Annotated in this window: 40 protein-coding genes and 1 pseudogene; 13 read left to right on the top strand and 28 right to left on the bottom strand. The window is 70.8% G+C overall.

Annotated elements, in window-relative coordinates; genetic code table 11:
* Nucleotides 1–96 precede the first annotated feature (96 nt).
* Nucleotides 97–972 (top strand): annotated as a pseudogene (locus QH270_RS06665) (NAD-dependent epimerase/dehydratase family protein); the annotation flags it as partial.
* 27 nt (nt 973–999) lie between these two features.
* Entirely contained in the window at nt 1,000–2,223 is a 1,224-nt protein-coding gene (locus tag QH270_RS06660; protein WP_280339549.1) for a peptide synthetase, read from the top strand.
* On the opposite strand, the gene QH270_RS06655 is transcribed toward QH270_RS06660, so the two are convergent.
* The gene (locus QH270_RS06655; RefSeq protein ID WP_280339548.1) at nt 2,170–2,910 is read right to left on the bottom strand and encodes an HAD family hydrolase; all 741 of its coding nucleotides are present in this window, start codon (nt 2,908–2,910) and stop codon (nt 2,170–2,172) included. The two genes, QH270_RS06660 and QH270_RS06655, sit on opposite strands and share 54 nt — an antisense overlap.
* 116 nt (nt 2,911–3,026) lie before the next feature.
* Here QH270_RS06655 and QH270_RS06650 point away from each other — a divergent pair, with 116 nt between their 5' ends.
* Nucleotides 3,027–3,845, top strand: a complete 819-nt coding sequence (locus QH270_RS06650) for a metalloregulator ArsR/SmtB family transcription factor (protein ID WP_280339547.1) — start codon at nt 3,027–3,029, stop codon at nt 3,843–3,845.
* Nucleotides 3,842–4,432: a dihydrofolate reductase family protein gene (locus QH270_RS06645; RefSeq protein WP_280339546.1), complete on the top strand. Its 591-nt coding sequence runs from the start codon at nt 3,842–3,844 to the stop codon at nt 4,430–4,432. The genes QH270_RS06650 and QH270_RS06645 overlap by 4 nt, the downstream gene beginning before the upstream one ends.
* On the opposite strand, the gene QH270_RS06640 is transcribed toward QH270_RS06645, so the two are convergent.
* Complete coding sequence (locus tag QH270_RS06640; protein ID WP_280339545.1) at nt 4,414–5,397, bottom strand: alpha/beta fold hydrolase; 984 nt, start codon at nt 5,395–5,397, stop codon at nt 4,414–4,416. The two genes, QH270_RS06645 and QH270_RS06640, sit on opposite strands and share 19 nt — an antisense overlap.
* Before the next feature lie 55 nt (nt 5,398–5,452).
* Here QH270_RS06640 and QH270_RS06635 point away from each other — a divergent pair, with 55 nt between their 5' ends.
* A complete protein-coding gene (locus tag QH270_RS06635) occupies nt 5,453–6,301 on the top strand; it encodes an SDR family NAD(P)-dependent oxidoreductase (RefSeq protein WP_280339544.1) in 849 nt (282 codons plus the stop codon).
* A 111-nt stretch (nt 6,302–6,412) separates the two neighbouring features.
* Entirely contained in the window at nt 6,413–7,393 is a 981-nt protein-coding gene (locus QH270_RS06630) for an AurF N-oxygenase family protein (protein ID WP_280339543.1), read from the top strand.
* A gap of 6 nt (nt 7,394–7,399) precedes the next feature.
* On the opposite strand, the gene QH270_RS06625 is transcribed toward QH270_RS06630, so the two are convergent.
* Genes QH270_RS06625 through QH270_RS06615 form a run of 3 tightly spaced genes read right to left on the bottom strand, consistent with a single transcriptional unit; the run spans nt 7,400 to nt 10,364 of the window.
* Nucleotides 7,400–8,143 (bottom strand): SDR family NAD(P)-dependent oxidoreductase, encoded by a 744-nt coding sequence (locus QH270_RS06625; protein ID WP_280339542.1) that lies wholly within the window; start codon nt 8,141–8,143, stop codon nt 7,400–7,402.
* Nucleotides 8,140–9,144 (bottom strand): phosphotransferase family protein, encoded by a 1,005-nt coding sequence (locus QH270_RS06620; protein ID WP_280339540.1) that lies wholly within the window; start codon nt 9,142–9,144, stop codon nt 8,140–8,142. Before QH270_RS06620 ends, QH270_RS06625 begins: the two co-directional genes overlap by 4 nt.
* 11 nt (nt 9,145–9,155) lie before the next feature.
* Nucleotides 9,156–10,364: an acyl-CoA dehydrogenase family protein gene (locus QH270_RS06615; RefSeq protein WP_280339539.1), complete on the bottom strand. Its 1,209-nt coding sequence runs from the start codon at nt 10,362–10,364 to the stop codon at nt 9,156–9,158.
* A gap of 123 nt (nt 10,365–10,487) precedes the next feature.
* Here QH270_RS06615 and QH270_RS06610 point away from each other — a divergent pair, with 123 nt between their 5' ends.
* Together QH270_RS06610 and QH270_RS06605 are read left to right on the top strand one after the other, a co-directional pair.
* Nucleotides 10,488–11,339 (top strand): TetR family transcriptional regulator, encoded by an 852-nt coding sequence (locus tag QH270_RS06610; RefSeq protein WP_348537636.1) that lies wholly within the window; start codon nt 10,488–10,490, stop codon nt 11,337–11,339.
* A gap of 102 nt (nt 11,340–11,441) precedes the next feature.
* Nucleotides 11,442–12,707, top strand: coding sequence for an NADH:flavin oxidoreductase/NADH oxidase family protein (locus QH270_RS06605; RefSeq protein ID WP_280339537.1), 1,266 nt, complete (start codon nt 11,442–11,444; stop codon nt 12,705–12,707).
* A 224-nt stretch (nt 12,708–12,931) separates the two neighbouring features.
* On the opposite strand, the gene QH270_RS06600 is transcribed toward QH270_RS06605, so the two are convergent.
* Complete coding sequence (locus QH270_RS06600; RefSeq protein ID WP_280339536.1) at nt 12,932–13,669, bottom strand: PaaX domain-containing protein, C- domain protein; 738 nt, start codon at nt 13,667–13,669, stop codon at nt 12,932–12,934.
* A gap of 104 nt (nt 13,670–13,773) precedes the next feature.
* On the opposite strand from QH270_RS06600, the gene QH270_RS06595 reads away from it, so the two are divergent.
* Nucleotides 13,774–14,613, top strand: coding sequence for an SDR family oxidoreductase (locus tag QH270_RS06595; protein ID WP_280339534.1), 840 nt, complete (start codon nt 13,774–13,776; stop codon nt 14,611–14,613).
* Nucleotides 14,614–14,682: 69 nt separating this feature from the next.
* On the opposite strand, the gene QH270_RS06590 is transcribed toward QH270_RS06595, so the two are convergent.
* Nucleotides 14,683–14,973, bottom strand: coding sequence for a hypothetical protein (locus QH270_RS06590; protein WP_280339533.1), 291 nt, complete (start codon nt 14,971–14,973; stop codon nt 14,683–14,685).
* 776 nt (nt 14,974–15,749) lie between these two features.
* Here QH270_RS06590 and QH270_RS06585 point away from each other — a divergent pair.
* Nucleotides 15,750–16,460, top strand: a complete 711-nt coding sequence (locus tag QH270_RS06585) for a GNAT family N-acetyltransferase (RefSeq protein ID WP_280339531.1) — start codon at nt 15,750–15,752, stop codon at nt 16,458–16,460.
* Here QH270_RS06585 and QH270_RS06580 read toward each other — a convergent pair.
* Together QH270_RS06580 and QH270_RS06575 are read right to left on the bottom strand one after the other, a co-directional pair.
* On the bottom strand, nt 16,453–17,307 hold the full coding sequence (locus QH270_RS06580) for an alpha/beta fold hydrolase (protein WP_280339530.1): 855 nt from the start codon (nt 17,305–17,307) through the stop codon (nt 16,453–16,455). The two genes, QH270_RS06585 and QH270_RS06580, sit on opposite strands and share 8 nt — an antisense overlap.
* 55 nt (nt 17,308–17,362) lie before the next feature.
* Entirely contained in the window at nt 17,363–18,619 is a 1,257-nt protein-coding gene (locus tag QH270_RS06575; protein ID WP_280339529.1) for an aspartate kinase, read from the bottom strand.
* A gap of 202 nt (nt 18,620–18,821) precedes the next feature.
* Between QH270_RS06575 and QH270_RS06570 the strand changes: the two genes are divergently transcribed.
* Together QH270_RS06570 and QH270_RS06565 are read left to right on the top strand one after the other, a co-directional pair.
* Nucleotides 18,822–19,958 (top strand): ACT domain-containing protein, encoded by a 1,137-nt coding sequence (locus QH270_RS06570; protein WP_280339528.1) that lies wholly within the window; start codon nt 18,822–18,824, stop codon nt 19,956–19,958.
* Nucleotides 19,959–20,061: 103 nt separating this feature from the next.
* A complete protein-coding gene (locus QH270_RS06565) occupies nt 20,062–20,553 on the top strand; it encodes a nuclear transport factor 2 family protein (RefSeq protein ID WP_280339527.1) in 492 nt (163 codons plus the stop codon).
* A 96-nt stretch (nt 20,554–20,649) separates the two neighbouring features.
* Here the strand turns inward: QH270_RS06565 and QH270_RS06560 are convergent, their stop codons facing one another.
* The 13 genes from QH270_RS06560 to QH270_RS06500 form a co-directional block, all read right to left on the bottom strand.
* Complete coding sequence (locus QH270_RS06560; RefSeq protein ID WP_280339526.1) at nt 20,650–20,925, bottom strand: YggT family protein; 276 nt, start codon at nt 20,923–20,925, stop codon at nt 20,650–20,652.
* 177 nt (nt 20,926–21,102) lie between these two features.
* Nucleotides 21,103–22,521, bottom strand: coding sequence for a ribosome biogenesis GTPase Der (gene der / locus QH270_RS06555; RefSeq protein WP_280339525.1), 1,419 nt, complete (start codon nt 22,519–22,521; stop codon nt 21,103–21,105).
* Nucleotides 22,518–23,222, bottom strand: a complete 705-nt coding sequence (gene cmk / locus QH270_RS06550) for a (d)CMP kinase (protein WP_280339554.1) — start codon at nt 23,220–23,222, stop codon at nt 22,518–22,520. The genes der and cmk overlap by 4 nt, the downstream gene beginning before the upstream one ends.
* A gap of 38 nt (nt 23,223–23,260) precedes the next feature.
* Nucleotides 23,261–24,577, bottom strand: a complete 1,317-nt coding sequence (locus QH270_RS06545; protein WP_280339523.1) for a pseudouridine synthase — start codon at nt 24,575–24,577, stop codon at nt 23,261–23,263.
* 8 nt (nt 24,578–24,585) lie between these two features.
* A complete protein-coding gene (gene scpB / locus QH270_RS06540; protein WP_280339522.1) occupies nt 24,586–25,242 on the bottom strand; it encodes an SMC-Scp complex subunit ScpB in 657 nt (218 codons plus the stop codon).
* Between the two features lie 70 nt (nt 25,243–25,312).
* Nucleotides 25,313–26,224, bottom strand: coding sequence for a segregation and condensation protein A (locus QH270_RS06535; protein ID WP_432420307.1), 912 nt, complete (start codon nt 26,222–26,224; stop codon nt 25,313–25,315).
* 38 nt (nt 26,225–26,262) lie between these two features.
* Nucleotides 26,263–27,096: a ParA family protein gene (locus QH270_RS06530; protein WP_233001758.1), complete on the bottom strand. Its 834-nt coding sequence runs from the start codon at nt 27,094–27,096 to the stop codon at nt 26,263–26,265.
* Between the two features lie 249 nt (nt 27,097–27,345).
* Nucleotides 27,346–28,278, bottom strand: a complete 933-nt coding sequence (xerD, locus tag QH270_RS06525; RefSeq protein WP_280339521.1) for a site-specific tyrosine recombinase XerD — start codon at nt 28,276–28,278, stop codon at nt 27,346–27,348.
* A 122-nt stretch (nt 28,279–28,400) separates the two neighbouring features.
* Complete coding sequence (locus tag QH270_RS06520; protein ID WP_280339520.1) at nt 28,401–29,057, bottom strand: NUDIX hydrolase; 657 nt, start codon at nt 29,055–29,057, stop codon at nt 28,401–28,403.
* A 17-nt stretch (nt 29,058–29,074) separates the two neighbouring features.
* A complete protein-coding gene (locus tag QH270_RS06515) occupies nt 29,075–30,796 on the bottom strand; it encodes a CTP synthase (RefSeq protein WP_280339519.1) in 1,722 nt (573 codons plus the stop codon).
* A gap of 78 nt (nt 30,797–30,874) precedes the next feature.
* Complete coding sequence (locus QH270_RS06510; RefSeq protein WP_280339517.1) at nt 30,875–31,816, bottom strand: copper transporter; 942 nt, start codon at nt 31,814–31,816, stop codon at nt 30,875–30,877.
* A complete protein-coding gene (gene steA, locus QH270_RS06505; RefSeq protein WP_280339516.1) occupies nt 31,813–33,012 on the bottom strand; it encodes a putative cytokinetic ring protein SteA in 1,200 nt (399 codons plus the stop codon). The genes QH270_RS06510 and steA overlap by 4 nt, the downstream gene beginning before the upstream one ends.
* A gap of 150 nt (nt 33,013–33,162) precedes the next feature.
* A complete protein-coding gene (locus QH270_RS06500) occupies nt 33,163–33,639 on the bottom strand; it encodes a hypothetical protein (protein WP_280339514.1) in 477 nt (158 codons plus the stop codon).
* Between the two features lie 198 nt (nt 33,640–33,837).
* Here QH270_RS06500 and QH270_RS06495 point away from each other — a divergent pair, with 198 nt between their 5' ends.
* Complete coding sequence (locus QH270_RS06495) at nt 33,838–34,257, top strand: SRPBCC family protein (protein ID WP_280339512.1); 420 nt, start codon at nt 33,838–33,840, stop codon at nt 34,255–34,257.
* A 27-nt stretch (nt 34,258–34,284) separates the two neighbouring features.
* Here the strand turns inward: QH270_RS06495 and recN are convergent, their stop codons facing one another.
* From recN to QH270_RS06465, 6 genes are all read right to left on the bottom strand, one after another.
* A complete protein-coding gene (gene recN, locus QH270_RS06490; RefSeq protein ID WP_280339511.1) occupies nt 34,285–36,054 on the bottom strand; it encodes a DNA repair protein RecN in 1,770 nt (589 codons plus the stop codon).
* Entirely contained in the window at nt 36,044–36,988 is a 945-nt protein-coding gene (locus QH270_RS06485) for an NAD kinase (RefSeq protein WP_110040908.1), read from the bottom strand. The genes recN and QH270_RS06485 overlap by 11 nt, the downstream gene beginning before the upstream one ends.
* Complete coding sequence (locus QH270_RS06480; protein WP_280339508.1) at nt 36,985–37,806, bottom strand: TlyA family RNA methyltransferase; 822 nt, start codon at nt 37,804–37,806, stop codon at nt 36,985–36,987. The genes QH270_RS06485 and QH270_RS06480 overlap by 4 nt, the downstream gene beginning before the upstream one ends.
* A 1-nt stretch (nt 37,807) precedes the next feature.
* On the bottom strand, nt 37,808–38,092 hold the full coding sequence (locus QH270_RS06475) for a hypothetical protein (RefSeq protein ID WP_280339506.1): 285 nt from the start codon (nt 38,090–38,092) through the stop codon (nt 37,808–37,810).
* A 13-nt stretch (nt 38,093–38,105) separates the two neighbouring features.
* Entirely contained in the window at nt 38,106–38,999 is an 894-nt protein-coding gene (locus tag QH270_RS06470; RefSeq protein ID WP_280339505.1) for an HAD-IIA family hydrolase, read from the bottom strand.
* Between the two features lie 290 nt (nt 39,000–39,289).
* Nucleotides 39,290–40,303 carry a hypothetical protein gene (locus QH270_RS06465; RefSeq protein ID WP_432420306.1) on the bottom strand — a complete coding sequence of 338 codons (1,014 nt, stop codon included), beginning with the start codon at nt 40,301–40,303 and terminating at the stop codon, nt 39,290–39,292.
* Nucleotides 40,304–40,955: the final 652 nt, after the last annotated feature.

The raw sequence follows: 40,955 nt of genomic DNA, 5'->3' as shown, positions 1-40,955 counted from the left end.
CCAGAGGGGGGGGGGGGGGTGGGGCGCCCCACCTGCGGGCCCCCCGAGCGCGGCGCCGGGGGGTTCCGGGGGGGGCGGGTGTAGGGCGATCTCGCCGCCCGGGCGTCCCGGCGCGCCGCCGCCGACGGTGTCGACGTGGTGATCCACAGCGCGGCACGGGTCGACGAACGGGGCACCCGGGCCCGCTTCTGGCTCGAGAACGTCCGCGCCACCGAGGAACTGGTCGCGGCCGCCCGGCGCGGCGGCGCGCGCCGCTTCGTGTTCATCTCCAGCCCCAGCGCCCTGATGGACCGCGACGGCGGCGACCAGCTCGACGTCGACGAGTCGCTGCCGTATCCGCGCCGGTACCTCAATCACTACTCCGAGACCAAAGCGGCCGCCGAACGCGCGGTCCTCGCGGCGAACACCCCGGAGTTCACCACGCTCGCGTTGCGCCCGCGCGCCATCTGGGGCGCGGGTGACCGGTCGGGCCCCATCGTGCGGCTGCTCGGCCGGACGGCGGCGGGCAGGCTGCCCGACCTGTCCGCCGGGCGGACGGTGCAGGCCTCCCTGTGCCACGTCGACAACATCGTGCGCGCGTGTCAGCTGGCCCTGACCGCGACGGCTGTCGGCGGGAAGCCGTATTTCATCGCCGATGCCGAGAAGACCGACGTCTGGAGATTTCTCGGCGAGGTCGCGACCCGGCTCGGCTACCAGCCGCCCACGCGGCGGCCGAATCCGCGGGTACTCGCCGCGGTGGTCGCCCTGATCGAGGCGGTGTGGCGGATTCCGGCGGTGGCGACGCGGTGGTCTCCGCCGCTGTCGCGCTACGCCGTCGCGCTGATGACCCGCAGCGCCACCTACGACACCGCCGCCGCGCGGCGCGACCTCGGCTACACACCGGTGACCGACCGGGAGACCGGGCTCGCCGAATTCCTGACCTGGCTCGAGGCCCGCGGGGGCGTCGAGACGCTCACCGCGGGCCTGCGGTAGACACCGCCCGACACTCCGGAGGCAATCATGAACGGCGGCAGCGTCTTCCGTCGACCGATCTCGACCACCGAGCGCATGTACTTTCCCATGCGGGAACTCGCGCCGCCGTTTCTCATGCAGCTGGTCATTCCCGGGGACGGCGAGATCGACCCGGAGCGATTGGGCCGAGCGGTGGCCACCGCGGCCGCCGTCACGCCGGGCGCCCGCCTGGTGCGGCGCGGCACCGACTGGGTCGACAGCGGCATCGCGCCCGCGGTGCGGGTGGTGCCGGGACACGTGCTGTGGGCGCCGGAACTCGAGGCAGATCCCGTGCTCACCAGCCCGATCGGCCCCACCCCCGATGCCACCGTGGAGGTGCTGCTGCTCACCGGCGCACCGGTGACCCTGATCTTCCGGGTCTTCCACGGCGTGATGGACGGCATGGGAATGGTGCTGTGGGCGACCAATGTCCTGCGCGCCCTGCGCGGGGAGGAACCGGTCCCGCAGCGGGACCCGATCGCCGACCAGGAACTCGTGGGGCGGCTCGGCGCTCCCGGCAAGCCGACGCCGATGGTGCCCCGGTATCGCAGCGCGGTCGGGGCGGGCAGGCAGCGGCGGGGCGCGCCCCGGCATCTGTTGCGGCACCGGCGGATCGAGGCGGCGGGGCCGGGCGCGCTCGCGCGGGTCTGCGCGCTGCTGGCCGCCGAGACCAGGGGGCCGTCTCGGATCATGATGCCGGTCGACCTGCGCAGGCACGATCCCGCGCTGCGCTCGACCGCCAATCTCGCGCTGCCGCTGTTCCTGGATCTGGCGCCCGGCCAGGACTGGACCGAGGTCAAGGACCGCATCAAGTCCGGCCTCGCGGCCGACCGTGAGCTGAATCAGCTGGCGAACACCCGGATCACACTGGTCCCCGACGCGGTGAACCGGGGCATCCTGCACACCACCAACTGGCTGGGCGCCCGCTTCGGCCGGAACCTGGCCTCGGCCACCGTATCCCACATGGGCCGCAGCGGCGCCGACGAACTCGCGGTACCCGGCTTCCGACCCACCGGGTTGTTCGTGCTGCCGCAGCACAGCGTCGCGATGCCGCTGCTGTTCGGGCTCACCGAATTCGACGGGCACACCGAACTCACGGTCTCGGCCCGCAACGGCGACGGCATCGCGACGCGACTGGAGGCCCTGCTGGACCGGATCACCGCGATGCTGGAATCCGAACTACCCCAGGGGAATTCGGTGGCCGGGGAAGGTAGCGGGCAGCTCGGTCAATGACCCGATGACATGGATGCCGGGCCGGATACCGGTGCGGCCACGGAGATTCGCGCGATCCAGCCAGCACGCGTGCAACCCGGCGTCCTGCGCGCCGATCGCGTCGATGGTGTACCGGTCACCGACGTAGGCGACCTCGCCCGGATCGAGTTCCAGCAGTGCGCATCCGGCGTGGAAGATGCTCGCGTCCGGCTTCCCGGCGCCGTGCTCCTCGCTGCACACCAGCCGGTCACCGAAGTAGGACAGCAGGCCGACGGCCTCGAGTTTGCGGCGCTGCGCCGGCACGGCCGCGTTCGAGACGATGCCGAGCCGGAACGCGGGCGCCAGGGTTTCCAGCAGCGGCGCGGCGTCGGGGAACGCGGCCCAGGCAGCACGGCGGTGCGCGGTGTAGCCCTCGAACCAGGCGATGGCTTCGGCCTCGGGGATGGCGACGGGGTCGGTGCGCCACACGTGGGACAGGAAGGCGCGCGCCCTCGCCAGCCGCTGGCCGGTGAAGCTCAGCTCGCCGCGTACGAACCGGGGGTATTCGGTCTCGGTGATCCCGCACCACAGGTCGACCGCGGCGGCGGGGTCGGGGAACCGATCGAGCATCCCCTCCTGGCGCAACTGCGCGAGCAGGCCCGCCGCGTCGGAGGCGGAGTAGTCGAAGAGCGTGTCGTCGACATCGAACAGCACACCCCGGATCGGCACGGCACCCTCCTTCGCCTCGGCGCGTTCCGAGCATGACACAGGGCAGAAGCCCTGGCCACGGCGATGTCAGAAATATTCCTTGACTGGAATATTCTTTGTCGGGAATACTTTGCTGCGTGGAAGCGACAGCAGCAGCACTCGGAGACGCCGCGCGGTGGCGCATCGTCGAACTCCTCGCCGAGCGACCGCGTTCGGTCGGCGAGCTGGCCGAGCTCACCGGCCTGCGCCAGCCGCAGACCACCAAGCACCTGCAGACCCTCGCCAAGGCAGAGCTGGTCACGGTGTTCCCACTCGGACAGCGCCGCGTCTACGCACTGGAAGCCGCGCCCCTGCGCGCGCTCGAACACCGGCTGCGCGCGCTGCTGGATACCGCCGCCGCGAATGCCGGTGAACGCGACGTGGTGGAGCGCTATCGCGCGGCCATCGAGGCCGAAACCCTCGCCGCCGACCAGGACCGATGGGCCGACGGGCGCACCTTCACCTTCGAGCGCGTGCTTGCCGCGTCGCCCGAGACGGTGTGGCGGTACTGGGTGGACGCCGAGCTGCTCGGTGCGTGGTGGGCCCCGCCGTCGATGACCGTCACCGCCTGCGCCCTCGACCCGGTCCCGGGCGGCCGAGCGGTCCTCGACTACCGCGACGCCGACGGCCACGTCTACGCCTCGGCCGGACGCGTCCGGCGCGCCGACGAGCCAGGGCGCCTGATGTTCGACCTGTCGGTCCTGGACGCAACCGGCGCGGTCTCGTTCACCGGCCGCTACGACCTCACCCTCGACCGGCGCGCGGACGGCACCCACCTGCGCGTCGACCTGACCATCACCGACACCGCCGTCGCCGCGGCCCCCTACGTCGCCGGCATCGCGACCGGCTGGGGGCAGGTGCTCGACAACCTCGCCCACACCATCGACCTCGATCAGCAGAAGGGCCCCACCCCATGACCACCCGCCTCGTCACCGCCAACCTCGCGCTCACCATCGACGGCCGCTACCACGGCCCCGGCGGCCCCACCGACGCCGACGCGATCGTCCGCTATGCCACGACCGAGGTCGCCCGCGACCACCTGACCCGGATCTGGGAGAACGCGACGACCGCCGTTCTCGGCCGCCGCAATGCCGAGGGCTTCCTCGCGTACTGGCCGACGGTCGCCGCCGACGACACCGCCGATCCGCGCGACCGCGCCTACGCGAAGTGGCTGATCGAGACCGAGAAGGTCGTCTTGTCGACCACCCTCGCCGCCGCGCCGTGGGACCGCACCCGCGTGGTGAACACGCCCGCCGCCGAGGTGATCTCCGCGCTCCGGACCGAGGACGGCGGGGAGATCCTCGTCAACAGCAGCCCCACCGTCATCAAGGATCTCCTGGCCGCCGACCTCGTCGACCGGCTGTACCTGCTGGTCACCCCGGAGATCGCCGGTTCCGGTGCGCGACTGTTCGAGGACGGCCTGCCGGGGACGCGGTGGCGCGTCGCCCGCCACGATGTCGGCGAACTCGGCGAGGTCGCCGTGCGTTACGACCGCGTCCGCTGAGGCACCCCGAGATCGCGCAGCGCGTCGAGCAGGAACGCGTCGACCAGGTCGGTCCGCTCGAGCTGCACCAGGTGCCCAGCCTGCGGAACCCGCACCACCGCACGCAGATCCGTGACATTCGCGCGCAGCGTCGCGAGCGGATCACGACCGCTGAAACCCTCCATGTCGGGGTCGTTCTCGCCGTACAGAAAGTAGGTCGGCACGTCGATCTTCGCACCGGCGAACGCCTCGGTGAGCGCCCAGTTGCGGTCCAGATTGCGATACCAGTTCAGCCCACCGGTGAAGCCGGTGCGTTCGAATTCCGTGGCCACGGTGTCGAATTCGGCCTCGCTGAGCCACGGCCACGGCAGATCCGGCGCCTTCGGCAACACGTCCAGATAGCCGAGTCCCGGCGGGTTCTGCCAGGTGTCGAGGTAGTGGTAGTCACCCGAGAGCGAGTAGTAGACGCGGGCGAGGAATTCGCGCGGCCGGGCGGCCAGTTCGGCGTCGGCCACTCCGGGCTCCTGGAAGTAAGCCAGGTGCAGGAAGTGCCGCTGCGCGGCCTTCGTCCAGAACTCCGACGGCGCGCGCGGCGGTCGTGGCGAGAACGGATTGTTCAGCACCGCGGCCGCCGCCACCCGCCCCGGCTCGCGCAGCGCCAGCTCCCACACCAGCTGGGCGCCGAAGTCGAGACCGACGAAGACCGCCCGCTCGGCGCCGAGATCGTCGAGCAGCGCCAGCAGATCACCGATGACCGCCTCGTTGGTATAGGCCGCCACGTCGGTGGGCGCGTCCGTGCGTCCGTAGCCACGCAGATCGGGCGCGACGCCCCGGTATCCCGCGGCGGCGACAGCGGCGAGCTGGCGGTGCCACAGGTACGAGGTGTGCGGGAAGCCGTGGCAGAACACCACCGGATACCCCTGCCCCTGTTCGGTGACGTGCATCCGGACACCGCCGGTGTCCAGGAATCGTCGGGTCAGCTCCACTACCGTCTCCCATTTCTAGAACGTGTTCCTATTTTGACGGTAATGTCTGGAGGCCATGAGCGGAACACCCGAGATTCTCGGCGGCAGAGTCGCCGTCGTCACCGGCGCCAGTCGCGGCATCGGCAAAGGCATCGCGCTGGAACTGGGCGCCGCCGGGGCGACGGTGTACGTGACCGGACGCACGACCGCCACGGGTCGACTGCCCGGCACGGTGCACGACACCGCGGCCGAGGTCACCGCGCTGGGCGGGCGCGGCGTGGCGGTGGTGTGCGATCACACCGACGACGCGGCGGTCGAGCAGCTGTTCGCCCAGGTGCGCGCGGAGCAGGGGCGCCTGGATGTGCTGGTGAACAACGTCTACAACTCCCCCGCCGCCGCGCGCTGGCTCGGCCGCAAGTTCTGGGAGGTGCCGGCGAAGGCCTGGGACGAGACCTTCGACATCGGCGTGCGGTCACACTACGTCGCCAGCGTGCTCGCGGCGCCGCTGCTGATCGAGTCGGCGGGCTTGATCGTCAACGTCTCGTCCCCCGGCGCCGAGCGCTACATGCACAATGCCGTGTACGGCGTCGCCAAGACGGCGCTGGACCGGCTCACCGCCGATCTCGCCCACGATCTGGACGGCACCGGCGCGACGGCGGTCTCGATCTGGCCCGGCATCGTGAACACCGAACTGCTGCAGCTGATCCCGGCCGACGAGCACGGCCGCCGCGAGGTCACCCTGCCCGGCGAAGGCACCTTCGATCTCGATGCCGCCGAGACGCCCCGGTTCGCCGGCCGCGCGGTCGTCGCGCTGGCCGCCGACCCCGGGCGCGGCGCCCGCGCCGGGAAGGCGTGGAAGGTCGCCGACCTCGCCGTGGACTACGGATTCACCGACGTCGACGGACGTGTCCCGCGCGCCGACTGAGCCGGTCGGGACCTGTCGTTTCTCCCCTGGAAATACGTGAGACAGTGCGTTACATTCAGATCAGGGACCTCGCCCACACACCGGCGATCCTTGTGACGATGGAGAGAAACAATGACGTTCTCGAAGACCGCGACCAGCAATCCCGCCTACGCCGACACCCTCGCGACGCTGTCGGAGGGGTCGGTGCACCGCCGATTCGACCCCTACCTCGACATCGACTGGGACTCCCCGGAGTTCGCCGTGGATCGCGACGATCCGCGCTGGGTGCTCTCGCCCGACCTCGACCCGCTCGGTGCCACCCGCTGGTACCAGGAGCTGCCGCTCGAACGGCAGATCGAGATCGGCCGGTGGCGGCAGGCCAACGCGGCCAAGGTCGGGCTGGCCTTCGAGTCCATCCTCATCCGCGGCATGATGCAGTACGCGATGGCGCTGCCCAACGGCTCGCCCGAATTCCGCTACTGCCTCCACGAGATGACCGAGGAGTGCAACCACATCCAGATGTTCCAGGAGCTGGTGAACCGCATCGGTGACGACGTCCCCGGCATGCGGCCGCTGTTCCGGATCGCCTCCCCGTTCATCGGCGTCGCGGGCGGCTACTTCTGGGTGATCCTGTTCATCGGCATCCTCGGTGGCGAGGAGCCGATCGACCACTACCAGAAGGCGCTGATCCGCTCGGGGAGCGCCACCCAGCCCACGCTGCTGCGGATCATGGAGATCCACATCGCCGAGGAGGCGCGCCACATCAGCTTCGCCAACGAGTTCCTGCGCGCCCACCTGGCGCGGATGAACCCGGTGAGCACGGCGGTCTGCGCGGTCGCGTTCCCGATCGCGATGCGCTGGCTCGCCGACGAACTGGTGAAGCCGTCGAAATCCTTCGCGCGCAAGTTCGACATTCCCGACGAGGTGTTCGCCGACGCGTTCTGGCGCAGCCCCACCAGCCGCAAGATCCTCAGCGGATTCTTCGGCGACATGCGCGCGCTCGCCGACGATCTGGGACTGATGAACCCCGTCACCAGGCAGCTGTGGAAGCTGCTGAAGATCGACGGCGGCAACGCCCGCTACCGCAGCGAACCCCTGCGCCGCACGGCCTGAGCCCGCTCAGGCCCGGTAACCGTCGGTGCCCGCGCGCGAGAGCACGATCGAGGGCACCACCGCGCGCGCCGACAGGCGCAGTACGGCGTCGACCATCTCGACCACGTCGTTCACCGCCAGCATCCGCTCCGGCGGAATCCGGTCGTGGATCCACGCGCTCATTTCGGTGTCGACATAGCCGGGCGCGATGGTGGTCGCCGCGATGCCGTTGCCGGACTCCTCGGCGTTCAGGGTGGTGAGCAGCGAGATCAGGGCGGCTTTGGTGGCGCCGTAGACGGCCAGCCCCGACTCGGCGTACACGCCGGTGATCGAGGACAGCGCGACGACCTTCGCGCCGCGCTCCGGGTCGGCGCACGCCGCGACGCGCAGCATCGGCAGCGCGCCCTGGATCAGGTGCAGCGGCGCCCGCAGGTTCACCGTGACGGTCTTGTCGAAGCGTCGCGTCGTGACCTCCTCGATCGGCGACGCCGTGCCGACACCCGCGTTCAGGATCAGCGCCGACATGGCGCCGAACCGGTCGGCGTGGCAAGCCAGGACGCGGTCGAGGGCGTCGTCGTCGGCCATGTCGGCGGCGACGGTGTGGACCTCGGGGGCGCCGCCGGCGCGCAGTTCGGCGGCGACCGCGTCCAGCCGGGCGCCGTCCCGCGCGGTGATGGTGAGTGAACAGCCTTGCCGGGCGAGGCGATGCGCGATGCCGAGGCCGATGCCACGGGACGCTCCGGTGATCAGTGCGGTCTTGGTCGTGGTCATTCTCGTCCCTCCAGTGCGCGCAGTCCCGCCGCCATGAATTCCGGGGTCGCCTCGGCGACGCGTTCGGCGGCCGCGCCCGAGTCCGAGCCCCGCAGTGCCCGATGGGTGATGCCCTCACCGATCACGCCGAGCTTGAAATTCGCCAGCGCCAGGTAGAAGCCCCAGTCGTCGAGGTCACGGCCCGCCGCGCGCGCGTAGGTCTGGGCCAAGGTGTCCGCGGACGGCATCCGGTCGCTGGTCCAGGCGGCCGACGAGCCGAGGACCAGGTCGAACACCGGCGAGCGGTAGACACACATCAGCGCGACATCGGTGAGCGGATCACCGAGGGTCGACATCTCCCAGTCGACGACGGCCAGCACCCGGCGGGGATCGGCCGCGTCGAGGATCGTGTTGTCGATCCGGAAGTCGCCGTGCACGATCGCGGCCGCCGAGCGTCGCGGAATCGCCTCCACCAGCGCGGCGTGCAGGGTCGCGACATCGGCCAGCTCGCGCGTCTTGACCCGATCCCATTGGGACGCCCACAGATTCACCTGGCGTTCGACGAATCCCGTCGGCCTGCCGAACTTCTCGAGGCCGACGGCCGCCGGGTCGATCGCGTGCAGCCGGGCCAGCACGCCCACCAGTTCGGTGGCGCTCGCGGCGACCTCGTCGTCGGTCAGTGCGGCGAGGTCGTCCTGATCGCGGACCACCCGGCCGTCGACGTAGTCCACGACGGTCATCGGCGCGCCGAGCGCCGCGCCGTCCGCGTCGAAGGCGATCGGCCGCGCGACCGGCACCGCCGAATCACGCAGCGCGGTGGTCACGGTGTATTCGCGCGCCATGTCGTGCGCGGACGGGGTCAGACCGGCCACCGGCGGCCTGCGCACGACCCAGCGCGAGGCCCCGTCGGTGGCGACGAAGGTCAGATTCGACCGCCCGCCGCTGATCAGCTCCACCCGCAGCGGGCCGCGCACGTCGACGCCGTGGTCGCGCAGAAAGCGGTCGAGAGCGGGAACATCCATGCCGGGCAACGTCATTCGGCGGCCCTCCGGGCCCGCTTGGCCGCGCTCACCACGCGCTTGGCGATGGCCCAGCGGTGCACCTCGGAGGGGCCGTCGTAGATGCGGAACGGCCGCACCTCGCGGTACAGACGCGCCAGCGGGAGGTCGGCGGCGACGCCGAGGCCGCCGCACATCTGCATGCTGCGGTCCACGATCCGGACGATCGCCTCGGCGGCGAAGGTCTTCGCGATCGAGGTGGCGTTCGCCGCGGTCTCGCCGCGATCGAGCTCCCAGCAGGCGCGGGTCAGCAGCGCCCTGGTGGCGGCGATGTCGATCTCGTTGTCGGCGATCATCTGCTGGATCATGCCGAGATCGCCGAGCCGCGAGCCGAAGCCCTCGCGCTCGACCACCCGCGCCACCGCCATGTCGTGACCGCGGCGCGCGGCGCCGAGCCAGCGCATCACATGGGTCATCCGGGCCGGGCCGAGCCGCACCTGGGCGTAGTCGAAACCGAGGTCGACCTCGCCGAGGACGGCGGAGTCGGGGACGAGCAGATCGTCGAAGAAGACCTCGCAGTGGCCGCCGAGCATCGACTTGTCCATCGTGTCGATGTGCCTGCCCACCCGCAGGCCCGGTGTGTCGGCGGGAGCGAGGAACATCGTGGCGCCGCCACGCTCCCCGGGCTCACCGGAGGTGCGGGCCATGATGATGAAGAACGCGGCACCGTCGGCGCCGGTGATGAACCACTTGTGGCCGTTGATCCGCCAGCCGCCCTCGGCCCGCACCGCACGGGTCCGCAGCGCCGTGGGATCGGACCCGGCGCCAGGGGCGGGCTCGGTCATCGCGAAGGCCGAGCGCACGTCACCGCGTGCCAGCGGCGCCAGGAACTGTTCGCGCTGTGCGGGATCGGCGATGTGGGCGAGCATGTGCACATTGCCCTCGTCGGGCGCCGCGATGTTCAGCGCGGTGGGGCCGAAGAGGGAGTAGCCGGCTTCCTCGAAGACCGGGGCCCGGTCCGACATCCCCAGTCCGAGGCCGCCGAACTCGACCGGCGCGTGCGGGGCGAAGATCCCCGCGGCCTTGGCCTGCTGCTGCAAGTCGCGGCGTAGCGCGTCACCACCGGCCGCGGCGATATCGCCGTCGTTGGCGTCGTCGAGTGGGACCACCACGCCGCGAATGAAGTCCCCCGTGCGCTCGACGAGCTGGCGCACCTCGTCGGAATGGGACAGATCTACCGCCACGGAACCCGCTCCTCACTGCCGAACGTTCGCTCGGTCCTGAACACGGGAACGATCGCACGCAAGCCGATGAGCTGTCAACCACGCTGGTGCGACGTTGGCAAATGTTCAGGTATCCTGAACACCGTGAAGACAGCTGACGGCGCCGAGATCGGCGCGCGGATACGGCGGGCAAGGCTCGCGGCGGGACTGTCGTTGCGGGAGACCGCACGGCGCGTCGAGGTCAGCGCGGCCACGCTCAGCGCGGTCGAGAACGGCAAGACCGGCGTCTCGGTCGCCCGGCTGCGCGACCTGGCCGGCGCGCTCGGCACCACCACGGCCGCGCTGCTGGGTGAACCGACCACCCGGCGCCGGGCCCCGGCACGGCAGGCCGAGGCCGAACCGGAGCGGGCATGGCGCGCCTTCCCGCCGCTCGCGATCGATCCCGTCCTCGCCGCGGCCATCGACTCCTTCGTCGAGACCGGGTATCACGGCGCGACCATGCGCGAGATCGCGCAGCGCGCGGGGATGAGTGTGCCCGGCGTCTACCACCACTACCGCGACAAGCAGGACCTGCTCGTCCGGGCACTCGACCTGACCATGGACGAACTGCACTGGCGCGTCGGCGCGGCCCGCGGCTCGGCGGACAGCGGCCGCGACCGGGTCGTCGCGGTGGTCGAGGCGCTGGCGCTGTTCCACACCCACCGCCGCGAACTGGCCTTCATCGGCGCCAGCGAGATGCGCAGCCTCACCCCCGGCAACCGGCGCCGCATCGCCGCCTCCCGCAACGAACTGCAATACCTGCTCGACGCCGACATCGATGCCGCGCTCACCGAGGCGGGCCTGCCGACCGTGCACGCCAGGGCCGCGGGCCGCGCCATCTCGACCATGTGCACGTCGCTGCCCCAGTGGTTCCGCCTCGACGGTCCGGCCACGCCGGAGCAGATCGCCACCGACTACGCCGGATTCGCGCTCGGACTGCTCGGTATCGGCCGGTGAGGACGGCCGAATCGAGGCTGTCGGGCCACCGATCCGGGCTGCTAGGGTCGCGCTGACAGCGTCCGGTCGCGGCATGGTGACCGGCACAGTGGAGGTGTCGCCGTGACTGCTCGGCTCGACGATCCGTTGACCCTGCCGTGCGGGGTCACCCTGCCCAACCGGCTGATGAAATCGGCGCTGAGCGAAACGCTCGGGCGCCCCGACGGCGCACCGTCCCGGCGGCTGGAGACGCTCTACACCCGCTGGCGCGACGGCGGCTTCGGACTGGTGGTCACCGGCAATGTGACGGTCGACCATCAGCACCTCAGCGAGCCGGGCAATGTCGCGATCGCCGACGACCGGCACCTGCCCGAACTCACCCGCTGGGCCGACACCTTCCGGCCGACCGCGACGCCGCTGTTCATGCAGATCAATCACCCTGGCAGACAGGCACATTCGCTGGCAGGACGGTCCCGTCCGGTCGCCCCGAGCGCGCTCAGGGCCGCGGTGCCCGGCGCGGTGCGGCCGCGCGCGCTCAGCCACGCCGAGATCCTGGCCCTCATCGCGCGGTTCGGCGCGGCGGCGGGTATCGCCGAGGCGGCCGGCTTCGACGGGGTGCAGCTCCACGCGGCGCACGGCTACCTGGTGAGCCAGTTCCTCTCCCCGCTGGCCAACCGACGCGAGGACGAATGGGGCGGCGACGCGGCGCGGCGACGCCGGTTCGTCCTGGCGATCGTGCGGGCGATGCGCGCCGCCGTGCGCCCGGGATTCGCGGTCGCGGTGAAACTGAATTCGGCCGACTTCCAGCGCGGCGGCTTCAGCGAGGACGAGTCGCGCGAGGTGGTGCGGGCACTGGTCGCGGAGGGCGTCGATCTCATCGAGGTCAGCGGCGGTTCCTACGAGTCACCCGCGATGATGGGCACGGTCGCCGCGTCGACCGCGGCGCGCGAGGCCTACTTCCTGGCCTACGCGCGGACCGTGCGCGACGTCGCGGGGACGGTGCCGATCGCGGTCACCGGCGGCTTCCGGACCAGGTCGGCCATGGCGGACGCGGTGTCGACCGGTGATTGCGCGGTGGTCGGATTGGGGCGACCCGCCTGTCTGACGCCCGACGCGGGGACGGCGCTGCTGGAGCGCGGGCTGGAGCGCTTGCCGTCGTCGAGCGTGCGCTGGGGCGGGGCGCGCGGGCTGGTCGGCCGGTTCGGTGACCTACGCAGCCTCGACAGCGTGGTCGATCTGCAGTGGCACACCGATCAGCTGCATCGTCTCGGTGCGGGCAAGGATCCCGATCCGGCGCGGCGCTGGTGGCGGACCGTCGCCTCGGCGACGCTGCGAATGGGACCCGGTGCGCTGCAACCGAAAAGGAGCGCGGGCCGATCCCGCCGATGATGGTGCGACCCGCCCCCACGTTCTCGGGGCGGGTCCTTCCCCATGCACCATGCGGCGCCGCCACGTCGCACGGCAGGGTCCATGCTAGACGCGAGAGGCGCCTTAGTCCGGTAACCACACACCGGACAACGCGCGGCGGACACCGTGTCCTGTCCCCGGGGCACCGGCCCACACGGGATCCGCACCGACTCGAATGTCCTGGCGCACAGCCGAAACCGGAGCGGCTACGGCGCGGCGGATTCCCTGCTCAACGTGGCGAACCAGGCGAGATAGGCGGCGGTCACCGCGCGCAGGTCGGCCGCGGGCCAGTTCGCGGGACGGAGTGCGGCGGGCAGCACGGGATCGGTCGTGAGGTGATCGAGACCGGCGCACACGGCCGCGAATTTGACTGTGGGGTCGGGCGTTTCGATGGCGCCGAGCAGCGCGTGGCCGCGGGCGGACCAGTCGGCCAGCGACCACAGGCGCGCGGCCAGGCGCTCCGGTTCGTCGACGGGGCGGGTGTGCAGCCGGATCGCGACGTCGTCCAGCGCGGCGGGCCATGCCCGCTCGAGGTTGGCAGGCCGCATCCAGACGCCTTCCCTGAGCTCGGCCAGCCGCAGGGCGAGCAGGGTGGCGCGCAGGGTGGCGCGATCGGCGGCGGGGCGGCCACTGGCCGTGACGACGACCTGTTCCCACTCCCCGTCCCACGGCCGTTCCGGCGGCGCGGCGAGTTCCACGCGCCGCGCCCGCAAGCCGGGGGCGAGGGTGTAGGCGCGATTCTCGCGGCGCAGTTCACCGGCGGCGACCATGCGCGAGACCGCTACCCGCACGGTCGACTCCGGGTAGCCGACGGCGGTGGTGGACGCGCAGATCTGCCGGGAGGTCATCGTCGGCGAATCGGCGGCGATGAGTATCCGGACCAGTGCCGAGCGGGCCGAGACCGGACGGATACCGGTATCGGGCCCGGTCACGAGGGGTTGCACGCGGTCGAGTCTACATATTTCACTATTGCCACGGCCGTTTCGAATATGTAACGTTCGGTGGCATCAGCGCCACCCGGCGCGCCGCCGACGACAAGGAGCTCCCCATGACCGCCGCCTTCCCCCTGGCCGGGCGCACGATGATCATGTCCGGCGGCAGCCGCGGCATCGGACTGGCGATCGCGGTCGCCGCGGCCCGCCAGGGCGCCAATATCGCCCTGCTGGCCAAGACCGATGTTCCGGACCCCCGCCTGCCCGGCACCATCCACACCGCGGCCGCGGAGATCGAGGCCGCGGGCGGTCAGGCGCTGGCCGTGGTCGGCGATGTCAGGGACGAGGCGTCGGTGCGCGAGGCCGTCGAGCGCACCGTCGAGCGCTTCGGCGGTATCGACTACTGCGTGAACAACGCCTCGGCGATCGCCCTGGCCCCGACCGAGGAGCTGCCGGTCAAGCGCTTCGATCTGATGCAGCAGATCCAGATCCGCGGCACCTACCTGCTCTCCAGCGCGTGCCTGCCGCATCTGCGGCGCAGCGAGAACGCGCACATCCTGAGCCTGTCCCCGCCGCTGAACCTGGCGCCGCACTGGCTCGGTTCGCACCCCGCCTACATGGTGGCCAAGTACGGGATGTCGCTGCTGACGCTGGGCTGGGCGGCCGAGTACGCCGAGCACGGCGTCGCCGCGAACTGCCTGTGGCCGCAGACGCTCATCGCGACCGCCGCGGTGCAGAATCTGCTCGGCGGTGACGAGGCCGTCGCGAAGGCGCGGACGCCGGAGATCGTGGCGGACGCCGCGGTCGCGATCCTGGGCAGCGACGCGCGCACGACGACCGGCAACACCTTCCTCGATGTCGACGTGCTGCGCGAGCACGGCATCACCGACCTGTCCGGCTACGGCGGCGCCGGCGAACTCGAGTACGACATCTTCGTCGATCCGCCGCAGGCCTGACCCGACCTGACCACGGAGAGGGGCCAGCCGTCGTGCGCGTTCGCACGACGGCTCGGCGGAAACGGATGATCAGTGGCGGTGCAGGGATCGGACGGTGAGCGCACCCCAGCACAGGAGCCAGCCCGCGGCCCCCAGGTAGAGGACGTAGGCCAGACCGACGAGCACGGGGCCGTAGTCGCCGACCCAGTCCCCCAGTCGCACGAGGGCGGCGAGGCCGAGGCCGACCAGGAGCAGGCCGATGATCAGGCCCGGCATGGCCAAGGGCGCGATGGTGGTATCGGCGTCCGCTGTCGCGGCGTCGCGGCGCTCGCGTGCGGTAACTGACAGTTTGCTGTTCGATTCGAAGTAGATGCTGCTCATAACCATGAGGTCCCTTCCGGGCAGCCGTCCCGACGCGGCCGGTAGGTGATCCGCAATGGATCTTTCGTGGCCCTTCACGCCGGAGCGGACGGGCGGGTCGTCCGTGGCAGAGGGTCCGCACCGACCCTGCCGTTTGATCACGAACGGTTAACGTTCAGCAATTACGAGCGTGCCAGCTATCAGTAGCGAATGACAGATGATGTGATCTGCATCACATAGAACACCTGTTCGACACGAAGCGATAACGCGCGTTACATTTCCGGCAAACAGCCCCCGGAACTGGCGAAACACCCCACCAATCGGACGTTTGCCCAGCATGCGCACAGCCGTGTGATTTATACAACCGTTACGGCTCTGACGTGCGGAAACGTGCTCCGAACCACTGCGACACAGCCGCGACCGGCATCGCCCTCCTTCACGGCGCCGTAACCATCCGGCCCCGCCGACCTCGCCCGCGCGATCGGAACCCACGCGCCGGGAACGGTTCTCGAGTGTCACAGAGGGCGAAACCATGCCGAGATCCCGTCGTGTTCCGCGACGACGACTTGCGCGCGGTCGTCGACCACCGCACCTTGCCGACCGCTACGGACAGCGGCGATTTCCGGGCCCGACATTCCGTCGGTTCGCGCTGGTGAACGCGTCACGTCCGCTATCGTCCATCCAGTTATTTTTCGATGCTGCTGGATCGTTCGTGTCGCTTCGCCGCAATCACGTGCCGCGTGAGATCCACGCCTCGTGCTTTCGGCGACCCTCTCAGACGAAGGACGCCGGTCACCATGCCCGCACCCGTTATCCTCCACGGCCGCATCGCACGGCTGGAACCTCTCGCACCCCACCATGTGCCCGGCCTGGCCGCCGCGGCCGCCGCCCTCGGCCCGGCCGGGTTCACCATCGTCCCGCACGGTGAGCAGGAGGCGCGCACCTACGTCTTCCAGGCCGAGGCCGCGCAACTGGCGGGCACCACGCTGGCGTTCGCGATCGTCACCGTCGAGGACGAGTGCGTGGTCGGGGCGACCAGATTCACCCGGCTCGACTACTGGCAGGGCCCGCTGACCTGGCCGTTGTCGGCCGAACCGGTCACCGCGCTGCCCGGCGGGTCGATCCCGGACGCCGTCGAGATCGGCAACACCTGGCTCACGCCCGCGGTGCGCGGCGGCGTGGTCAACCTCGAGGCCAAACTGCTCATGCTCACCCACGCCTTCGACGGGTGGGGTGTACGCCGGGTGACCCTGCGCGCCGACGCCCGCAACCTGCGCTCGCGGGCCGCGATCGAACGCCTCGGCGCGGTGAGCGACGGTGTGCGCCGGGCACATTCGCGCGGACTCGACGGAGCGGTCCGCGACACCGCGTTCTATTCGATCCTGCACGACGAGTGGCCGGGGGTACGGTTGCGCATCACCGAGCAACTCGCCGCGCGGGTGCGGCGCGCGCCGCTGATCCCGGCCACCGCCGAGGCCCTGCGGCCGCTGGCGGCGCCGATCAGCTGACCGGGACCGACTCGATCCGCTGGGTGACCAGCTCGGCGAGCGCGAGCGGGCGCTCGTCGGGCAACCAGTGCGAGGCGTCCTCGACCACCGCCAGGCGGTAGTCACCGATGACATAGCGCTCGGTCAGCTCGGCCCCGCGGCGGGTCAGCGCCGTGTCACCGGTACTCCACACGTGCGTCACCGGCACCCGCGCCGACACCGTCGACAGGGTCCGGTTGCCGGGGACCACCAGCGCGCGGTACCAGTTCAGCGCCGTGGGCAGCGCGCCGGTGTCGACGATCTCGCTGTGCACGCGCGCCAGTACCTCCGGTGACATCCCCGTGGCGGTGAGCGCCCGGTCCAGCACCCCGGGCCGGGCGGTCAGCAGCCGCTCCGGCAGCACCGGGATCTGGAACAGGCCCATATAGAACGAGCGGAACAGCTGATCGCTGCCGACCATCGAGCGCAGGAACGCGCCCGGGTGCGGCACCGACACCGTCACCAGCGTCCGGACCAGGTCGGGCCGGGCCGCCGCGAGCGACCAGGCCACCATCGCGCCCCAGTCGTGGCCGACCAGATGCACCGGTCCCCGGTCGATCTCGCGGATCAGCTCGACCACGTCGGCGACCAGTTCCGGCATCCGGTAGGCGGCCCGGCCACGTGGCCGGGCACCCGGCGAGTAGCCGCGCTGGTTCGGCGCGACGGTGCGGTAGCCGCGGTCCGCGAGCAACGCGCTGAACTCGGTGAACGAGGTCGCCGTCTGCGGAAAACCGTGCAGCGCGACGACGACCGGGCCGTCCACCGGACCGGTATCCACCACGTCGAATCGGAATCCGGCCCGGGTGTACGAGTTCAGCCGTGCGCTCACAGGAACCTCCGTCTCGATTGACTGAACGGTAAATTACCGCTTAGTCAGTCGAGGGTCAACGCCCCGTTCCGCCGTGCACGACCGCGACCTCGGCGCCGCCCAGATCGAAGGCGCGGTGCAGCACGCGCACCGCGTCATCCAGGTCGGTGTCGCGCACCAGCACGGAGATGCGGATCTCGGAGGTGGCGATGAGATCGAGATTGATGTCCGCCGCCGCCAGCGCCTCACAGAACGTCGCGGTGACGCCGGGATGGTTCTTCATGCCCGCGCCGATCAGCGACACCTTGCCGACACGGTCGTCGTAGCGCACATCGGTGAATCCGATGTCGGCCCGACGTTCGCGCAGCAGCGCCAAGGCCCTGTCGCCGTCGGCGGCGGGCAGGGTGAAGGTGATGTCGGTGCGGCCGGTGCCGGTGTTCTGGACGACCATGTCGATACCGATCTCGGCATCGGCGACAGCCCGGAAGACCTGTGCCGCGTAGCCGGGTTCGTCGGGCAGGCCGACCACGGTGATCTTGGCCTCGCTGCGATCGTGCGCCACGCCGGTCAGCACCGCCTGGTCGGCCGGGATGTCGGCCATCGAACCGAAGACCGTGGTGCCGATGGTGTCGGTGTAGGACGAACGCACGTGCACCGGCACGTGATAGCGCCGCGCGTACTCCACGCAGCGCAGCATCAGGACCTTCGATCCGCAGGCCGCCATCTCCAGCATCTCCTCGTAGGAGACCTGGTCGAGTTTCTGCGCGTCGGAGACGATGCGCGGGTCGGCGGTGAACACCCCGTCGACATCGGTGTAGATCTCGCAGACATCGGCGCGCAACGCCGCGGCCAGCGCGACGGCGGTCGTATCGGACCCGCCGCGACCCAGCGTGGTGATGTCGCGACTGTCCTGGCTGACCCCCTGGAACCCCGCGACCAGCACGATCTCCCCGTCGTCCAGGGCACGCCGGACCCGGTCCGGATCCACCTGGATGATCTTGGCGTTGCCGTGCGCGCCGGTGGTGATCACCCCGGCCTGCGAACCGGTCAGCGACCTGGCCTCGGCACCGAGCGAGTGGATCGCCATGGCCACCAGGGCATTCGAGATGCGCTCCCCGGAGGTCAGCAGCATGTCCATCTCCCGCGGCGGCGGCGCCGGCGCCACCTGACCCGCCAGGTCGAGCAGTTCATCGGTGGTGTCGCCCATCGCCGAGCAGACCACCACCACATCGTGACCCTGCTTCTTCGTCTCCACGATCCGCTCGGCCACCCGCCGGATCCGCTCCGCGCTCGCCACCGATGATCCGCCGAATTTCTGCACAACCAGGGCCATACCGTGTCCTCTCCCGTGCTCGTCCACGCGTGATTCCGCGCGTGACCCCTCCGAGTATCCAGGGATTTCTGGCACGGCTGTCCAGATTCGTGGTGAAAACGACTGCCGCCGAATCGTTTCGGCCGCGATACTGGCTGCACGGGGGTGGCGCGAGCGGCGTTCGTTCCCGGCTCGGCACCTCTCGGCGGTTAGGCGAATTCCCATGACCCATCAGCTCTCTCGTTCCCCGCGGCCCGCACTCGGGGTCACCGTCCTCGGCGCGGGCGCGCTCGCCGAAGAGGTCGTGCGCATTCTCCGGGAGTCCGGGGGTGACCTGCGCGAACGCGCCGGAGCGGAGCTCACGGTCGACGGAGAGCCGGAGTTGGTGGTCGACGCGACCTCGGACGCGGGATCGGTGACCGCGGTGCTCGACGCACTCCGGCAGGGCCGGTCGGTGATCACCGCGAACACCGCGCTGATCGCCGAACACGGTCCCCGGCTGGCCGCCGCGGCCGAACAGTACGGCGCCGACCTGTGTTTCGAAGCGGCGGTGGCGGGCGGGGTCCCGGTGGTGCGGCCGCTCACCCAGTCACTCGCGGGCGACCGGGTGCACCAGGTGCTCGGCGTCTTCCCCGGCGAACCCGGGCGCGGCACGGCCGAGCAGGCGGCGATCCTGGCGACCCTGGCCTTCCATACCAGGGTCGAGGTCGGCGACGTGTACGTCGAGGATCCCGGCCCCGCGCCCGGCTACGACCGCGCCGTCGCCGAGGCGCTCGGCCTGCGCCTGCGCACCCTGGTGGTGTGCGCACGCGTGGTGGAGCAGCCCGAAGCGGGTGGCAAGGAACAGATCTCGGTCCGGGTCCATCCGGCGCTGCTGCCCGCCACCGACCCGCTGGCCGGGGTGGCGGCGCCGTACGGTGCGGTGGCCGTCGACGCGGCGGCCGCGGGCAGGCTGATGTTCTACGGCACCGCAACCCCCGCGGCGACCGCCTCGGCACTGCTCGGTGATCTGATCACGGCGGCGCGCAACCGGGTGCACGGCGGCCGCGCCCCGCGCGCCTCCTACTACGCCGAACTCCCCCTCGCCCCGCTCGGCGACACCCCCACCCGCTACTACCTGAACCTCGCGGTGACCGACCACGCGGGCGCCCTGGCCCAGGTCGCCGCGACCTTCGCCGCCCATGCCGTGAGCATCGCCCGGGTGCGCCAGGAGCACCACGGCCCCGACGCCCATCTGATCATCCTCACCCACCGCGCCCCCGACTCCGCCTTCGCCGACACGGTGGACGCGCTCGCCGAAACACCGTGTGTACGCGCCGTTCTCACCCGCTGGCGGGTCGAGGGCACCGACGACGTGTAGCGAGGTCCCCGGCGCCCCTCCTCGCGCGAGGACGCCGGGGGCGTTCCCGATCAGCGGGAGAATACGCGGGCGCGCCGACGGGCGCGGTCGTACGGTGAGTCGCATGACGGCAACCACCACCGACGAATCGGCCCGCCACCTCGCACGGCTGGCGGCGATCGAGTCGATCATCGCGCTCAAGCACCGCTACTTCCGCGCGTGCGACGCCAAGGATCCGGAAGGGTTCCGCGACTGTTTCGTCGCGGTCGGCTCGGCACTGGACTACGGCGAGCTGGGCGCGATGGACGCCGAGGGCATGGCCGCCGTCTTCGCCTCCATCGCCCTGCAGAAGGTCGACGGCAAGCACGCGATCCTCGACATGCACCACGGCGTCCACCCCGACATCACCGTCGGCGAGGACGGCACGGCGACCGGCAGCTGGACCCTGCGCTTCCGCCAGGTCAACCTGATCGAACGCACCGAAACCGTCGCCACCGGCGAATACGCCGACGAATACCGCCTGGAGAACGGTCAGTGGAAGATCGCCACCTGCACGTTCACCCGCCTGTGGGCGATCACCAGGCCACTCGACGACGCCACCCGCATCGCGGAGTAGACCACGGCGCGCACTGGTCACCGCCGGCCGCGGCCGGCCGACGTCGTTCACTCGCCGCGGTGGTGGCCGCCCACGGGTACTGGAAGCCTGAACCGGCTACAGGCTGACCGCGACCGAGCGCAGGATCAGCGCGACGATGAACACCACGGTGAAGGCCAGGTCGAGGGCCGTGCCACCGAGCCGTACCGGAGGCAGGACCCGGCGGACGGGCGCCAGCACCGGCTCCGTCGCGGCGTACACCACCGAGCGTGCCTTGCCCGCCCACGGGGGCAGCTTGCCGAGCAGGTCGGCCCAGTCCAGCACCATCCGGACGAGCAGCAACACGATGAACACCGTCAGCACGTAGCCGACCACGGTTCCGATGAGACTCATGACGCACTCCTTGGCAGGCCGTACAGGACCTCGTGCCTTGTCAACGCGTCGGATCGCGCCGAGGTGTCCGACTCCGCTGGTTCTCAGCCGATTATCAGCCCTGGAGTCTCGCGGTGTCCCCGCGAAACGCGGTGAGCCCCGGGCTGGGTACCCGGGGCTCACTGTCGGATGCTCGATCTACTTCTTGCGGTCCTTCTTCTCGCGGACGCGCACCGAGATGCGCACCGGCGATCCGTCGAAGCCGAACTCCTCACGCAGGCGACGTTCCAGGAAGCGGCGGTAGCCCGCCTCGAGGAAGCCGGTGGTGAACAGCACGAAGGTCGGCGGGCGGGTGCCTGCCTGGGTGGCGAACAGGACGCGGGGCTGGCGGCCGCCGCGCATCGGCGGCGGGGTGGCCGCGATGACTTCCTTGAGCCAGGTGTTCAGCCGGCCGGTGGAGATGCGCTTGTCCCAGGACTCGAGCGCGGTCTCCATCTGCGGCACCAGCTTCTGCACGGCGCGGCCGGTGTGGGCGGAGATGTTGACCCGCTGCGCCCACGGCACCCGCACCAGATCGCGATCGATCTCGCGCTCGAGCATGTACCGGCGGTCCTCGTCGACCAGGTCCCACTTGTTGAACGCCAGCACCAGCGCGCGACCGGAGTCGGCGACCAGGCTGATCACGCGCAGGTCCTGCTCGGTGATCGGCACCGAGGCGTCGATCAGCATGATCGCGACCTCGGAGGCCTCGAGCGCCGACTTGGTGCGCAGCGAGGCGTAGAACTCGGTGCCCGAGGCGTTGGACACCTTGCGGCGCAGCCCGGCGGTGTCGACGAACTTCCACACCTTGCCGCCCAATTCGACCAGCGAGTCGACCGGGTCGACCGTGGTGCCCGCGACATCGTGGACCACCGAACGCTCGTCGCCGGAGAGCTTGTTGAGCAGACTCGACTTGCCGACATTCGGCTTGCCGACCAGCGCGACCCGGCGCGGCCCGGCCACCCCGGTGCCCTCACGCGGGGTTTCCGGCAGCGCGGCGAGCACATCGTCGAGCAGATCGCCGGTCCCGCGGCCGTGCGCGGCCGACACCATCCGCGGCTCACCCAGCCCGAGCGACCACAGACTGGCCGCCTCGAGTTCGGCCTTCTGGTCGTCGACCTTGTTGGCCACCAGGATCACCGGGATCTTGGAGCGGCGCAGCTTGCGCACCGCCGCCTCGTCGGTCGCGGTGGCGCCGACGGTCGCGTCGACGACGAGCAGGATCGCGTCGGCGGTCTCCATCGCCACCTCGGCCTGCCGGGCCACATGCTGCTGCAGGCCCTTGGCGTCGGGCTCCCAGCCGCCGGTGTCCTGCACCAGGAAGCGGCGTCCGGCCCAGCTGGCCTCGTAGGAGATGCGGTCGCGGGTCACGCCGGGGATGTCCTCGACGACGGCCTCGCGGCGCCCGAGGATGCGGTTCACCAGGGTCGACTTGCCCACGTTGGGGCGACCGACGACGGCCACCGTCGGCATCGCGAGATGCTCGTCGCCCTCGTGCTCGCCTTCGAGATCGGCGATCTCCCAGTCGGTTTCGTCGGACCAGGTGCCGTCTCCGACCAGTACCTCTTCGTCGATCATCGCGACCCTCCTGTCGTGGCCGAAAGCTGCTGGGCCACCACGCGGTAGAGCTCGTCGATGGTCTGATCCATCGTCAGGTCGCTGGTGTCGACGAGCACCGCGTCGGCTGCGGGGCGCAGCGGCGACACCGTGCGGGTGGAATCGAGGGTGTCGCGGCGCTGCACGTCGGCCAGTACGGCCGCGTAGTCGTCGCCGCGTCCCTCGCGGATGTTCTGGGCATTGCGCCGCTGGGCGCGCGCCTCCGCGGAGGCGGTCAGGTAGATCTTGGCGTCGGCGCCGGTGAGCACCACGGTGCCGATGTCGCGGCCCTCGACCACGATCCGGCCCGCCATGGCGGCGATCTCGCGCTGCGAGGCGACGAGCTGCTCGCGCACCTCGGCCACCGCCGATACCGCGGACACGGCCTTGGTGACGGCGTCACCGCGGATCTCGGCGGAGACGTCCTCGCCGTCGAGCTCGATCACCTCGTGGCTCGGATCGGTGCCGATCGACAAGGGCAGGGCCGCAACGGTTTCGGCGATCGCCGTCGGATCGGCCAGGTCGACCCCGGCGCGCAGCACGCGCAGCGTGGCGACCCGGTACATGGCGCCGGTGTCGAGGTAGCGGGCGCCAAGACGCGTGGCCAGCCTGCGCGACACACTGGACTTGCCGGTGCCGGAGGGACCGTCCATCGCGACGACCAGGGTGCCGTCGCCGGTCATGCGGTCGCCCATGATCTTCACCGGGGAATCCACTCCGTTCACAACTGCACCGCCTCGTAGAGTTTGCCGATCTCGTCCCGGCCGAGCACGCGCAGCGTGCCCGGACGCTGGTCGCCCAGCGCCACCGGGCCCAGATGGGTACGTACCAGCCGGATCACCGGGTGGCCGACCTCGTCGAGCAGCCTACGCACGATGTGCTTGCGGCCCTCGTGCAACACGAGCTTGACCAGCGAACGACCCTCGTGTGCCTCGAGCAGCGCGAACCGGTCGACCTTGGCCGGCCCGTCCTCGAGCTCGACGCCGTCGCGCAGGCGCTTGCTGATCAGGCGGTAGTTCACCTCGCCCTGCACGGTGGCCAGGTAGGTCTTGGGCACCTCGAAGGAGGGGTGCATCAGCCGATGCGCCATCTCCCCGTCGTTGGTGAGCAGCAGCAGGCCCTCGGTGTCGGCGTCCAGACGGCCGACATGGAACAGGCGCTGACCGGCGGCGATCCGCTCGGCGACGATGTCGCCGACGCAGGGACGGCCCAGATCGTCGGACATGGTCGACTGCCAGCCACGCGGCTTGTTCAGCACCAGGTGCACCAGCTCGTCACGCACGACGACGCGGGTGCCGTCGACACGCACGACCGCGTTCTCCGGGTCCACGCGCAGGCCCTGCTCACGCACGATCTTGCCGTCGACCTCGACGCGACCGGCCGCGATCATGTCCTCGGCGGCGCGACGCGAGGCGACGCCCGCCTTGGCGAGCACCTTCTGCAGGCGTTCCCCCTCGCCCCACGGCAGCTTCTTGGGGCCCTCGGCGGTATCGGCGTGCTGATGCCGCGCGGGCTTGGCGTTGTTCAGGATGGTCGGCGCGACCACCTTGCGCTGCGGCTTGGCCGCCTTCTTGCGCGCGGCCGGGGCCTGCGCGGTGGTGGGCCGGGCATTGCCGCCCGCCCGTGGCGCGGCGCCGCGTTGCTGAGCACCGGGACGTCCACCGCGCTCGGCGTCGTCGCGCTGGTAGCCACCGGTGCCACGGCGACCGCCGTCACGCTGGAAACCGCCGGCGGAGGCGCCGCGGCGCCCCCCGGATTCGGTGTCACGCTGGTAACCACCGGCGGAGCCGCCACGGCGACCGTCGTAGTCACCGTCACGCTGGTAGCCGCCCGCGGAGGTGCCGCGGCGAGCGCCGGTGTCGCGGGAGTAACCACCCGCGCCGGTTCCGCGGCGGCCGGTGGCCTCGCCGCGGGCGCCGCCCTGCCCGGTGCGCGCGGTGCCGCCGCGGGATCCCGCGGTTCGGTTCGCGCCGCTACGGGGCTGGTCGGTGCGTCTTCTTCGATCCGGTGTGCCATCTCGGCGAGCGGAATTATTCATCTGTCCTGTCAATCGTCGGTGCCGAGGTCCATGTCGGACTCGGCGGGTTTCTTCAGCCTGGTGAACCGGGGGTCGGTCTCCAGGCTCTCGCTGATCTCATCGATCAGATCGACGCCGGGAAGCAGCGGCGCCAGCGGTGGCAGGTCGCCGAGTGAGGCGAGCCCGATCCGTTCGAGGAACAACTCGGTGGTGCGGTACAGCGTGCCGTTGGTCTCCGGATCCTGACCCGCTTCCGCGATCAGGCCCCTGGCGAGCAATGTGCGCATCACTCCGTCGACGTTCACCCCGCGAACCGCGCTGACCCTGGTGCGGGTCACCGGCTGGCGGTAGGCGATCACCGCCAAGGTCTCCAAGGCGGCCCGGGTGAGCTTCGTCCGGGCCCCGTCGAGCAGTACCCGCTCGACATAGGGCGCGTACTCCTGTCGAGTATAGAAGCGCCAGCCGTCCCCGACGAAACGCAGGTCGATGCCGCTGCCCCGCGCGGTGAGCTCGGCCGACATCGCCCGCAGCGTGGCCTCGACCCGCTCGGCGGTGTCGTCGACGGCCGCTGCCAGCTGTTCTACCGGCGCGGGAGCGTCGACGACGAGCAGCATGGCCTCGAGCGCCGACCGCAGTTCGCCGTCCTCGAGCGGCTCGGAAGTGAACTCCACCACTGCCTCGGTCATGCTGTTCCCTCCTGGATGATCGGGAGCCCTCCGTGGTTACGCTGCGCTGCCGCCTCCGGGCTCGACTCGATCATCCGTAGTCCTCCTCGAAGGTCAGCGCCGCCGCTTCGGCGTCCGGGTCCAGTTCGCCGAGCCAGCTCACGGCCAGCGGGCCGAGCGGATCGGGCTGGTCGAACGCGATGGTTTTGCCGCGATACAACTCGAGCAACGCCAGGAACCGGGCCACGATTTCCACCGGGACGGTGCAGTCCTCGACAAGTTCGGCGAAGGTGGTCCACCCGCCCGGCCCGCGTTCCTTCAACCGGGCCAGCACCAGCTCGGCCTGCTCGGCGACCGAGATGGTGTGCATGTGCAGATGCCCGAGGCCGACCTGGGCGATCGGGCGCGGCCGGAACGCGGCGGCGGCGATCTCGGCGAAGGCGGCGATGTCGACGCCGAGCGTCACCTCGGGCAGCAGGCCCTCGAACTGTTCCTCGAGCGCCACCGACCTCGGGTACCGGCGCAGCGCGGCCGCTTCCAGTTCACCGAACAGCTCGGCGACCTGTTTGAACGCCCGGTATTGCAGCAGCCGGGCGAACAGCAGGTCGCGCGCGTCGAGCAGTTCCAGGTCGTCGGCGTCGGTCATCTCGCCCGAGGGCAGCAGCCGGGCGGCCTTGAGATCGAGCAGCGTGGCGGCGACGACGAGGAATTCGGTGGTCTGATCGAGGATCTTGTCGGCGCGCAGCTTGGTGTTCTCGACGAGTTCGGCGGTCAGCGCCTTCGTATAGGCGATGAACTCGTCGGTGACCTGATGCAGCGCGACCTCGGTGACATCGAGTTTGCGCGAACTGATCAGCGTCAGCAGCAGATCGAACGGCCCTTCGAAGTTCTTCAGCCGCAGATGGAAAACAGCATCCTTGGCGGCTGGTGCCGCGGATTCTCGGCCCTCAGGCCTCGATTCTTCCCTCCCTCCGGTCAGTCCAGAATCGAGGCGGCCGAGAATCTGTCCGTTGTCTTCGTGCACCGCGGGTCGAGCGTCGATCACCGGCCCGACCGGTGGATGACCTCGCGTGCCATCGCCCGATACGATTCGGCGCCGCCGGATTTCGGTGCCCACGTGGTGATGGGTTCACCGGCCACACTGGCATCGGGGAACCGGACGGTGCGCGAGATGGCGGTGTCGTAGACCAGGTCGCCGAACACCTCGACCACCCGCGACATCACCTGGCGCGAATGCAGCAGGCGCGCGTCGAACATGGTGACCACGATGCCGTACAGGCTCAGTCGCGGGTTGAGGCGGTCGCGCACCTTCTCCACGGTGTCGTTGAGCAGCGCCAGGCCGCGCAGCGAGAAGTACTCGCACTCCATCGGGATGATCACGCCGTCGGAGCAGGCCAGCGCGTTGACGGTGAGCAGGCCGAGCGAGGGCTGGCAATCGATGAGGATGTAGTCGTAGCGGTCACGCACCCCGGCCAGCGCGCGGCCCAGCGACTGTTCCCGGCCCACCTCGTTGACCAGCTGGATCTCGGCCGCGGAGAGGTCGATGTTGCTGGGTAACAGGTCCATCCCGTCGACCTTGGTGGTCTGCAGGACGTCGTCGACGGTGGCCTTCCCGCCGATCAGCAGGTTGTGCACGGTCAGGTCGAGATCGTGGTGGGCCACGCCGAGGCCGGCCGAGAGCGCGCCCTGCGGATCGAGGTCGACGAGCAGTACGCGGCGGCCGTATTCGGCCAGGGCGGCACCGAGATTGATGGTCGAGGTGGTCTTGCCGACCCCGCCCTTCTGGTTGCACATGGCCACCACCAGCGCGTCACCGTGACGCTGCACCTGCGGTGGTTCGGGTACCAGTCGCAGCGGGCGCCCGGTCGGGCCCATCTCGACGGCCTCGGCGACCTGATCCGGTCCACCGTCCCACGGTGTTTCCGCTGTCGTCACGATCCGCTGCTCCTTATACGTTTTCCTGCCGGTATCCCCTGTCGAGGGTAGCGAGCCCGATTCGGCCGGGACTCGCTTTCGTACGGTCCAGCTCTGGGTAGACGCTACCGCTCGGACCGGTGAGGTACAGCATGGCAACGCCGGGCGTGTTCGCACGATACCCGCCGGACATGACTGTCCGGTGGCGGTTCACCTGGCCCTCGGGTGCGCGGTCGCCCAGACTTCGCGCAGTGTGCTCACCGTGACGAGGGTGTAGATCTGGGTGGTCGTCACCGAGGCGTGGCCGAGCAGTTCCTGGACCACGCGCACGTCGGCGCCGCCGTCGAGCAGGTGGGTCGCGAAGGAATGCCGCAGGGTGTGCGGCGAGACGGCGGCCCCTATCCCGGCCCGTTCGGCGGCGGTCTGCAACACCTGCCAGGCGCTCTGCCGCGAGAGCCTGCCGCCGCGCACGTTGAGGAAGAGCGCACCGCCGGACCCCTTCCCGCTCGCCGCGAGACTCGGCCTGCCCCGCACGAGATAGGCGTCGACGGCGGCCAGTGCGGGACGGCCGATGGGAACGAGCCGCTGTTTGCCACCCTTGCCGCGCAGCACGACGCACCGCTGCTCGGCGTCGATGTCGTCGACGTCGAGGCCGACCATCTCGGAGATGCGGGCGCCGGTGGAGTACAGCAGTTCCAGCAGCGCGCGGTCGCGCAGGCCGCGCGGACCGCCGTCGGCCGCGTCGCCCTCGCCACCCGCCGCCTCGAGCAACCGCAGCACCTGGTCGTAGGGCAGCGCCTTGGGCAGGCGGCGGCCCGGCGCGGGCGGTTTCACCGCGTGCGCCACATCGGTGTCGGTGAGGCCCTCCGCGGCGGCGAACTTGTGCAGGCCACGGACCGCGATCAGCGCCCTGGCCACCGAGCCCGCCGCGAGCGGTGGATGGTCCGTGCCGCCGGACCGCAGCGCCATGGTGAACTCGGCGACATCGCCCTGGGTGACCGCCCGCAGGCTGTCGATGCCGCGCCCGTCCAGAAAGGTGCGGTAGCGGCCGAGATCACGGCGATAGGCGCCGAGGGTGTTGCGCGCGGCGCCGCGCTCGACCGCGAGGTGGTCGAGGTAGGCGTCGATCTCGCGCGCGAGCACGCCCGAACCCGTCTAGTCTCCGCCGGCGTGCGGCGCGGCTCCGACGTCCCCGGCGGGCAGGCCACGGGCCGAACCCGCGAAGACCGCGGCGGCCCGCGAGGCCGAACAGCCGCGAGCCGCGCTCACGCGCCGCTACCCGATGCCGCCGCCTGCTCGGCCTTGCGCCGCAGGAACGCCGTCGGCTGACCAGGCCACGGCGCGTCAGCCGGGCGCATCGGCACCGCGTTCGCCGAGGCCGCCGCGTAGGCGAGGACACCCGCCACCGCGGTCGCGTTCACGATCTCCCCGGCCAGCGCGGCCCGGACAGCCTCGGCGACCGGCATCCGCACCAGCTCCAGGTCGGCTTCCTCGTGTTCGGGGTCCGGCCGGTCGGTCTCGGAGAGCCCGGTGGCGAAATACACCCGCAGCGCCTCGTCGGTGAACCCCGGCGACAACGCCACATCCACCAGCACCGACCACTCGGCGGCGGCCAGGCCCGTCTCCTCGGCCAGCTCGCGCTTGGCCGCGGTGAGCGGGTCCTCGCCGTCGATGTCGAGCAGCCCGGCGGGCAGTTCGAGCAGCCGGGTACCGAGCGGATGCCGGTACTGCCGGATCAGGACGACGTTGCCGTCGTCGTCGAGCGCGAGCACCGCGACCGCGGCGTGATGCTCGATGACCTCGCGCTCGGCGATCCGCCCGTCCGGCATCGCGACCTGATCCTGGCGCAGGGCCAGGATCGCGCCGCTGTAGAGCACCCGGCTCGACACCGTTTCGAACTCGTGACTACCGGGCTTGCTCACTTCTCGATCGCTCCCGCTCAGAGATCCGCGGCCTGCTCCGCGAGCTCTTCCTCGGGGAAGTCTACGGGAAGGCGTTCGGCCAGTTTGTATTTCAACGCCGCGTTGATCAGCGCGGCGAACAGCGGATGCGGCCGGGTCGGGCGGCTCTTGAGCTCCGGATGCGCCTGGGTGGCGACGAAGAACGGATGCACCGAGGCCGGGTACTCCACGAACTCCACCAGGTGCCCGTCGGGCGAGGTGCCCGAGAACACGAGCCCGCTCTTCGCGATCGCGTCACGGTAGGCGTTGTTCACTTCGAACCGGTGCCGGTGCCGCTCGGAGACGTTCTCGGTGCCGTACGCCTGCGCGACGACCGAACCCTTCTGCAGCGTGGCCGGGTAGGCGCCGAGCCGCATGGTGCCACCGAGATCGGCGGCGCCGGCGACCACGTCCTCCTGGTCGGCCATGGTCGAGATGACCGGGTTCTTCGTCTCGGGCTCGAACTCCGCCGAATTGGCGTCTTCGATGCCGACCGAGCGCGCCGCCTCGATGACCACGCACTGCAGGCCGAGGCAGAGGCCGAGCAGCGGGATGCCGCGGCGCCGGGCGTAGCCGATGGCGCCGAGCTTGCCCTCGATGCCGCGGATGCCGAAACCACCGGGGATCAACACCGCGTCGACGTCGCGCAGCGCCGCCTGGGCGCCCGCCTCGGTCTCGCACTCGTCCGAGGGCACCCAGCGGATGTTCACCTTGGCCCGGTGCGCGAAACCACCGGCCCGCAGCGCCTCGGTGACCGACAGGTAGGCGTCGGGCAGGTCGACGTACTTGCCGACCAGCGCCACCTCGACGGTCTCGCGCGGCGAGTGCACGCGGTCGAGCAGGTCGCCCCACACGGTCCAGTCGACATCGCGGAACGGCAGCCCCAGCTTGCGCACCACGTAGGCGTCGAGACCCTCGCTGTGCAGCACCTTCGGGATGTCGTAGATCGACGGCGCGTCGGGGGTGGAGATGCATGCCTCCACGTCGACGTCGCACATCAGCGCGATCTTGTTCTTGAGGCCCTGCGGCACCTCGCGGTCGCAGCGCAGGATCAGCGCGTCGGGCTGGATGCCGATGTTGCGCAGCGCGGCCACCGAGTGCTGTGTCGGCTTGGTCTTGAGCTCGCCCGAGGGCGCCAGGTACGGCACCAGCGACACGTGCAGGAAGAACACGTTGTCGCGGCCCACATCGTGGCGGATCTGGCGCGCCGCCTCGAGGAACGGCTGCGACTCGATGTCACCGACCGTGCCACCGATCTCGGTGATCACCACATCCGGCACATGCCCCTGCAGATCGGGACCCTGCATCGCCATGATGCGGTTCTTGATCTCGTCGGTGATGTGCGGGATGACCTGCACCGTGTCGCCCAGGTATTCGCCGCGCCGCTCCTTGGCGATCACGGTCGAATAGATCTGTCCCGTGGTCACATTCGCGTCCTTGGACAGGTCGCGATCGAGGAACCGCTCGTAGTGGCCGACATCGAGGTCGGTCTCCGCGCCGTCCTCGGTGACGAACACCTCGCCGTGCTGGAACGGGTTCATGGTGCCCGGATCGACGTTCAGATACGGATCCAGCTTCTGCATCGTCACCCGCATGCCGCGCGCGGTCAGCAACTGACCGAGGCTGGAGGCGGTGAGACCCTTACCCAAAGAGGAGGCGACGCCACCGCTCACGAAGATGTGCTTGGTGGCATTTCGAGCCTGATTCCGTGTTTGACCCACGGAACTCCACAATAACAGGGCCCCGGGCCGCTGAGCTATTTGCGGGTCGTTAACGCGGACGCGTGTCGGGCGGCGAACTCAGCGAGGCATGGCGATCATCGTGAGCGAGGTCGCCGTCGGCCCGGTCCCGTACCGGCCCGCACCGCCGGAGAGCTGCTCGGTGAAGGCGAGAGCGGTTGTCACCCGGCCGATCTCGCGGTCGACGTTGTCGACCGTGGTCACCGTGGTCGCCAGCGGCGCCTGCGCGCGGACGTGCGCGATCGCGCCGTTCCCCTCGGCGGCACCGGCCCGGCCTGCCAGCACCGCGCCCGTGGCCCGCGCGCGCACGGCGCCGGCGAAGCGGGCGATAGTCGCGCCCTGGCCGGTGTCGGATGCGACACCGTTGCCGGTGACCACGACCGCCAGCTGCGCGGGCCGGACCGGCCCCTCGCCGTAGGCCAGGAAACCGCCGCCGCGCAGGGTCTCGAGAACCAGCGCGAGTTCGGGCTCGGTACTGCGCGGCTGATTGGTCGCCGGGTCGAGCAGCAGCGTGAGCCCGAGCAGGTCCCCCGCCATCGAGCCCTGGTCGACCGCGCCGGTGCGCAGCTGCGCGCCCGCCGGAACGATATTGGTCAGCGCCGAGCGCATCCGGTCGCCCTCGCCCGCGTCGACGAAGGACTCGGTGAGCGCGATCCGGCCGGTCACCGCGGCACCCGCGGTCTCGAGTGCGCGAGTCACCCCGTCGATGTCGCCGGGGTCGGCGTCGGGGGTGCTGAACACGACGACGCTGCGGTCGGCCAGCGTGCCACCCAGGATCCGGCCCGCAGATCCCGCCAGGAAACGGTCGGCGGCGTCGAGCTGTCCGGTGAGCTGTTCGTTGCGTGCGGTGAGCGCGTCGACCTGGCCGCTCAGATCACTCTTGTCCGAGCGCAGCCCGGAGAGCATGTCCGCGGCGAGGGTCTGGGAGCCGAGCACCACCCCGACGGCCAGGGCGAGAAAGATCGCCGCGATCGAGATGGCGTGCTGACGCAGCGAGATCACAGCAGACCACGCACCCACAGCACGAAGCGGTTCCAGTACTCGATCGCCCAGTCCAGCAGCTCGGTCCCGTTGTGCGAGGCCAGGATCACCACCACGATCGCGACCAGGGCCGCCAGCACCACCAGCGCCAGCGCCGCGCCCGAGGACCGGTGCCGGTACAGGGTCGACACCGCCTTCGCGTCGACCAGTTTCGCGCCGACCTTCAGCCGGGTCAGGAACGTCGCCGGATTGCTGTCGCGACGGCCGCGATCGAAGAAGTCCTCCAGCGAGGCGGGCGCGCCCGCGAGCACGATCAGCGAGGCACCGTGGTGATCGGCGAGCATGAGCGCCAGGTCCGCAGGCGAGCCCGAGGACGGGAACGTGGTGGCGCCGATGCCGAGGTCCTGGATGCGTTCGAGCCCCTTGGCGTGGCCGTCGGTGTCGGCGGGCAGGATCATCTCGGCGCCGGATCGCAGTGTCTCGGTGCTGATCTCGTCGGGATCGCCGACGATGAGGTCCGGGGTGTACTTGAGCTTGCGCAAGGTGTCGGCGCCCCGACCCACCCCGATCAGGATCGGCGCGTACTCCTTGATGAACGGCTTGAGCCGCCGCAGTTCCTCGGGATGCCCCGGCCCGTCGGCGATCACCACGACGTGCCGGTTGCGCAGGTCCAGTTCGATGTCGGGCACGCCGATGCCATCGATCAGCAAACCGCTCTCGGTGCGCACGAATTCGGTGGTGTTGCCCGCGAACGCGTCGAGGTGGTCGGCGAGACCGTTGCGCGCCTCGATCATCCGGTCGGCGATGGCCGATTCGTCGAACTCGATGCCCTCGACCAGGACCTCGGGTTCCTTCTTGGTGAGCTTGTCCGCGTAGACGATGCCCGCGTCGATCCGGATCTTGGCACCGTCCTTGATCTTGCCGAAGGCATCGGAGGACACCGTGTCCATGAGCACGATCCCGTTGGCCACCAGCACTTCCGGACCGAGGTTGGGATAACGGCCCGAGATCGACGGCGAGGTGTTGATCACCGCGACCACGCCAGCCTCCACCAGCCGGTCGGCGGTGTGCCGGTCCAGGTCGGTCTCGTCGAGCACCACCACGTCCCCGGAACTGACGCGCCGCAGCAGTCGCCGGGTGTCGCGGTCGACCCTGGCGATCCCGGTGACACCGGGCAGCGTTTCCGTGTTTCTCGACAACAGCGCCGGCATCCTCATGTGGCCGATGATGAGCGCAAACCCTCAACCTTTGGTGGAGGCGCGCCGAATCACCGATCACATTCGTCACCGTGAGCTACCGGTCAGCACCCCGGGGCGACTGGGCGCCTGCGGTGCGAGCTTTTCGCCTTTGCGGTGGTCACGGCCCGATCAGGACACGGCGACAGTGCCGTATCCCGGCATGACCGTGACACTCGGTCCGATGTTGCCGCCGACGGCGACCGAATAGACACCGGCGACGATCTGGCCCGGTCCGGTGTTCGCGACGACCGGCCCCACCGGGCACTGAGCCGGATCGGTGCACGGGAAGATGTAGGGCACATCGGCGATCCCGGTCGCGCCGGTGTTCACGTTGAGCCATTGCACCCGCGCCCGCAGCCACGGCGAACCGTCGCCCTTGTAGGGCACCACGGTGGTGACACCGAACGACACCTGTCCCGGCTGCGCGCCGGTCGTCGCGGTGACGGTGACGTAGTCGGTGCCGGGTCCGTTCATACTCCAGCCCCAGAAGGCGGCGGCGCCGGCGAAATTCGTCGTCACCGGTGCCGCGGCGGCGGTTCCCGCCGTCCCGAGCACCGCGGTCGCGGCCACCGCCGTCGCGGCGCCGATCATCCCGATCCCTCGCATCGTCTCGCACTCCTTCGGTCGTGTCCGCCGGCCACGGCCGGCGACAGTCCACAAGTTCGGCTCACAAACGATCTCCGCCAGTATGTCGGAGCGACCGCGCGGGCGGTTACATCGCCCCGTTCCGAGTGGTCGGCTCGGACCGAACCGGGCAACTACCCGTATGCTGCGGGTCACAGATATCTCGGACAGGAGACACCCATGCCCCGCAGCACCGTCGAGACGGTCTTCGACGCCCCTCGCGACATCGTCTACCGCCTTTTCGCCGAGCGTGAGGCCGTGAGCCCGCACCTGCCCATCCAGGTCAAGCTCATCAAGCAGGGCGACCCGGCCACCGGCGTCGGCGCGCAGCACCTGCTCGGCTTCGGCAAGGCGGGCGTCACCGAGGAGATCACCGCGCTGGTCCCCGGTGAGCGGATGGAGTACAAGATCGTCAAGGGCGCGCCGGTCAAGCGCCACGTCGGCATCGTCACCTTCGCCGACACCAGTTCGGGCGGCACCCGCGTGGTCTACACGATGGAGTCCGAGCCGTCGCTGCCCGTGCCCGCTCCGATCCTCGAATTCGGCCTGCGTCAGCTGACCAACCAGCTCATCGGCGGTGTCCGCAAGGCGCTGCGGTAGTTTCCCGCCACTCCGGCCCGGCCGCGGCTAGGCCGGAGTGCGCTCCGCACGGGCGGTTTCCAGTAATTCCTCCGCGTGCGCGCGGCCGGTCTCGGTGTCGTCGAGGCCGGCCAGCATGCGGGCCAGTTCCACCACCCGCTCCTCGTCGGTCAGCGTGCGAACTCCGCTGTCCACCTTGCCTTTTCCGTCGTCGGACTTGTTGACCACCAGGTGGGTGTCGGCGAAGGCCGCCACCTGCGGCAGGTGGGTCACCACGATCACCTGATGGGTGCGGGCCAACCGGGCCAGGCGCTTGCCGATCTCGACGGCCGCCCGGCCGCCGACGCCGGCGTCGACCTCGTCGAAGACCATGGTCGCGCCGTGGTCGGAACCCGCGAGTACCACCTCCAGCGCCAGCATGACGCGCGAGAGCTCACCGCCGGACGCGCTCTTGCTCAGCGGCAGTGATTGGGCGCCCGAGTGCGCCGAGAGCCGGAATTCGACCTCGTCGACGCCGTTGGCCCCGGCGTGCAGCCGCACACCGTCGAGGTCGAGCGGCGCCGAGTCCTGGGCACCGGCCGGCAGCGGACGCACCCGCACCTCGAGCTTGGCTTTCCCCATCGCCAGACCACCGAGCTCGGTGCTCACCGCCGCGGCCAGCTTGCCCGCGGCCTTGGCCCGCGCGGCGCTGAGTTTGCGCGCGGCCTCGCGCACCTTGCCCGCCGCCGTCTCGACCTCACCGGCGAGTTTGGCCAGCGCGTCCTCGGAGACGTCGAGGGAATCCAGGCGCGCGCGTGACTCATCCGCCCAGGCGATCACGCCGTCGATGTCGGGCGCGTACTTGCGGGTCAGCGATTTCAGCTCCGCCTGCCGGGTGAGCATCGAATCGAGGGCGCCGGGATCGGACGGCAGTTCCGACAGGTAGCCACTGAGTTCGGTGGTGACGTCGACGACCACCGCGATGGCCTCCCCCAGCCGCGGCGACAGCGCACTCAGCGCCGGATCGTCGGCCGAATCGAGCCGGGCCCGCGCACCGCCGAGCAGATCGAGTACCCCGCCACCGTCGGCGGGTGCGTCGGCGGGACCCGACAGCGCCTCGTGCGCGGCGGCCGCGGCCTCGCGCAGCGAATCCAGATCGCTGAGCCTGCGGATCTCCGCGACGAGCCGGGCGTCCTCGCCCGGTTCCGGTGCGATGCCGTCGATCTCGGCCAGTGAGTGCTTGAGCCGGTCGGCCTCGAGCGCCAGTTCCCTGCTGCGCTCGGTCCGCTCGAGCAGTTCGGCGCGGGCGTCGAGCCAGGACCGCCGGTGCACCTGGTACTTGCGCAGCAGCCCGGCGACGCCGTCGCCGGCGAACTGGTCGAGCGCGGCCAGCTGCTGTTCCGGCCGCTGCAGGCGCAGCTGGTCGTTCTGCCCGTGCACCGTCAGCAGCCGTGAGGTGAACTCGCCGAGCACCGCCGCCGGCACGCCGCGGCCACCGAGGTGGGCGCGAGACCGGCCGTCGCTGTTGACGGTGCGCACCGCGATCACGCTGCCGTCCTCGTCGGCCTCCGCGGCGGCCGATTCCAGCACCTCCTCGACGGCCGCCCTGGCCGCCTCGTTGACATCGTCGATGACGAATCGGCCCTCGACCACGGCTTTGGCCGCGCCGAGCCGCACTCGGCCCGCGTCGGCTCGCGCCCCACTGAGCAGGTGCAGGCTGGTCACGACCATCGTCTTGCCCGCACCGGTCTCGCCGGTGAGGACCGTGAGTCCGGCGTGGAACTGGGCGGTCGCCGTCGAGATGACGCCGAGCCCGTCAATCCTGATCTCAGTCAGCATCGCGGCTGTTCTCCGTTCGCTGTCTCCCCCGCCAGCCGGTGACCGGCAGACGGAACTTGCGCACCATCCGGTCGGCGAACGGCGCGGAATCGAGCCGCACCCACCGCACCGGTCGTTCGCCGCGGACCACTTCGGCGCGACCGCCCCGCGGCAGGGCCAGCGTGCGGCGGCCGTCGAGGAACACGATCGCGTCGTGCCCGGTCGCGACCGTCTCCACGGCGATCAGCGATTCCGGGCTGGTCACCAGCGGCCGGGCGAACAGCGCGTGCGCGTTGCTCGGAATCACCAGCATCGCCTCGAGTTCCGGCCACACCACGGGTCCGCCCGCGGAGAACGCGTAGGCCGTCGATCCGGTCGGGGTGGCGATGAGGATGCCGTCGCAGCCGAACGCCGACACCGGTCGCCCGTCGACCTCGAGCACCACTTCCAGCACGCCCATCCGCTGGGCGTTCTCGATGCTGGCCTCGTTGAGCGCCCACCCGCGCTCCACGACCGTGTCGTCGACCCGCACCGTGACGTCGATGGTGAGCCGGTCCTCGACCCGGTAGTCGCGGTCGACCACCTGGGCCAGCGCCTCGTCGAGGTGTTCGGCCTCGGCTTCGGTGAGAAAACCGATGCGCCCCAGGTTGATTCCGAGCACCGGCACACCGGTCGGCCTGCCGAGTTCGGCCGCGCGCAGGAAGGTGCCGTCCCCGCCGAGGGCGAGGACCATCTCGCACCCGAGCGCCGCGGACGGGCTGTGCGGCACCACCCGCACCGGGTAGCCGGCCGGTTCGTTCTCGAAGCGCGTGCTGTCGGCCTCGTCGGCGAGCACGCGCAGGCAGATCCCGGCCTCGGCGAAGATCTTCGCGACCCGGTGCGCGGTCTCGATGATCTCCGCGCGGCCGGGGTGGGCGACGAGCAGGATCTCCCTGCCGCCCTCGTGCGTGTTCACTGCGGACCCTCCTCGACCGCGCGGGCGACCAGGGCCGCCACCTGCTCGGCGTCGTACTCGAACGGACCGACCTTGCGCAGCCACAGGAAGTACTCGACGTTGCCCGAGGGGCCCGGCAGCGGACTGGCCACCACGCCCTGGGTCCGCAGGCCGAGCGCGCCCGCCGCGGCCGCGACCTCGCCGACCACTTCGGCGCGTAACGCCGGATCACGCACCACGCCGCCGGAGCCGACCCGTTCCTTCCCCACCTCGAACTGCGGCTTCACCATGGGCAGCAGATCGGCGCCGTCGGCGGCGCAGGCCGCGATCGCGGGCAGTACCAGGCCCAGCGAGATGAACGACAGATCGCCGACGACGACGTCGACTGTGCCGCCGATGGTTTCGGGCGTGATGTTGCGGACGTTGGTGCGGTCGTACACCCGCACCCGGTCGTCGTTCTGCAGCCGCCAGATCAACTGGCCGTACCCGACGTCGACCGCGGCCACCTCCCGCGCGCCCCTCGACAACAACACATCGGTGAATCCGCCGGTCGAGGCGCCCGCGTCGAGGCAGCGCTTGCCCGTGATGCTCAGTCCCTGCGGCTCGAACGCCGCCAGCGCACCGAGCAGCTTGTGCGCGCCACGCGACGCCCACGACACCTCGTCGGGTTCCTCCCGCACGATCAACGGCGTTCCCGCCTCGACCGCCGTCGCCGGTTTCACCGCGACGGTTCCGGCGATCAGGACCCGGCCCGCGCTGATCAGTTCGACCGCGTGTTCTCGCGATCGCGCCAATCCGCGGCGTACCAGTTCGGCGTCCACCCGCGCTCTCCTGGCCACCTCAGATCTTGTCCACGGTCGCCAGCGCGTCGACCAGCACGTCGTGCGCCTGTTCGAGGATGCGGGCCCGGCGGGTGATGTCGGCGCCCGCCTCGGTGTTCTCCGCGGGGCCGGTCACCGGAGCCGCCGCGCCGAGTTCGGCCAGCAGCGCGTCGACCTCGGCCGTGATCCGGTGCGGATCGGCCGGGGCCTGACCGCCCTGACCGGGCAGGTGGCTGCCGGGCAGCGGGATCCCTGGGCGGGGTGGCTGTGACGCGCCGGTCGGCGGGGAACTCGGTGTACTCATCGTGCCGTCAACGCTATCGGATTTCGGAATCGGCCGCGCGCACCCGCACCGCCCGGCCGGGGTGCTGTCGCAACAGCTCCGCGACCTCGGACGGCGCGACGGCGTCCGGCACGATCTCGTCGTTGAGGGCTTCGAGTCCGGTGGCGATGAAGGTGGGTACCCGCTCGGGCGGTGCGGCGCACACCTCCTCGAGGGTGCTCACCCCGGTCAGCACCAGCAGGGAGTCGAGTCCGAGCCCGTTGGCGCCCTCGATGTCGGTATCGAGCCGGTCGCCCACGACCAGCGCGGCGCGTGTGCCCGCGCGTTCGAGCGCGTTCTCCATCAGGGGCGCGTACGGTTTGCCCGCCACGAGCGGTTCTCGATCCGAGGCCGTGCGCAGGGCCGCGACCATGGACCCGTTGCCCGGTGCGAGGCCGCGTTCGTTCGGCAGTGTGCGGTCGGTGTTGGCGGCCACCCACAGCGCGCCCGCGCGCAGCGCGTAGGCGGCCTCGGCGAGATCCGGCCAGGCGGTGGTCGGCGAATGGCCCTGGACGACGGCCGCGGGCGGCGTGTCGTCGAACCGGCGGACGGGGACGAGCCCGAGCGCGGCGATCTCGGCGGCCAGGTCGTCGGTGCCGACGACCAGGACCCGGTCTCCCGGAGCCAGCCGCTGGGCGAGCATCCTCGCCGCGGCCTGCGCGCTGGTCACCACGTCGTCGGTGGTCGCCGGGTAGCCCAGCTCCGCCAGGTGACCGGCGACGGCGCCGGGTCCGCGGGCCGCGTTGTTGGTCACATAGACCAGGCGCTGCGCCGAATCACCGTTCGGTGCCAGCGCTTTCGGCCCACCCTCGATCACCTCCGGCCCGCGGTACAGCGTGCCGTCCAGGTCGAGCAGCAAAGCGTCGTATTGATCGCGTAGCTGGTTCACACACCCTCACTCCGTCGTCGCTGCCGGGCCGAATACGTCTCGACCCTAGGCGAACCCACCGACAACTCCCGACTCCCGCCGGGCCGCCGAATAGTGCTCGCACCCTTCATGATCGAGCATGGGTTCCCAGTTCGTGCACGGTGTGGCCGGTTTCCGTGCCCGCCCTCACGCGCGTCGAGGTGGGCGAGTCGCCGATTCCGTGGTCGAGGTCACGCCGGAGGGTCCGCGAACGGTCGCGGGCTGGAAGCCGATGTCGGCTCCCAGCCCGCGCTGGACCATCCTCGGTGCCGCTACTGCGCGTCGCCGCCGGTCAGTTCGGCGGCGCGGTCCTCGGCGTCGGTCTCACCGTCGAGATCGGCGGACGCGGCGTTGAGGAACCACTGCAGGCCCTCGTCCGTGCGACCGGCCGCGACCAGCGCGTCGGCGTAGGCGTAGAACAGGCGCGCGGCGGCCGAGCCGGTACGGGCCGGGTCCAGATCCGAGGTCTGCAGGGTGACGACGGCCTGGTCGAACTGGCCGAGGTCCATCCGGGCGCCCGCGACCACGATCCGCAGCTCGCTCGCCTCGTCGCCGCTGAGCCGCTGCGCTTCCTCGCTGCGGCCGAGCTCGATGGCCCGCTCGGGCCTGCCGAGACCACGCTCGCAGTCCGCCATCACGGCGAGCAGCCCGGAGCCGCCCGACATGCGACGCGCGGTCCGCAGCTCCGAGAGCGCCTCGGCCCATTCCTCGGCGTGATAGGCCACCACACCGGCGGTCTCCCGGACCACCGCGATGCGACCGGCCCGCTGCCTGGCCGCCCTGGCGTGTGCCAGTGCCAGTCGCGGATCGTCCTCGAGCAGTTCCACGGCCATCACCATGTGCCGGGCGACGGTCTCGGCGTTGTTCTTGTCCAGGCTCAGCAGATCGCGGCGCACGGCCGGATCGAGATCGGCGGCCTGGACGTCCTCGGGCAGATCGGGTTCGTCCGGCCGGGCTCCACGCCGGTCGGTGGGACGACCACCCACGGCGCGAGCGCCCTCACCACCGCGGCGACGATCGTCGCGGTCGTCGCGGGCACCGTAGCCCGCGTCGTCGCGGCCACTCGCCGCATCGTCGTCATCAGCGCGGCGACGGTCGTCGCCGGAACGCGAATCCGACCGAACGCGTGCGGCATCGTCTTCGCCGCGAGGCTCGTGGTCACCGTCGTCGGAACCGGAATCGGCGCTCGCGGCCTCATCCGTCTCGTCGCGACGGTCGGAGTCCGCGCGATCGGCGGTCTCGGACCGCTCATCCTCGCGATCGTCCGAATTCCCCGCCGCTGTCAAGTCTGCGTCGTCGGCGGAAGTGTCCGACCGCTCGCCGGCGAGATCCGCTGCGGCGTGGTCGTCGGCGGAGTCACCGGCTACTTCGTCCGCGGACTCGACACGCTCGTTCGACGGAGTGTCGCCGGACTGCACAGTGGACGCGGTCGATACCGAGGTCTCGTCGATGGCCTCGGCGGCGAGGGCGTCGTCGTCGGCCGCGGAGGACACGACTCCGAGCACGTCGCCTTCCCGCTCGCGACGCTTCTCGCGGTAGGTGCCGTCCAGCGGCTTGCCGTCTTCACCGACATAGCCGCGCGCCGCGCCGGAGTCGCTCTTGCGCTTGAAGCCGCCGCGTCCTCGATCGTCGTCGCGCCGGGTGCCGCGCTCGTCGTCGCGCCGCTGGTAGCCGCCGCGATCGGAGCTCTCCCCGCGCCGGAACCCACCACGATCGGAACCACCGCGCGAACGCTCATCGCCCTCGCCACGGCGGAAGCCACCGCGGTCACCGCCACGATCCGAGCCGCCACGGGAGCGGTCGTCACCTTCGTTGCGGCGGAACCCGGAACCACCACGGGGACGGTCATCGCTGTCACGACGGAACCCGCCGCGATCGCCACGGTCGTAACCGCCACGCGAACGATCATCACCTTCATTGCGACGGAAACCACCACGA

This window comes from Nocardia neocaledoniensis (assembly GCF_029868625.1).
Classification (GTDB): Bacteria; Actinomycetota; Actinomycetes; order Mycobacteriales; family Mycobacteriaceae; genus Nocardia; species Nocardia neocaledoniensis_A.
Note: the sequence above shows the minus strand (reverse complement) of the source record. Positions and strands in the feature narration are given on the sequence as shown.

Excerpts from the sequence above, each read along its gene's own strand:
- QH270_RS06660 (WP_280339549.1), top strand. The coding sequence starts at position 1,000 with ATGAACGGCGGCAGCGTCTTCCGTCGACCGATCTCGACCACCGAGCGC.
- QH270_RS06645 (WP_280339546.1), top strand. The coding sequence starts at position 3,842 with ATGACCACCCGCCTCGTCACCGCCAACCTCGCGCTCACCATCGACGGC.
- QH270_RS06635 (WP_280339544.1), top strand. The coding sequence starts at position 5,453 with ATGAGCGGAACACCCGAGATTCTCGGCGGCAGAGTCGCCGTCGTCACC.
- QH270_RS06630 (WP_280339543.1), top strand. The coding sequence starts at position 6,413 with ATGACGTTCTCGAAGACCGCGACCAGCAATCCCGCCTACGCCGACACC.
- QH270_RS06625 (WP_280339542.1), bottom strand. The coding sequence starts at position 8,143 with ATGACCACGACCAAGACCGCACTGATCACCGGAGCGTCCCGTGGCATC.
- QH270_RS06620 (WP_280339540.1), bottom strand. The coding sequence starts at position 9,144 with ATGGATGTTCCCGCTCTCGACCGCTTTCTGCGCGACCACGGCGTCGAC.
- QH270_RS06595 (WP_280339534.1), top strand. The coding sequence starts at position 13,774 with ATGACCGCCGCCTTCCCCCTGGCCGGGCGCACGATGATCATGTCCGGC.
- QH270_RS06590 (WP_280339533.1), bottom strand. The coding sequence starts at position 14,973 with ATGAGCAGCATCTACTTCGAATCGAACAGCAAACTGTCAGTTACCGCA.
- QH270_RS06585 (WP_280339531.1), top strand. The coding sequence starts at position 15,750 with ATGCCCGCACCCGTTATCCTCCACGGCCGCATCGCACGGCTGGAACCT.
- QH270_RS06575 (WP_280339529.1), bottom strand. The coding sequence starts at position 18,619 with ATGGCCCTGGTTGTGCAGAAATTCGGCGGATCATCGGTGGCGAGCGCG.
- QH270_RS06570 (WP_280339528.1), top strand. The coding sequence starts at position 18,822 with ATGACCCATCAGCTCTCTCGTTCCCCGCGGCCCGCACTCGGGGTCACC.
- QH270_RS06565 (WP_280339527.1), top strand. The coding sequence starts at position 20,062 with ATGACGGCAACCACCACCGACGAATCGGCCCGCCACCTCGCACGGCTG.
- QH270_RS06560 (WP_280339526.1), bottom strand. The coding sequence starts at position 20,925 with ATGAGTCTCATCGGAACCGTGGTCGGCTACGTGCTGACGGTGTTCATC.
- der (WP_280339525.1), bottom strand. The coding sequence starts at position 22,521 with ATGATCGACGAAGAGGTACTGGTCGGAGACGGCACCTGGTCCGACGAA.
- cmk (WP_280339554.1), bottom strand. The coding sequence starts at position 23,222 with ATGACCGGCGACGGCACCCTGGTCGTCGCGATGGACGGTCCCTCCGGC.
- QH270_RS06545 (WP_280339523.1), bottom strand. The coding sequence starts at position 24,577 with ATGAATAATTCCGCTCGCCGAGATGGCACACCGGATCGAAGAAGACGC.
- scpB (WP_280339522.1), bottom strand. The coding sequence starts at position 25,242 with ATGACCGAGGCAGTGGTGGAGTTCACTTCCGAGCCGCTCGAGGACGGC.
- QH270_RS06530 (WP_233001758.1), bottom strand. The coding sequence starts at position 27,096 with ATGGGCCCGACCGGGCGCCCGCTGCGACTGGTACCCGAACCACCGCAG.
- steA (WP_280339516.1), bottom strand. The coding sequence starts at position 33,012 with ATGAGGATGCCGGCGCTGTTGTCGAGAAACACGGAAACGCTGCCCGGT.
- QH270_RS06500 (WP_280339514.1), bottom strand. The coding sequence starts at position 33,639 with ATGCGAGGGATCGGGATGATCGGCGCCGCGACGGCGGTGGCCGCGACC.
- QH270_RS06495 (WP_280339512.1), top strand. The coding sequence starts at position 33,838 with ATGCCCCGCAGCACCGTCGAGACGGTCTTCGACGCCCCTCGCGACATC.
- recN (WP_280339511.1), bottom strand. The coding sequence starts at position 36,054 with ATGCTGACTGAGATCAGGATTGACGGGCTCGGCGTCATCTCGACGGCG.
- QH270_RS06475 (WP_280339506.1), bottom strand. The coding sequence starts at position 38,092 with ATGAGTACACCGAGTTCCCCGCCGACCGGCGCGTCACAGCCACCCCGC.